This is a genomic window from Luteimonas viscosa (assembly GCF_008244685.1).
GTDB lineage: Bacteria > Pseudomonadota > Gammaproteobacteria > Xanthomonadales > Xanthomonadaceae > Luteimonas > Luteimonas viscosa.
The window spans coordinates 2,502,403-2,559,501 of record NZ_VTFT01000001.1; the positions used below are offsets into that span (position 1 = coordinate 2,502,403).

A 57,099-nucleotide genomic window follows, 5' to 3' on the forward strand; every position below is an offset into this window, starting at 1 on the left:
CGCGCGCCCCGGCGCGGCCACCGGCTCGGCGCTCACCCGCGCGTCCACCCGCGCGATCAGGTCGCGCTTCCACTGCAGCCGCTGCACCTGCCAGGCGCCGAGCGCGCAGAACATCGCGAACAGCGCCGCCAGCAGCGCCAGGAAGGCGAACTTGCGGGCGCGGCGCGGCGCGGGGGCGGGATGCGAGGTCATGGCGGCGGTGTGGCGTGTCGACGGCGCGTCACGTCGGCGCGCGGCGCGCGGCGACGCTAGAGCATGCGTTCCATGTCGTGCATCGACGGCATCATGTTCGAATTCATGTGGTGCATCACCCACAGCGTGCCGATCAGCACGATCACCAGCAGCACCGCGGTGAAGATCAGGGCGAGCAGGTTCCAGCCGCCCTCGGACTTCGGGTTCATGTGCAGGAAATACACCATGTGCACCACCACCTGCACCATCGCGAACGCCAGGATCACCAGCAGGGTGATCGTCGGCGTCGGCAGCACCTTCGCCATCACCAGCCAGAACGGAATCGCGGTCAGCACCACCGACAGGCCGAAGCCGGTGGCGTATTCCTTCACGCTGACGTGCGGGATGCCGTCCTCGAGAAAGTCGTCGTGGGGATCGTGGGAATGGTCGCTCATCACTGCGTTCCTGTTCAAAGCACGCCCATCAGGTAGACGAAGGTGAAGACGCCGATCCAGACGACGTCGAGGAAATGCCAGAACAGCGACAGGCAGGCGATGCGGCGCGTGGTCGTGCGGTTCAGGCCCCAGCGGCCGACCTGCACGCACAGCACCACCAGCCACACCACGCCGAAAAGCACGTGCAGGCCGTGGGTGCCGACCAGGGCGAAGAATGCCGACAGGTACGCGCTGCGCTGCGGCCCGGCGCCGAGGTGGATCAGGTGCTGGAATTCGTACAGCTCGATCCCCAGGAACGCCAGCCCGAGCACGCCGGTCACCGCCAGCCAGCCGATGGTGGCGCGCGCGTTGCGCCGGAGCATCGCGATCATCGCGAAGCCGTAGGTGATCGACGACACCAGCAGCACCGCGGTGTTGACCGCGATCAGCTTCAGGTCGAACAGGTCGCGGCCCGACGGCCCCGCGGCATAGCTCTGCGCGAACACCCCGAAGGTGGCGAACAGGCTGCCGAAGATCATCAGGTCGCTGAGCAGGTAGATCCAGAAGCCCAGCAGGGTGCCGTTCTCCGGATGGTGGCGGCCGGCGGTGTCCAGGAACACCGGGCTGCCGTCGGCATGGGACAGGGCGATGGACTCAGACATGGACGCTGCTCAGCTGCTGCGTGCGCGCGGCCTCGGTCGCGGCCACGGTCTGCGCGGGGATGTGGTAGTCGCGGTCGCGGTCGAAGCTGTGCCGGATCGCGTACACCACGGTCGCCAGCAGCGACACCGCCGCCAGCCACCAGATGTGCCAGATCAGGGCGAAGCCGCAGACCGTGCTCAACGCGGAGAGGATCACGCCGGCGCCGGTGTTGCGCGGCATGTGGATCGACACGAAGCCGCTCTCCGGGCGCTTGAAGCCGCGCCGCTTCATGTCCGCCCAAGCGTCGTTGTCGTGCACCACCGGGGTGAAGGCGAAGTTGTATTCCGGCGGCGGCGAGGAGGTCGACCACTCCAGCGTGCGCCCGTCCCAGGGGTCGCCGGTGACGTCGCGCAGCTGCTCGCGGCGGCGGAAGCTGACCGCGATGCACCACAGGAACGCGGCGATGCCGATCGCCACCAGCACCGCGCCCAGCAGCGCGATCTGGAACCAGATCTGCAGCGAGGGATCGTCGAAGTGGCTCATGCGCCGGGTCACGCCCATCAGGCCGAGCACGTACAGCGGCGTGAACGCGAGCCAGTAGCCGGCCAGCCAGAACCAGAACGAGACCTTGCCCCAGAAATCGTCCAGGCGGAAGCCGAACGCCTTCGGGAACCAGTGCGTCATCGCCGCGAACAGGCCGAACACCACGCCGCCGATGATCACGTTGTGGAAGTGCGCCACCAGGAACAGCGAGTTGTGCAGCACGAAGTCCGCCGGCGGCACTGCCAGCAGCACGCCGGTCATGCCGCCGACCACGAAGGTGACCATGAAGCCCATGGTCCACAGCATCGGCACCTCGAAGCGGATGCGCCCGCGGTACATGGTGAACAGCCAGTTGAAGATCTTCGCGCCCGTGGGGATCGAGATGATCATCGTGGTGATGCCGAAGAACGAGTTGACGCTCGCGCCCGAGCCCATGGTGAAGAAGTGGTGCAGCCACACCAGGTACGACAGCACCGTGATGCAGACCGTCGCGTAGACCATCGAGCTGTAGCCGAACAGGCGCTTGCCGGAGTAGGTCGAGACGATCTCGGAGAACACGCCGAACACCGGCAGGATCAGGATGTAGACCTCCGGGTGGCCCCAGATCCAGATCAGGTTCACGTACAGCATGGCGTTGCCGCCGAGGTCGCTGCCGAAGAAGTTCGTGCCCACGTAGCGGTCGAGCGTCATCAGCGCCAGCACCGCGGTCAGCACCGGGAACGAGACCACGATCAGCACGTTGGTGCACAGCGCGGTCCAGGTGAACACCGGCATCTTCATCAGGCCCATGCCGGGCGCGCGCATCTTGATGATGGTCACCAGCAGGTTCACGCCCGACAGCAATGTGCCCACGCCGGCGATCTGCAGCGCCCAGATGTAGTAGTCCAGCCCCACCCACGGGCTCTGGTTGCCGAGGTTGGACAGCGCCAGCCAGCCGGCGGTGGAGAACTCGCCGAAGAACAGCGACGCCATCACCAGCATCGCGCCGGCGGTGGTCATCCAGAAGCTGAAGTTGTTGAGGAACGGGAACGCCACGTCGCGCGCGCCGATCTGCAGCGGTACGATGTAGTTCATCAGCCCGGTGACCAGCGGCATCGCCACGAAGAAGATCATGATCACGCCGTGGGCGGTGAAGATCTGGTCGTAGTGGTGCGGCGGCAGGTAGCCCATGCTGTCGCCAAAGGCCATCGCCTGGTGCAGGCGCATCATGATCGCGTCGGCGAAGCCGCGCAGCAGCATCACCAGGCCCAGCACCATGTACATGATGCCGATCTTCTTGTGGTCGATGCTGGTGAACCACTCGTTCCACAGCCAGCCCCACAGCCGGTACTTCGTGATCACCGCCAGCAGCCCGAGGCCACCGAGGCAGGTGGCGACGAAGGTCGCGGCGATGATCGGGTCGTGCAGCATCGGGATCGCGTCCCAGGCCATGCGGCCGGTCAGCGGGGACGTCTCGACGGTGGAGGGATCGAAAGCCATCTGGAGAAGGGTCCGGAAGAACGGGGTGTCGGCGACGCGCGGGTCAGGGCGCCTGCAGGCCGCCGGCGATGACGGGGCGGGACGGCGGGACGAGCGCACGCGCCTCTTCGACCGTGCATACGCCGGCGCTGACGAACGGGCCGGCATCGAGACGGCCGCGGCGCGGCATGGCGAGGACGTCGATGCCCTCCAGGCCCAGCCCGCCCATCGCGTCGTAGGCCATCATCTGGTCCATGCACAGCCGGTCGGTGTCGACGCAGCGGTTGACCACCGCGTCGAACAGGTCCGGCGCCACGCTGGCGTACAGGCGCGCGGGTTCGCGCGCGCTGGGCGCTTCCAGCGCGAGGTAACCAGCGCGGTCGAGCGTCGCGCCGCCGGCGCGCGCGGTCTCGATCCACTGCGCGAAGCCGGCGTCGTCGAGCGCGATGAAGTCGAAGCGCATGTGCGAGAAGCCCTCGCCGCTGTAGTGCGAGGAGAAGCCCTTGTACGTCCCGGGCGCGTTCATCACCGCGTGCAGCGTGGTTTCCATCGCCGGCATGGTGTAGACCATGCCTGCCAGCGCCGGCACGTAGAACGCGTTCATCGTGGTCGACGAGGTGAGCCGGAAGCGGATCGGGCGGTCGACCGGGGCGGCCATCTGGTTGAGCGACGCCACGCCGTACTCGGGATAGACGAACAGCCACTTCCAGTCCAGCGACACCACCTGCACTTCCAGCGGCTGCACGCCCTCGGGCACCGGACGGCCGGGCGCGATGCGCTCCAGCGGACGGTGCGGGTCGAGCAGGTGGGTGCTGATCCAGGTCACCGCGCCGAGCGCGATGATGATCAGCAGCGGCACCGCCCAGATCACCAGTTCCAGCTGGGTGGAGTGGTCCCAGTCGGGGGCGTAGGTCGCCTTGCGGTTGGAGGCGCGGTAGCGCCACGCGAAAAGGAAGGTGAGCGCGATCACCGGCACGATCACCAGCAGCATCAGCGCAGTGGCGATCACGATCAGCTGGCCCTGCTGCGCGGCAACGTCGCCCTGGGGCGAGAGCACCACGGTATTGCAGCCGGACAGCAGCGCGACGGCGGCGGGCGGCAGCAGCCGGGGCAGGACGCGTGGGAGGGCGGACATGATGGCTCGAATCGGCGTTTCGCTTGATCCGGATCAATGTAGTGAGCACGCTGTTGGCGGACCATTGGACGTTTTGTCCCATCGATTCGCGCGCCCGTGGCTGCGACACTGTCGCGGCCCCCGGTCCGGCCGGTGGACCGATCCCCGGTGCTTCGCCGGGGCGCCTCGCAAGACGAATGCAGCCGCCGATGTCCGCACATCCCGACGCCATCCATTCCGCCCACGACCATGGCACGCGTGCGCACAAGGACATCGCGCCCGGCGAGATCGCCGTCGGCGTCGTGGTCGGACGCGGTTCGGAATACTTCGACTTCTTCGTCTACGGCATCGCCTCGGCGCTGGTGTTCCCGACGGTGTTCTTCCCGTTCGCCGACCGGCTCACCGGCACCCTGTACGCGTTCGCGATCTTCGCGCTGGCGTTCGTCGCCCGTCCGTTCGGCACGGTGCTGGGCATGTGGCTGCAGCAACGCTGGAACCGCAGCGTCAAGCTCACCGTGGCGCTGTTCCTGCTGGGGACGTCGACCGCGGGCATGGCGTTCCTGCCGGGCCATGGCGCCATCGGCGGCACCGCGATCGTGCTGCTGGCGCTGCTGCGGATCCTGCAGGGCATGGCGCTCGGCGGTTCCTGGGACGGCCTGCCGTCGCTGCTGGCGCTCAATGCGCCGAAGCATCGGCGCGGCTGGTACGCGATGCTGGGACAGCTCGGCGCGCCGGTGGGCTTCATCGTCGCGGCGGCGCTGTTCGCGTTCCTGATCGCGAGCCTGTCGCCCGGGGACTTCTACGCCTGGGGCTGGCGCTATCCGTTCTTCGCCGCGTTCGCGATCAACGTGGTGGCGCTGTTCGCCCGCCTGCGCCTGGTGGTGGCGGACGAATACCAGGACAAGATGGGCCAGCTCGAACTCGAGCCCACGCCGGTGCGCGAACTGTTCCACGGCAAGGGCCGGCACGTGGTCATCGGCGCGTTCGCGGCACTGGCCAGCTACGCCATGTTCCACATCGTGACCATCTTTCCGTTGTCGTGGATCGAGCTGTTCACCGAGGAATCGGTCAGCGCCTTCCTCGTGCTGCAGGTTTTCGGCGGCGTACTGGCGGCGGCGGGCATCGTCGCCTCGGGCGTGATCGCCGACCGCGTCGGCCGTGCCAGGACGCTGGGCGGAACCGCGGTGGCGATCGCGATGTACAGCGGTTTCGCGCCGACCCTGCTCGGTGCCGGCGGCCTCGGCCAGGACGTGTTCGTGCTGCTCGGCTTCCTGCTGCTCGGCCTCTCCTACGGGCAGGCGGCCGGCGCGGTGACCGCGAACTTCGGCACCCGATACCGCTACACGGGCGCCGCGCTGACCGCCGACCTGGCGTGGCTGGTCGGCGCCGCGTTCGCGCCGCTGGTCGCGCTGGGCCTGTGCGCCGAGTTCGGCCTGCCCTATATCGGCCTGTACCTGCTGTCCGGCGCGATCGGCACGCTGGCCGCGCTGGGCGTGAACCGGGCGCTGCGTCTGAAGAGTTGAGGCGGACGACGCGCGCGCAGGCGCGTGCTGGCGATGCGGGGCATCATCGACCTTGGTCGGAGCCCGGCGCAGGACGGCCGTCGCAGGGCTAGTATCCGGGGATGGACAGCCCGCTGGCCGATGTCGAACGCTTCCTGGCGCAGACCCCGCCGTTCGACAGCCTCGAGCCGGCCGCGCTGCGGCGGGCGGCCGCGTCGTTCGAGGCGGTGTACCGGCGCAGCGGCACCGGCATCCTGCGCATCGGCGAACGCAACGACACCCTGTTCCTGATCCGTCGTGGCGCGGTCGAGACCCACGACGGCCAGGGCAACCTGATCGGTCGCTACGGCGAGGGCGAGAGCTTCGGCCTGCAGTCGCTGCTGGGCGGGCGCCCGACCCGCTTCCGCGCGACCCTGATCGAGGACAGCCTGCTGTGGCAGATGCCGAAGGCCGACTTCGACGACCTGCGCGCCGGTTCGCGCGCGTTCGACGATTTCTACATCCGCAGCCTGGAGGAGCGGCTGGTCGGCGCGCTGCAGGAGAGCGCGGCCGGCAAGCAGTCGGCGACGCTGTTCCTCACGCCCCTGTCGGAACTGTCCAGGCGCGCGCCGATCAGCGTCCCGCGCGGCACGCCGGTCGTGGATGCCGCGAAAGTGATGTCGGAGCAAGGCGTGTCGTCGCTGCTGGTGGGCGAAGGCGGCGAGGTCGAGGGCATCCTCACCGACCGCGACCTGCGCAACCGCGTGCTGGCGCGGGGCCGCGATCCGTCCACGCCGGTGCAGGAGGTGATGACGCCCGCGCCCCTGACGCTCGACGCCGACAGCCCGGTGCTGTCGGGCATCGTCGCCATGGCCGGGCGCGGCATCCACCACCTGCCGCTGACACGCGACGGCGTCGTGGTCGGCATGGTGACCACGCGCGACCTGCTCAGCCTGCAGACCCACCATCCGCTGTACATGGCCGCGCAGATCCAGAAGCAGGACACGCGCGAGGGCGTGGTCGAGGTCTGCAGGCGGGTGCCGAAACTGTTCGAGCTGCTGCTGGCCTCGGGCCTGCGCGCCGAAGAGGTACCGAAGGTGATGAGTACGATCACCGATGCGGTGACGCGGCGCCTGGTGCACCTCGCGCAGGCCGGACTCGGGCCTGCGCCGGCGCCGTGGGCGTGGCTGGCGTTCGGCTCGCAGGCGCGCGAAGAGCAGAGCCTCAAGACCGACCAGGACAACGGCATCGTCTACGCCGACGACGCGCCCCCCGATGCCGACGACTACTTCGCAGCGCTGGCGCGCAGCGTCAGCGACGGCCTCGACGCCTGTGGCTACGTCTACTGCCCCGGCGGGATCATGGCCACCACGCCGCAATGGCGGCAGCCGCTGTCGGGCTGGCTGCGCCACTTCGCGCACTGGTCGACCCTGCCCGATCCGGAAGGCGTGCTGCGGGTGAGCATCTTCTTCGACCTGCGCGGCATCGAGGGCGACCAGGCGCTGGTGGCGCGGATCCGCGCGGCGATGGTCGACAGCGCCAGCGGCCGCGGCAAGGCCGTGTTCCTGACCGCACTGGCGCGACAGGCGGTGCAGTACGAGGTGCCGCTGGGATTCTTCCGGCGCTTCGTGCTCGAAAGTCGCGGCGAGCACCGCGAGACGCTCGAGATCAAGGGCGCCGGCCTGCTGCCGCTCACCGACCTGGTGCGGGTGCGCGCGCTGGAAGGGGGCGTGACCGTCGCCTCCACCCGGGAGCGGCTGGCGGCGCTGGTCGCGCGCGGTGTGATGAGCCGGTCCGACGGCGACCGTCTCGACGGTGCCTACCGGTTGCTGTGCGGCCTGCGCGTGCGGCTGCACGCCGAGCTCGCGCGCCGCGGCGAGGCTCCGCACAACCACCTCGACGTGCGCCGCATCAGCCACGCCGAGCGCGCCGCGCTGCGCGACGCCTTCCTCGTGATCCGCGAGGCGCAGGCTGCGCTGGCGCAGGATTTTCCGTGAGCACGTGGGGGGCGTGGCGCCAGGCGTGGGCGCGCCGGCGCTCGCGGCTGCCGGCGCAGGTGGCGGCGCTGGCGCGACCGCTGCCCGCGCGCGGCACCCGGTTCGAGGCGCTGGAGATCGTGGTCCTCGATTTCGAGACCACCGGCCTGGACCCGGCGCGCGACCAGATCCTGTCCGCCGGCTGGGTGCCGATCGAACGCGGGCGCCTGCGCATGGGCGGCGCGCGCGAGGTCCGCGTGCGGCCGCGCGGCACCGCGGGAGTCGGCCAGAGCGCGACCATCCACGGCCTGTTCGACAGCGACCTGGCGCAGGCCACCGACGAGGCCGGCCTGCTGGCGGAACTGCTGCCGGCACTGGCGGGGCGTGCGATCGCGGCGCACGCCGCATCGATCGAGCGCGGCTTCCTGCGGGCGCTGCTGCGGCGCCACGGCGGCGTGGCCCTGCCGAATCCCTTCATCGACACGCTGGCGCTCGAGCGCATGCTGCTGGAGGGTGCCGGCGAACGCATCGACGAATACGGCGGTGCGCTCATGCTGGGGTCCGCACGCCAGCGCCGTGGCCTCGGGACGCACGCGCAGCATTCCGCGGTCGCGGATGCGCTGGCCTGCGCCGAACTGCTGCTGGCCCAGGTGGAGCATCTGGGCGGTGCCGCGCGGGTGCGCCTGCGCGACCTCGACTAGCGTGCCGGAGTAGGTCAAAGTCCGCATATCGATGACGGTGACGGGTGCGCGCGCAGGATGATCCAGGACCAGGAACGCGGCGACGGATCGCATTCGCGCCTTGCGGGTTTCCTCGCGATGGTGCGCGACTATCTCGGAATCGGCGGCCGCGTCCGTCGCGAGCCGCTGCGCGACGCGGAGGCCTTGCGCGCGTTCCTGTCCTCGCGCGCGAGTTTCATCGCCCAGACCAGCCTGTACGGCTACCTGCGCACCCGCGCCGGGCAGCGCTATCCGGAGCTGTTCGAGAACGACGGTTTCGTGGAACTGCTCAATGCCGCCAAGTGGCACATGTGGCTGGCCTGCCTGTCCGACGTCACCGTCTATGCCGGTGGCCTGCTGGCGCGCGGCGGGATGCCGGAAGAGCGGGTCGGCATGCTGATGCGGCGCCTGCTCGACGCCACCCTCGACGGGACCGGCGTGCCGCAGGAGGCCGACGCGGGATTCCCCGAACACGCGGCGCGGGTACGCGCCCGCATCGCCCTGACCCCCTGGACCAGCATCGGCGACGATGAAGGCTGCTTCCACGAAAGCCCGTCGGCCCTGGTGCGGCACGCGCCGATCATCGAGAACCTGATGCGGCTGGACGAGCAGATCGTGCGCAATTCGGTGAGCTTCCACTGGCAGGAAGTGCGGCGCGACCTGCGCGAGTTGCTCGACGTGGGGTCGGTAGCGCGGTCCTTCGTGGAGTAAGTGCCTGCGGCCCGCGTGCCGTGCGGGCCTGATCGGCCGACCACGCGGCGGCAGTCGTTACCGCGGTCGATCGTTCGACCGCCTCAGCCGCCCAGCAGCTTCTGCGTGATCCAGTACAGCCCCTGCGCGATCTGGCCTTCCAGCGGGAACGACAGCATCCCGACCACCGAATAGCCCAGGATCCAGGGCATGACGTAGAAGCGGGCCAGGAAGAAGAACCAGGCCACGTACAGCGGCACCATCGCCTGCACCAGGAAGCCGGGGGTGATCGGCTCGAACAGCTTGAGCAGCGGGTCGGTGACCCGGACGAAGAAGCGGCTGAAGAAGAACTTGCTCTCCTCGGGCAGGAACAGGCGCATGCCGAAGCGTCCGATCAGGGTCCACATCACCACGCCCAGCAGGTAGTCGATCACGACTGCGTACAGCGGTACTCCGGTCACCATGCGTTGTCGCGGCTCCTCGCCCAGGCCTTGCCGGCCATGCTCTCACAATCAAAAGGATGCCGGGGGAGTCGCCTCGCCCCGGCATCCGGTTTCCGACCCTGCTGCGTCGTCAGGTCAGTGGTGGCTCACCAGCGACTCGCCGCGCGGCACGCGCACCGCGTCGACCATGCGCTGGGTTTCCTCGTCGGGCGCCGGCGTCAGCAGCGACACCGTGACCATCGCGATGAAGCTGGCGACCACGCCGACCACGCCGAAGCGCAGGTGGTCGAGCCCGAGCCACGGCGTCATGCCGTTGCGCACCGCGAGCAGGTAGCCCCAGCCGCAGACCAGGCCGACCACCATGCCGGCGACCGCGCCGGGGCGGTTGGCACGTTTCCACCACACGCCCAGCACCAGCGGCGCGAACAGGCCCGACATCGCGAAGCAGAAGGCCCAGGCCACCGCGCCGAGGATGCCTTCGAGCCGCATCGACGCCACCGCCGCACCGGCCGCACCGATCACCAGCAGCAGCACGCGGGCGGTCAGCAGGCGCTTCCGGGTCTCGGCCTTCGGGTCGATGATCTTGTAGTACAGGTCATGCGACAGGGTGTTGGCCATGGCCAGCAGCAGGCCGTCGGCGGTCGACAGTGCGGCTGCCAGGCCGCCGGCCGCCACCAGGCCCGAGATCACGTACGGCAGGCCGGCGAATTCCGGCGTGGCCAGCACGATGATGTCGGGGTTGAGGAAGAACTCGTTGACCTGCAGCAGGCCGTCGCCGTTGGAATCGCGGATCGCCACCAGGCCGATCTCGCCCCAGTTGCGCACCCAGCTCAGGGCCTCGACGTCGGCGATCGCCTTGCCGAAGATCGAGCTGGCCAGGTTCGGGTCGAACAGCGACAGCTTGCTCAGCGTGGCCAGTGCCGGCGCCGAGAAGTACAGCAGGAAGATGAAGAACAGCGACCAGGCCACCGAGCTGCGCGCGGCCTTGACCGACGGCGTGGTGAAGTAGCGCATCAGGATGTGAGGCAGCGACGCGGTGCCGACCATCATGCAGAACGCCAGGGTCACGAACTGCCACGCGGCCAGGGCCCCGTCCGCCGGCGAGGCGTGCAGGGTGGTCAGGGCGGAGAGGCCGGCCACGGTATCCACCGGGGCGGTGCCGACGCCGAGCAGCGGTTCCAGCTCCTGGATGCGTTCGATCGCCGGGCCGTACTGGAACTGCGGCAGCCAGCCGAAGCCCTGCGCGCCGGACATCCACACGATCGGCAGGATGTAGGCCACGATCAGCACGATGTACTGCGCCACCTGGGTCCAGGTCACCGCGCGCATGCCGCCGAGCATCGAGCACACCAGGATGCCGACCAGGCCCAGCCAGCAGGCCCACTCGTACGGGATCAGGAACGCACGTGCGGCGATGGTGCCGGTGGCCGTGATCTGCGCGGTGACGTAGGTGAACGAGGCCACCATCAGCACCACGATCGCGCAGAAGCGGGTCAGCTTGCCGCCGTAGCGGGTACCGATGAAGTCCGGCACGGTGTAGCAGCCGAACTTGCGCAGGTACGGCGCCATCAGCGTGGCCACCAGGATGTAGCCGCCGGTCCAGCCGACCACGAAGGCCAGGTAGGGATAGCCGGACATGAAGATGCCGCCGGCCATCGCCACGAACGAGGCGCCCGACATCCAGTCCGCCGCCGTCGCCATGCCGTTGAACACCGGCGGAACGCTACGGCCGGCGAGGTAGTACGCGTCGGCGGCTGCCGTTCGCGAGATGACGCCGATGAACGCGTAGATGCCGATGGTGAAGGCGACGAAGCTCAGGCCGATCGCGCGCGCGCTCATCCCGAACTGTTCCAGCACCGCCATCAACGCGAAGAACGCAAGGAACCCGCCGGTGTAGATCGCGTAGATCTTCGGCAGGCTTTGGGTGAAGGACTTGCCTTCGAATTGCAATGCCATGACGTATCCCCTCGGTTGTCAGACTTCGTCTTCTTCGTGGACGCCGTACTTGACGTCGATGGCGTGCTGCTGCCTGCTGAACAGGAACAGCTGGATCACGAACACGGCCAGCGATCCCTGCGCGGCCATGTAGTAGCCCAGCGGCCAGCCGAGGAAGCGGATGTTGTTGATGTCGTGGGCGAACCAGTGGATCAGGAATGCGAAGACGAACCAGACGACGAGGTGCGTGATCGTCAGGTTGCGGGTCTTGTGCCAGTGTTCGGTGTCTGCACTCATGGTTGAAATGCCTCCGTGGATCTTCAGGTGACGAACGCCGGGTATTCCCCTGTCGGAACCGACGGGACCGCCGCGTGTGGCGACGGCCCCGCGCGGACGGTGACTAGAAGGAATACTTGACTGTGGTCTGGATGCGCTTCAGGTCGCCCTCGCGGTCGTCCTTGAGCGAGCGCTGGCCCCAGCTGATCTCGGCGCCGACGTCCAGCTTCGGGAACGGCGAATAGATCACGTTGGCGTGGAACGACTGCGCGCGTTCGACCGCGGCCCAGCTGCCCGGCCCCCATCCTGCGAGTCCCCGGTCGTTGTCGAACTCGGCCATCGAGAACATCAGGTTGGTGCGCAGCTGCGGGGTAAAGGCATGGCGCCACGCCACGAAGCCGCCGGCGCCGTTCTGCGAGTGCAGTTCGCCGTTGGCGTCGAGCACGGCGTCGGCGCCCAGGCCGAAGGCCATGTAGCGGCCGATGCCCGCGCCGTAGTTCGCCATCCAGCGGATGTCGTCGCTGGCGCCGAGGTTGAACTTGCCCGACAGGCTGACCGCGGCCCCGCTGGTGCTCTCGTTGCCGGACTTGAGCTGGCGCACCAGGCCGGCGACGCTGAAGTGGCCCCAGTCGCCCTTGGTCACGTAGCGGGCGGTGATGTCGGGCATCAGGTTGCTGCCGCCGGCATTGTTGCGCGCGGCGGTGGCGACGCTGCTGACGGTGGTGAGCGGGTTCTCCAGCGCGACCGAGAACGGACCCTTGGTGTAGCGGATCTGCGCCTGGCGGACGAAGGTGGTGCCCTCGGTGACGCCGACGAAGTCCACCGCCTCGGGCAGCGCGGCCACGTCCTGGAAGTTCGACCAGGTCTGGCCGGCCAGCCAGTTGTTCCAGGTCACGAACGCGTGGCGCAGCGTGACGCCGTGGGTGTTGGTCGCGACCTCGTTGCCCAGGTTGGCGCTGCCGCCGCCGAACATGTCGGCCTCGATGAAGCCGCGGAACTTGTCGCCGCCCTCGCTGGTGAAGTCGGCGGCCAGCCAGAAGCGCGAGAACGCGGCATGCACGTCGGTGTACGGGTCGGTGTCCGGCTCGGCGCCGTTGGCGACCACCGGGATGGTGGCCGGCACGTAGAACAGCCGCCCGGCCGAACCATCGCCGATCGCACCGTCGCTGGTGTCGGTGGTCATCGCGTCGAGCTTGATGAAGCCGCCGTAGGAGAACACGCTGCCGGGCGTGGCCCCGGTCAGGATCGGCGAGCCCTGGATGCGGGGCTTGCCGTCGGCCGGCGCCCCCTGCGCCACCCGCACCTCGTCGAGCTGGGTCTTGGTGGCCGCGACCGTGGCCTGGGTCTCGGCGACCGAGGCCTGGGTCTGCTGCTGCGACTGCAGCAACGCCTGCACCTGCGCTTCGAGCTGGGCGATGCGCGCCTCCAGCTCCCGTTCCTTCGCGGTCTGCCCGAACGCCATCCCCGGCGCCATCAGGGCCACCATCATCGCAACCGCCAGCGGTCGCATCGGCCTGTGTCTTGTCATGAAGTTCCCCTCCCAGAGACGTGTGTGTACGCACTAGCACGGCGAGGCTGCGCGCCGGGGGCGACCATGCCTATTCGTCTTTGGTAGGGGGCGGCCCTGCGTGCGACCAAAGTCCAAGGACGATGCTGCGTTGCAGCATGCATGGATGCGTCACACTTGCACGCACATCCAGGATCGAACGCCGGAAGCAAGCCTCGGGAGGGCGACATGAGCGACATCTACCCCGTCAAGCCGGATTTCGCCGCGCACGCGCGCATCGACAGGGCGAGCTACGGACGCGACTACCAGGCCTCGGTACGCGATCCCGACGCGTTCTGGGGCAAGGCCGCGCAGCGCCTGGACTGGTACCGCGCGCCCACGCGGGTGCGCGACGTCAGCTTCGCCGTGGAGGACTTCCGCATCCGCTGGTTCGACGACGGCGAGCTCAACGCCAGCGTCAACTGCCTCGACCGCCAGCTGGGCAAGCGCGGCGACAAGACCGCGCTGTTGTGGGAGGCCGACGATCCGGGCACGGCATCGAAGCACGTGACCTACCGCGAGCTGCACGAACGCGTGTGCCGGCTCGGCAACGCCCTGCGCGCGCTGGGCGTGCAGAAGGGCGACCGGGTCACCATCTACCTGCCGATGATCGTCGAGGCGGCGGTGGCGATGCTGGCGTGCGCGCGCATCGGCGCGGTGCATTCGGTGGTGTTCGGCGGCTTCGCGCCCAATTCCATCGCCGACCGCGTCGGCGATTGCGGTTCCAAGCTGATCATCACCGCCGACGAAGGCCTGCGCGGCGGGCGCAAGGTACCGCTCAAGGCGAACGTGGATGCGGCGCTGAAGCTGCCCGGCACCAGCACCGTCGAGACCGTGCTGGTGGTGCGCCACACCGGCGCCGCGGTCGACATGCAGATGCCGCGCGACCGCTGGTACGACGCCGTGGTCGATGCGCAGCCGGCCGAATGCGAACCCGAGCGCATGAACGCCGAAGACCCGCTGTTCATCCTCTACACCTCCGGCTCCACCGGCAAGCCCAAGGGCGTGCTGCACACCACGGCCGGCTACCTGCTGTTCGCCAGCTACACCCACGAGGCGGTGTTCGACCTGCGCGAGGACGACGTCTACTGGTGCACCGCCGATGTCGGCTGGGTCACCGGCCACAGCTATATCGTCTACGGCCCGCTGGCCAATGGCGCCACCTCGCTGATGTTCGAGGGCGTGCCCAATTACCCGGATTACTCGCGTTTCTGGCAGGTGATCGACAAGCACAAGGTGACGATCTTCTATACCGCCCCGACCGCGATCCGCGCGCTGATGCGCGAGGGCGAGGCGCCGGTGAAGGCGACATCGCGCGCGTCCCTGCGCCTGCTCGGCAGCGTCGGCGAGCCGATCAACCCCGAGGCCTGGCGCTGGTACTACGACGTGGTCGGCGACGGTCGCTGCCCGATCGTGGACACCTGGTGGCAGACCGAGACCGGCGGCATCCTGATCTCGCCGCTGCCCGGCGCGGTCGACCTCAAGCCCGGCTCCGCGACGCTGCCGTTCTACGGCGTGCAGCCGGCCCTGGTCGACGCCAACGGCCAGGTGCTCGAGGGCGCGACCGAGGGCAACCTGGTGCTGCTCGATTCCTGGCCGGGGCAGATGCGCACCGTCTACGGCGACCACCAGCGCTTCATCGACACCTATTTCAAGGCCTATCCCGGCATGTACTTCACCGGCGACGGCTGCCGCCGCGACGAGGACGGCTACTACTGGATCACCGGCCGCGTCGACGACGTGATCAACGTCTCCGGGCATCGCATCGGTACCGCCGAGGTGGAGAGCGCGCTGGTCTCGCATCCGAAGGTGGCGGAAGCCGCCGTCGTCGGTTTCCCGCACGACATCAAGGGCCAGGGCATCTATGCCTACGTCACGCTGGTGGCGGACGAGGTGGAAAGCGACGAACTGCTCAAGGAGCTGGTGGCGCACGTGCGCAAGGAGATCGGTCCGATCGCGTCACCGGACTTCCTGCAGTGGGCGCCGGGCCTGCCGAAGACGCGCTCGGGCAAGATCATGCGCCGGATCCTGCGCAAGATCGCCGAGAACGCACCCGACCAGCTCGGCGACACCAGCACCCTTGCCGATCCTTCCGTGGTCGATTCTCTGGTGAAGAACCGGCACGGGGCGTGACCCGGTTGCTCGGGTCTGCAGGCAATGGCGAGCGGAGGTGGAAGCTGTCATCCCGAGCGAAGCGAGGGATCTCCTGTCGGCTGCAGGGACGAAGCAGATCCCTCGCTTTGCTCGGGATGGCAAGAATGAGTGTTTCGATCCGGTGAATTCTCCGGCTCCATTGAAGGCTTCGACGCCAGTGAACGCCCGGACCCATCGCGTCATAGAAGCGTCGCGCCAGCGCCCCTGCAGGCGCAGTTGCCAGTTCCGCAGGAGGCGGGGCCCCAACGCATGACTACCATTCTCGTAGCCGACGACCACCCCCTGTTCCGCGAGGCCCTGCGTGGCGCGGTGGTGCGGGTGATCCCGCACGCGCAACTGCACGAGGCCGAGAACGCGCAGGGCCTGTACGCGATGGCCGACGCCCATCCCGACGCCGACCTGCTGCTGCTCGACCTCAACATGCCCGGCACCCAGGGCTTCAGCGCACTGGTGCACCTGCGCGGGCTGCATCCGCAACTGCCGGTGGTGATGGTCTCCGCGCGCGAGGAGCCCGCGGTGATCCGGCGTGCCCTCGACCACGGCGCGATGGGTTTCATCCCCAAGTCCTCGAACGCCGAGGCGCTCGGCATCGCGCTGCGCCACGTGCTCGACGGCGACCGCTGGGTGCCGGAGATCGCCGGTGGCGCGCCGGATACCCCGCCCGACGAACACGAGGTCGCCGCGCGCGTGCGCGAACTCACGCCGCAGCAGTTCCGGGTGCTGCAGATGCTCGGATCGGGCAAGCTCAACAAGCAGATCGGCTACGAGCTGGGCGTGTCCGAGGCCACGATCAAGGCGCACATGAGCGCGATCCTGCGCAAGCTCGGGGCCAGCAACCGCACCCAGGCCGTGCTGCTGGCGGGAAAGCTGGCGATCGATCCCGACGCCGCGGTCCCGGTGGACGAAGAGCGCGGCTGACGCGACGATTCAGTGCGCGTGCCGCGACGCCCCGGCACGCGCCAGATACTCGCGCGCGAAGGGATCCAGCGCCATGTCACCCAGATCGGCGCGGTCGTAGCTGCGCAGGCCGGACGTGGCGGTGAAGTTCTCGCCGGCGTCCACGCGCCGCAGCGAACGCAGGGTCAGCTGATAGCGGTCGTGCCCCTCGCCGATCCGGCCGCTCGCCGGCAGGCCGATCCCATCGAGCCATTCCAGGACGATCTTGCGCCCCTGCGCGTCGTGCCCCGCCAGGCGTGTCCCCGGCTGCGCGAACCGCTCCAGCCTCCCCGCCGGCTTGAGGCCTTCGCGCAGCGATGCGGGGACGATCCCCGTCAGCGTGGCCCAGGCGGGCTCCTCGCCGAGGGTCCGCAGCTCGCCCGGCGACGCCACCACGGCCGCGCGGCTGGCCGGAAAAAACTCGATCCGTTCGATCCCGTCCTCGCGCAGGCGCCATTGCCGGTGCATCGCCGGGTCGCCCTCGCGGTACTCGACGCGCCGCTCGTCGCGGACCACGGTCAGGGCATGGCGTCCATCGCGGTCGCGTATCTCGTATTCGGCCTGCCACGCCTCGCCGGCCAGGGAAGGACCGGCGAGGAGGAGGGACTGCAGCAGCAGCGCCGAGACGGCCGCGTGGTGCAGGGCGCGCATCACCTGTTCGTCGAGAGCGGCTTGCGCTGCGCCATGCCGGCGCGCAGGTCGGCTGCCATCAGCGGCGGCTGGATCGGCTTGCGACCGCCCGCCCGCGCGCCGATGCCGGAAGTTCCGCAGCCGCCGAACAGGGCGCACAGGAAATCGTTGATGTTCTTCTGCGATTGCGCCATCACGTGGAAGATCACGTTCTGCTCGACCACGCCCGCGAACGCATGCGCGCCCGGGCCGCTGGCGTAGATGCCGACGTCCTCGGCGGAATGGGTCTCGCTGCCCAGCGGCACCGTCGCCTCCTGGAGGAAATCCGGATCGGTGGTGTCGACCGTGGTCAGGTCGGGACGTGCGCCATCGCCGCGGTAGCCGGGGCCGTTGGCGTAGCCGACCGTGGTGTAGGGCTTGCCGTCGCCGGCGAGCGCCAGCTGCCCTCCGCTGACGACGTTGCCCAGGATGTCGTTCCCGCGATCGGGATAGCCGGCGATGGTGAACGCGTGGCTGTGGTCGGCGGTGACGACGATCAGGGTGTCCTCCTCGGACGTCAGGGCGCGCGCCACGCGCACGGCGTCCGACAGCGCGATGGTGTCCGACAGCGCGCGGCTGGCGTTGCCGGCATGGTGGGCGTGGTCGATCCGGCCGGCCTCGACCATCAGGAAGAACCCCTTGTCGCCGGCATTGGCCTGCAGGATCTCCACCGCCTTGCGGGTCATCGCCGCGAGCACGGGTTCCTTGCCTGCATCGGTGGGGCGGTCGTACTCGTACTCCATGTGCGAGCGTTCGAACAGGCCGAGCAGCTTGCGGGTGGCGCCGGGTTCGATCGCGTTGAACTGCGCGCGGTTCCAGACGTAGGACGCGCCCGGGCGCGAGGCGAACTCCTGGGCGAGGTTGCGGCCGTCCTTGCGCCGGCCCCTGGCGCCGGCGTCCTCGGGATCGGCGACGGTCTCGGGCAGGAAGTAGCTGCGGCCACCGCCGAGCACCACGTCGATGCCGTCGCCGTACGGGAATTCCACCAGCTGCCGGGCGATGTCCTTGCAGCCGTTGCGCTTCGCCTCGTCGGTCAGCTCCGCGTCGCTTTCCCAGTCGCGGTTGGGCGTATGCGCGTAGGCGGCGGCGGGCGTCGCATGGGTGATGCGCGCGGTACTGACCACGCCGGTGGCCAGGCCCAGCGCCTCGGCGATGCCGAGGATGCTGGCGACCTCCTGGCCCCTGGACGAGGCGCAGTCGTTGTGGCGGGCATACTGGGTCACGCCGATCACGCCCTGGTTGGTCTTGATCCCGGCGACCATGGCGGTGGCGGTGGGCGCCGAATCCGGGGTCTGACCGTCGACCGAATAGGTCTTGGACAATGCGAGATACGGCATGCGCTCGAAACTCAGGCGGTTCTCCTCGCCGGGGCGGTCGTCGAGCTGGCCTTCGAGGATGCGCGCGGCGGAGACGGTCGAGACGCCCATGCCGTCGCCGACGAACAGGATCACGTTCCGGGCCTTGTTCCGGTCCGTTGCCCGGGCCCCTGCGTCGCGTGCCGTCCTGGCGCCCTGGTTGTACCAGCGCTGCGGGGTTTCTTCCCTGGGTGTATCGACCTTCATGCCCTTGCGGATCGGATGCACGGTATCCGCGGACAGGACCGGGGCTGCGAGCAAGGCCACGGCCAATGCCGTGGACAACGCGGTGGGGAGGGGACGCATGGGAACTCCGGGCTGGGTCGGGGGAGACCAGACGCTATCGCCCGTGGATGTCAGCGCGGTGTCCCGCCGGTGACGGACCGGTCTCAGTCCGGTGACAACGCGACCGGCACGCGCGCGTGCGCGCGCCTTCGCCTGGTCAGAGCGCCGCGATCCCGGCCGGCGATCGCTGCGCGGTGAGGAAGGCGCGCAGCGAAGCAGGCTTCACCGGCTTGGTCAGGACCCGGTAGCCGCGTTCGCGCGCGGCCTGCTTGAGCGGGTCGCTGCCGTCGGCGGTGAGCAGCGCACCGGGCACCGTGTGGCCCGCCGCCGCGCGCAAGGCATCGAGCGTGTCGAGCCCGTCGAGGCGGTCGTGCAGGTGGTAATCGACCAGCAGCACGTTGGGCCGCTCCGACAGCCGTGCGAGCGCCTCGTCGACCGTGGTGGCGAGCACCGTGCGCACGCCCCAGCGCGACAGCAGCGCCTGCATGCCGGCGAGGATGTCGCGATCGTTGTCCACGCACAGCACCGTCAGGCCGTGCAGGGACTGGTCGATGTCGACCCGCGGGCTTTCGGCGCGGCGCTCCTCGATCGCCTGGCCGAGCGGTACCACGATCGAGAACATGCTGCCGTGGCCGACCACCGAGCGCGCGTCGAGCGCGTGGTCGAGCAGGCGCGAGATCCGCTGGCAGATCGACAGGCCCAGGCCGAGTCCGCGCCCGTCCCAGTCGAAGGGCTGCTCGTAGCGGTGGAACTCGTCGTAGATCTGGCGCATGTGGTGTTCGGGGATGCCGGGCCCGCTGTCCCATACCTGCAGGGCGACGTGGTCGCCGCGGCGGCGCGCGGCCAGCACCACGCGCCCGCGCGGCGTGTAGCGCAACGCGTTGGCGATGAAGTTCTGCAGCACCCGGCGCAGCAGGCGGCGGTCGCTGCGCACCGGCAGCGCCGGCGCGTGCACGCGGATGTTGATCGTGCGCGCGGCGGCCATCGGCGCGTACTGCGCGGCCAGTTCGCGCAGCATCGCGCCGGCGTCGAAATCCGAGATCTCGGGCTTGAGCTTGCCCGCGTCCAGGCGCGAGACGTCGAGCAGGCCGTCGAGCAGTTCCTCGGCCGCACGCAGCGCGGCGTCGACGCGCTCGGCCAGGTGCGCCTGCTCCTGCGGTTCGCTGCTCTCGCGCAGGGCCGAGGTGAACAGGCGCGCGGCGTTGAGCGGTTGCAGCACGTCGTGGCTGATCGCGGTCAGGAAGCGCGAGCGCGTCTCCTGTGCGATCTCGGCCTCGCGCGTGCGCTCGGCGACGCGCTGCTCGAGGTGCTCGTTGATCTCGCGAAGCTCGCGCTCGGCGCGCTTGTAGTCGGTGACGTCGCTGTAGCTGGTGGCGTAGCCGCCGCCGGGCAGCGGTTGACCGCGCAGTTCCAGCACCTGGCCGTTGCCGCGCACGCGCTCGCTGACATGCGCCGAGCCGGCGCGCATGTAGGCGATGCGCTTCTCGACCTCGGTGTCGACTTCCTCGGGCCCGAGCGGGCCGAGTTCGCCGCGTTCGGCGTTGTACCGGATCAGGTCCGCGACCGGGCGGCCGACGTAGAGCATGCCGTCCGGATAGCCGAACAGCCGCTGGTAGCGCCGGTTCCACGCGACCAGGCACATGTCGCTGTCGACCACGCTCACGCCCTGGTCGATGTTCTCCAGGGTGTTGGAGAGGATCTCGCGGTTGAAGCGCAGCTCCTGGCCGGCTTCGTCGAGCACCGCCACCACCTCGCCCACTTCCATCCCCGAACCCTTGAGCACGCTGGTCAGCACCAGCCGCGCCGATGCCGCGCCGACCGCGGCCGCGAGCAGGCGTTCGGTGAACTGCACCCAGTTGCGGTCGGCACGCGCCTGCGTCTGCAGCTCCGCGCCCAGTTCGCGTGCGTGCTGCTCGAACGCGCGCTGGGCGGTGCGCTCGCCGACGATGCGGCTGGCCAGCGTGAGCAGGTCGCCGATCGCGACGTTGCCCTTCCACTCGCCCGCGGCGAGCGCACTGCGCTCGGCATAGGGGTCGAGGAACGGCGCCGCGCGCAGGCGTTCGTCCAGGTTCGGCCGCCAGCGCGCCGAGACCAGCAGCAGCGCGCCGATGTTGGCCAGCAGCGACCAGAACGTGCCGTGGGTCAGCGGGTCCCACCCCCAGAGACCGAACAGTTGCCGCGGGCGCAGCCAGTGGATGCCGAACGGGCCATCGCGGACCCAGGCGGGATCGAACCAGCCGGCGTCGGTCAGGGTCGGCAACAGCAGCGTGTAGATCCACACGCCGAAGCCCATCAGCAGGCCGACCTCGGCGCCGCGGCGGCTCGCCCCGTGCCAGTACAGCCCGCCGACCAGCGCCGGCGCGAACTGCGCGACCGCGGCGAAGGACATCAGTCCGAACGAGGCCAGCGACGCGTCGCTGCCGCTGGCGCGGTAGTAGCCCCAGGCCAGTCCGGCGATGCCGACGATCGCGACCCGCCGGATCCACAGCACGGTCGAGGCGACGTCGCCGCCGCCGCGGTTGGCCCAGCCGCGGCGCAGCAGCAGCGGCATCACCAGGTCGTTGCTGACCATGGTCGCGAGCGCGACGCTGGCCACGATCACCATGCCGGTGGCCGCGGAAAAGCCGCCGACGTAGGCCAGCAGCGCCAGCATGTCGCGCTGTTCGGCCAGCGGCAGTGCCAGCACGAAGCTGTCGGGCGCCACGCCCGAGCCCTGGCCGAACAGGGCCATGCCGGCGCTGGCGATCGGCACCACCATCAGGGTGACGATGACCAGGTAGGCGCCGAACAGCCAGCGCGCGCGACGGATGTCGTCGACGTTGCCGCATTCCACGATCGCCACGTGGAACTGGCGCGGCAGGCAGAAGATCGCCACGAACGCCAGCAGGGTCTGCGCGACGAAGCCCACCGGCGGTCCCACGTCCACCAGCGCGCGGGTCGCGGCGACGTAGTCGAGGTCGCGTGCGCCCAGCCAGCTCGACGCGAACAGTCCGACCGCGACCAGCGCCACCAGTTTCACAAGCGACTCCAGCGCGACCGCCAGCATCATGCCCGGGCGATGCTCGGTGGCGTCGACCTGGCGGGTGCCGAACAGGATCGCGAACAGCGCCATCAGCGCGGCCACGTACAGCGCCGGGTCGCCGAGCGCAGGCCCGCCCGGATCCTGCCCGCCGAGCACGCCGAGGCTGATCGCCACCGCCTTGTACTGCAGCGCCAGGTAGGGCACTGCCGCGATCAGCGCGATCGTCGCCACCAGCGCCGCCAGCGGCTGCGAGCGCCCGTAGCGCGAGGCGATGAAATCGGCGATCGAGACCGTGTTCTGGGTCTGCGCGACGCGCGCCATGCGTTCGAGGATGCGCCAGCCGAACAGCAGCAGCAGCAGCGGGCCGAGGTAGATCGGCAGGTAGCCGATGCCCGAGCGCACCGCGGTGCCGACCGCGCCGTAGAACGTCCACGACGAGCAGTACACCGCCAGCGCCAGGCTGTAGACCATCGGCCGCAGCCAGGGCCGCTGCGGGTACAGCGGATAGCGGTCGCCGACCCACGCCACCGCGAACAGCAGCGCGGCGTAGCCGACCGACACCAGCAGCAGGACCCATCCCGGCAGCAAGCCAAGTCCCCCCCGGACAAGACGTGCCGAGTGTACGCAATCGCCCCGGCACGTCCACACGCGGTGTCCGCAGGGCGCGGACGGCGGCGTGCGCCATCCGGCCCGCGTGGCGGCCTAGCCCAGGCGGCGCTCCCAGTGGGCGGTCAACGGCGTGCCCGGCTTGGCGAACAGCCGCTCGTTGAGCAGGTGGCGCGCCAGCGCCCGGTGCCCGGCGCCGATCGCGGCATCGAGCAGGGTCAGTTCGATCACGTCGCGCTGCGCGTGGCTGCCGCCCATCGCGTGGTGGCGCCCGCGCAGCGGCAGCAGTTGTTCGACCGCGCCGGCATGGTCGCCCTCGCCGTGCGCGATCACGCCGCGCAGCAGCGGTACGCCGATCTCGCCGGCGATCCGCGACAGGTGCCCGCCGTCGACGTCCGTGGCGCGTGCTTCCACCGCGGCCAGCAGCGAACGTGCCTGCGCGTCGCGGTCGGCACCGACGAAGGCCATCGCCGCGTGCAGGTCGTTGAACGCGTAGTGGCCCGCGACCGGCGCGCGATCCGTCCAGCGCTGCGCCGCGTGCTGCCAGCGGTCGCCGACGTCGACGCCTAGGATCCGCAGCCGCCACAGCAGCGCGCACACGTCGATGTGCTGCAACGCCATGGCGTCGCCTGCGACGATCTGCGCGTCGAACAGTTCCAGCGCGCCGGCGGTGTCCAGCTGCTCGAGCCGGAACAGCGCCAGGTGCCACCAGTTGTGGAAGGCGAACGCGTTGTCGCCGGACCAGTCGGCGATCCGCGATTCGAGCCAGCGCGCGCCGTGCTGGTGGTCGCCGCGCATCTCGTGGACGTGGGCGGCGGCGTGGATCGCCCAGGGTTCGCGCGGCTGCAGGGCCAGCGCGGCCTGCGCGGATTCGAGCGCGCTGTCGTAGTGGTTGCTTTCCTCCAGGCCGAACGCCTCCAGCGCGCGCACGTGCGCGTACATCGGCGTGTCCGCCGACCAGGCCGGCAGCACCCGCGCCACCCGGCGGTGCAGGTTGCCCGCGTCGCCACGGAAGAAGTCGAACAGGTGCGCCGACCACAGCGCGAGGAAGTCGCGCGGATGCTCGACCAGGATGCGTTCCCACTGGTCGCAGGCCTCGCGCCAGTGGCCGAGCGCGCAGGTGCGGCTGGCGGCGACATGGGCGCGCTCGCGGGCGTTGGCGCCGGTCGCGGCGCCGGCCAGGTCGAGCAGCGCGTGCGCCTGTTCGAGCATGGGCTGTTCGGTGGCCGACAGCAGGCAGTTGGCCTTCATCACCAGCGGCAGGACCCAGCCCGGGTCCTCCTGGATCGCGGCGTCGAGGTCGGCGAAGGGGTCGCCGAAGTAGGTCGCCATCCGCCACAGCGCCTGCTCGGCATGGGCGATGGCCGCGGCGGAACGGGTGGAGACGGGGCAGTCGCGGGGATCGTGGTGCATGGGGTTCCGTGGTACGTGGTCAGGGCGGCGTGGAGCGTTGCGCGCGGCAAGGGGGCGGAGTCAAATGGGGAGCTGGCGGGGGGAGCCGGTCCCGGAACCGAGGAAGTGTGCGCATGAGCCGTCCTTTCCGCGTCCCTCCGACGCTGTCGGTGTCGATGCACGGCTGGCCGCGGCTGGCGCTCGCCGGCGCTTCGCGGCCACTCGGCCTCAGGCATGGATGGGCGCTGCTGGCCTACCTGCTGTGCAGCGGCCGGCGCGCCGCGCGCGAGCGCGTGGCCACCCTGCTGTGGCCCGGGGCGGACGCGGCGAAGGCGCGCACCCGTCTGCGGCGTCTGGTCTACGCCCTCAACGCGGGCTGCGGCGTGGACCTCGTCGCCGGGGATGGCGAGTCGCTGTGGATCGATGTCGATGCCGCCCGCATCGAATGCGACGTGCTGCGCGCCCAGGCGCAGGCGCGCGCACAGATCGCACCGTCGGCCGACGACGAGGCGACCGATGCACTGCTTGCCCCGGGCGCGGAAGGCCTGCTCGAAGGTTTCGACGTCGCTTCCGACGCGTTCGACGAATGGCTCGCGCAGCAGCGCCAGGCGCACCAGCGCCTGGTCACGCACGGGCTGCAGCGGCTGGCCCAGCGCAGCGTCGCCCTGGGCCGGCTCGAGCTGGCAATCGACGCCGCGGAACGGGCGATCGCGCTCGAGCCGCACGCCGAACGCGGCTATGCCGAGCTGATGATCGCGCTCGGCCACCGCGGCGACGCCGGTGCGGTGGAAGCGGCCTATTTCCGCTGCGCGGGCGTGCTGCGCGAGGAGTATGGCGTGGCGCCGTCGGAGATCGTCGAGACCGCCTACGCCTCGGCGATGGCGATGGCGCGCGGGTCCGCACCGGGGCCGCGTTCATGCGGCGGGCGGGACCCGACCCCGGTCCGCCACGCCCGCGGTCGCGACGGCGTGCGCCTGGCCTACACCGTCTCCGGCGACGGCCCGTGCCTGATCAAGGCGGCGAACTGGCTCTCGCACCTGGGCTACGACGACGACAGCCCGGTCTGGGGCCACATGGTGCGGGCGCTGACCCGTGGCCACACTTTCGTGCGCTACGACGAACGCGGCTGCGGCCTTTCGGAGTGGGAGGTCGAAGATCTCTCGTTCGCGCGCTGGGTCGACGACCTGGAGGCGATCGTCGACGCGCTCGACGCGCCGCGCTTCGCCCTGCTGGGGATCTCCCAGGGCGCCTCGATCGCGATCGCGTACGCGGTCCGGCATCCGGGGCGCGTGAGCCACCTGGTGCTGCACGGCGGCTATGCGCGCGGCCGCCTGGTGCGCAGCGACACGCCGCAGGAACGCGAGGAGGCCGAGACCATGGCCAAGCTGGCCGAACTCGGCTGGGGCAAGGCGGAGCCCTCGTTCCGCCAGTTCTTCACCAGCCAGTTCATTCCCGACGGCAGCGCCCAGCAGCACGAGTGGTTCAACGAACTCGAGCGGGTCTCGACCTCGCCGGCCAACGCCGCCCGGTTCATGCGCGAGTTCGCGCTCATCGACGTGGTCGACCTGCTGCCGCGGGTGCGTTGCCCGACGCTGGTGCTGCACAGCCGCGACGACGTGCGCGTACCGGTGGCCGAAGGACGCCTGATCGCCGAACGTATCCCGGGCGCGCGCTTCGTGAACCTGCACAGCCGCAACCACCTGCTGCTCGAACACGAGGCGGCATGGCCGCACTGGCTGGAGGAGGTCAGCGCGTTCCTGGCCCGCTGAGCGCGCGGCCGCAACACGTCGCGAAGAACGCGCAGCCCGGTCCTACAGCAGCGGATCGGCGAGCCGGGCGACGCCCTCCAGGCTGCGGCGCCATGCCGGGCGCCGCGACCAGTCCTGCGCCGAGAGGTGTTCGCAGTCGGCGAGGTAGCCTGCTTCGATCTGCCGCAGCCGCGAGACCACGTCCGCGCTGTAGCAGAGCATGCCGATCTCGGCGTTGAGCGCGAACGAGCGGATGTCGAGGTTGATCGAGCCGACCAGGGCGATGTGGTCGTCCACGCTCAGGTGCTTGGCGTGCAGGAAATGCGGACGGTACAGCGCGATGCGGACGCCGGCGGCGAGCAGTTCGGCGTAGTACGACGCCTGCGCCCACGCGCTCAGGCGCTGGTTGCTGCTCATCGACAGGATCAGCTGGGTGTCCACGCCCGACAGCGCGGCGATCCGCAGCGCGCTCAGGGTGGCGTCGTCGGGCACGAAATAGGGCGTGACCAGCACCAGCCGCCGGCGCGCGAGATGGATCAGCGCATTGACCGCGTCGCGCGCGTTGGCGAACGGATACGCCGGGCCGCTGGGAAGCATCTGGGTGGCGATGTCGGCATCGTGCAGCGGCAGGGTCGGCGTGACCGCGAGCCGCTCGCCGGTCTCGATGAACCAGTCGCTGGCGAACACCGCTTCCAGGTGGGCGACCGCCGGGCCCTGCACCCGCGCAACCAGTTCCCGGTTCGGGAAGCCGCGGATGAACTCCGCGTCGGCCAGGTTCTGCGAACCCACCCAGGCGGCGCGGTTGTCGATCACCGCGACCTTGCGATGGTTGCGCAGGTCCATGCGTCCGCTGCGGCGCCAGCGCAGGCCACCCGGCAGCATGTCCTGCACCTGCACGCCGGCCGCCTGCAGCGGCGCGCGGTAGCGGCGCAGGCCGCGCCTGGCGCCGACCGCATCGAGCAGCAGGCGGCACTCGACGCCGCGCGCCGCCGCGCGCTGCAACGCGCCCGCGACCGCGTCCCCCACCGCGTCGTCGAACATCAGGTAATACAGCAGGTGCACGCGCTGGGTGGCGCCGTCGATGTCGGCGACCAGGCGGCGCAGCGAGTCGCCGTAGTCCCCGAGCAGTTCGACCTGGTTGCCATGGGTGGCCATGAAATCGCCCAGGCGCTCGACCAGCGGCACCAGTTCGGCATCGGCGCCGCCGGGCGCGGGCGTCCAGCGCTGGTCGGCGAGCGGTGCCTGTTCCTCGCGGATCACCTGCGAGGCCAGCCGCTGGCGCGCCACGCGCTCGCGCGACAGCCACGGGTGGCCCAGCAGCAGGTACAGCGGCAAGCCGAGCAGCGGCACGAAGAACACCAGCAGCATCCAGCTGCGCGCCGCGCCGGGCGTGGTCCGCGACGGGATCCACGCCAGCGCCACGAGCCGCACCAGCCAGTCCGCGATCAGCAGCCACAGGCCGGTATTGAGGTCGGGCAGGGACATCGGGGGATTGTGCCGGGTCGTCTGCCCGGCTGTCAGGCGCTCTCTCCGCCGCGCCGCAATGGTGGCGGATGGTGTGTGCTGGATGTGGCGCGGTGCATGGCAAGCGCGGCTTTCCAAGGGCAATCGCACGCATTCCGCGAGCGCACGCCATCGTGGCGGCTCGCCGCGCGACCTCGTCCTTACGCAATTGGAGCGCAGCTCCGGTGGGGCCGCAGCACCCCGGGCAGGGGACGCGCACCGCTCGGGCAGACATCCATGTCCGCACTCGCGGCCGCGGCACATCCCTGTGCCGCTTGCGCGTCCCCTGCCCGAGTCGCTGCGGCATCGGGTCGTTGGGCCTCGTGCCTTCGGCATGCATTGAACGTCTCTCGTCGAAGCACCCGTTGTTCTTGGCTCGACCAACGGGTGCTACCCCGAACTGCGGAAGTGCAGTCCCTCAAGCAAAGGCGAATCCGCTGCTGACGAAGCCCTCGCAAGAACGGGTCGATGAGCCGTGGCCTGGCGGCCGGGGTCGCATCGAGCGCGCCATGGATGGCGCGTGCCCGAGTCAGGGCAGGGTGAGCGCGGATGGCTTGCGCGGCATGCCGCGCATCAGCGCGAACGCCCGGCGCGCTGCGTCGGGCCGGAACGACCTGACCGAGGGAAGAGCGGCCCCCGGCCGGCAGGACACGGCGTCAGCAAGAAGGTGCGCGGCCTGGCACACGCGAATGCCCCGGGCTACGCGGCGGTAGATGAAAGCTGCGGGGCATACGCCTTCGCAGCGTTGCCATCGGTGGCGACGGGCGTTTGAGCACCGACAGGGTGAGGTGCAGCCTCACCCCACGCCCGTTGGCCGGCCAAGTTGGCGGTCCTGCTTGCGGCAGGCGTCGACGGGGACATGCATCCTGCGAAACGCCGCGCTCCGCACGGGAGCCTGACGCGGGCGTGTGGTCGCAGGCGAAGCGCTGGCCAACGAAAAAGCCCGCCTTGCGGCGGGCTTCCGGGTGACCTTCCGGCAGCCATGCGCTGCGCGCATCGGCCGTCAGGTCACTTGATCTTGCCTTCCTTGTAGATCACGTGCTTGCGGACGACGGGATCGTACTTCTTGATCTCCATCTTGCCGGGGGTGTTCTTCTTGTTCTTGTCCGTGGTGTAGAAGTGGCCGGTGTTGGCCGACGAAATCAGACGGATCTTGTCGCGCTTGGTTGCCATGACGTACTACTCCTCAGACCTTCTCGCCACGCTTGCGCAGGTCGGCGAGCACGGCGTCGATACCGTTCTTGTCGATGGTGCGCAGGGCGGCGGCGGAAACACGCAGCTTGACCCAGCGGTTCTCGCTGGCGACCCAGAAGCGGCGTTCATGCAGGTTGGGCATGAAGCGGCGGCGGGTCTTGTTCATGGCATGCGAGACGTTGTTGCCGGTCGTCGTTCGCTTGCCGGTGACTTGGCATACTCGGGACATTACGCACCTCGATAACGGTTGGTGCCTCCCTTGGCCAGGGAGACGTCGGCCCCGGCGGGCGGGCCCTGGAGGCGCGCCCGCCACGCAATGCGGGCGGTGGTCGCTGCACGGTTGGGGGGCGGAATGGCGTTTCCGGTCCCCGCGCCGGACCCGGTGTACGGGTGGGTCGGACGCAGCGAGCCGCGCATTATGCCCGCCCCGGCGCCTGTGGACAAGTCGGCGCCAGGCTCAGGAGGCCGTCTCGTCGTCCTGCGAGACCGGGAGCCTGACCAGCATCAGCCCGGGCTCGTCCGGGTCGGGCGTGATGCGGAAGCCGAGCTGCGCGCACATCGCCAGCATGCCGCGGTTCTGGCGCAGCACCTGGCCCTCGACCTCGTGCAGGCCGAGCCAGCCGGCGACCTCGATCATGATCTTCATCAGCTGCCAGCCCAGGCCCTGGCCCTTGAGGTCGGAGCGCACCAGGATCCCGTACTCGCCGGACTCGTAGTTGGCGTCGGCGTGCAGGCGGACCGCGCCGAGCATCGCGCCGGACCCGTCCAGCGCCAGCAGCGCGATCGAGCGCGCGTAGTCCATCTGCGTCAGCCGGGCGATGAACTCGTGGCTGAAGTGCTTGACCGACTGGAAGAAGCGCAGGCGCAGGTCCTCGTCGGTGACGTGGGTGAAGAACTCGCGGAACAGATCCTCGTCTTCCGGGCGCACCGGGCGCACCGACACCGGCGTGCCGTCGGCCAGGGCGATGCTGCGTTCCAGCTCGCTGGGATAGGGGAAGATCGCGAAGCGCGGATGACCGCGGCCCTTGTGCAGCGGCTCGACCGGGCCGACCAGGATGCGCGCGTCGACCGCGATCACGCCGTCGGCGTCGGCCAGCAGCGGGTTCAGGCTCATCTGCCGGATCTCCGGCACGTCGGCCGCCAGCTGCGCCAGCTTCACCAGGGCCAGCGCGATCTCGCGTTCGTTGGCGGCGGGCTGGTTGCGGTGGGCCTTGAGCCGGCGGGCCACCCGCGTGCGTCCGATCAGCTCGTGCGCCAGGCGCAGGTCGAGCGGCGGCAGGCCCAGCGCGAGGTCGTCGACCACGCGCACCGCGGTGCCGCCGCGTCCGAACACCACCACCGGGCCGAACACCGGGTCGTCGGCGATCGCGGCGATCAGCTCGCGCGCGTTTGCGCGGGTCACCATCGCCTGCACGGTCACGCCGCGGATGCGCGCGTCGGGCCGGCGCTCGCGCGCCAGCCGCAGCACGTCGGCGGCGGCATCGTGCACCGCCTGCCCGCCGGCGAGGTTGAGGCGCACGCCGTCGACCACGCTCTTGTGCGCGATGTCGGGCGAATCGATCTTCACCGCCACCATGCGGCCCGCCGCAAGCAGCGGCTGCGCCAGCGCCATCGCGGCCTTCGGGTCGGCGGCGGCCAGTGGCGCCTCATGGGGCAGGCCATAGGCGGCGAGGATGCGCGCGGTCGCCTGCGGATCGAGCTGCACTTCGCCACGCGCGACCGCGGCCCGCACCAGCATCCGTGCAGCCGCCGCGTCCACCGCGAAATCCGCCGGCAGGCTCGGCGGCGTTTCCATCAGGGCCTGCTGCGCCTCGCGGTAGCGCACCAGGTGCATGAAGCCGTGCACCGCCTCGGTTTCGGTGGCGTAGCTCGGCACCTGCGCTGCGTGCAGTGCCGCGTGCGCCGCGGCGTCCTCGGCCAGCCATACCGCGAACACCGGCTTGCGCGCGGCGGCCCCCTTGCGCCGCGCCAGCACGTCGGCCAGCGCGGTGGCCGTTTCCAGCGGGGCGGAGAATGCGGTGGGCACGTTGACCACCAGCAGCGCGTCGTTATGCGGATCGGACAGCAACGCGTCGGCGGCGGTGGCGTAGCGCGCGCCGTCGGCGTCGACCACCAGGTCGACCGGGTTGTCGTGCGACCAGCCGCCGGGCAGCAGTGCGTCGAGCGCGGCGATCGTCTCCGTGGAGAGCGTCGCCACGGTGCCGCCCAGTCGCAGCAGCTGCTGTGCCGCGAGCACGCCCACGCCGCCGCCATTGCCGAGGATCGCCAGGCGCCTGCCGGGGAAGGTGCGCAGCGTGCCCAGTGTTTCCGCGGCCGCGAACAGTTCGTCGAGCGCGTCGACCTGGAGCAGGCCGGCGCGGCGGAACCCGGCCGCGTGCACGGCTTCGGCCGGTGCCAGCGCGCGCAGGCCGATTTCGGCGATGCTCTGCGGCGCCTGCGGACGCGCCGACTTCACCACCACCACGGGCTTGGCGCGCGCCGCCGCGCGTGCGGCGGACATGAACTTGCGCGCATTGCCGACATGCTCGACGTAGAGCAGGATCGCGCGGGTGTGGCGGTCGGTGGCGAGGTGGTCGAGCAGGTCGGCGAAGTCGATGTCGAGCGCGTCGCCCAGCGACACCACCTTGGAGAACCCGATCGAGCGCGCCACGCCCCATTCCACCAGCGCCGCGGCGATCGCACTCGACTCGGACACCAGCGCGATGTCGCCGGCCTGCGGGGTCCGCGCCGCGATGCTGGCGTTGAGCCCGGCGTGCGAGGACACGATGCCCAGGCAGTGCGGCCCGAGGATGCGCATGCCGTGCGGATGCGCCGCGCGCTCGATCGCGGCGTTGAACGCCGCGCGGCCGGCGCCCAGCTGCGCGGTCAGCAGCACCGCCGCGCCCACGCCGAGCGCCGCGGCCTCCTCCACCAGTCCCGGCACCACCGCGGGCGGCGCGGTGATGACCGCAAGGTCGGGCACCCAGTCCAGGTCGCGCAGGCGCCTGACCGTGGCGAGGCCGTCGATCTCGCGGTGGCGCGGGCTGACCCAGCCGATCCGGCCGGCGTAACCGGCTGCGCGGATGTTGCGCATCACCGCGCGTCCGGCCGAGCGCTCGCGCGGGCTGCCGCCGACGACCGCGACCGCGGCCGGTTCGAACAGCGACTGGAGGCGGTAGGTGCTCATGCGGGCACAGTATCGCGCGCGGCGGTCGGGGCGGCCGTGACGCCTGCGCGGCGGTGGCGGTGGCGCGCGAGCCGTCGCCGGCTCGCGCCGGGCGCGGCGCGCGTCCGGTGCCGCCGGATCAATCCCGGATCCGGCGCAGCACCAGGGTGTACTGCTGCGGGCGGCCCTGGTCGTCGCTCCAGCGCTGGACGACCTCGAGGGTGTCGTCGGGCCCGCGCGACCAGGAGAACGCGCTCGGCGCCTCGACCGGCTCGAACGCTGCCGCATCCGCGCCGATCGCGCTGGCGCGCCAGCTGAAGCCGTTCCAGGTCGAGGTCACGATCCCGTCCGCGAACGCGACCGTGCTCGAATCCGTCGCCTCGGCGAAGCGCGCGTCGGCGTAGCGCGTGGAGCGCAACGTGGACGCGTCGACGAAGGCGTACTCCTCGAAGAACGGCGTGCCATCGGGACCGTCGCCGGTCCAGCGGCCTTGCAGGAACGCGAGCTGCCGGAACTGGTCGAGGGTGAACATGCGTCCGGTCCGGATCGAGCTCGACGCCGCGCCGCTAACGGCGCCGCAGCCGCTCGAGCACGCCGTCGAGCGCCTCGAGGCCGGCGTAGTGGATCACCAGCTTGCCGCGGTTGCCGCGGCCGTTGCTGATGCTGACCCTGGCGCCGAGCGTTTCCGACAGCTCGTTCTCGAGCGTGGTGATGTCGGGCGAGTTCGCGGCCTTGCCGCCCGTGGCCTTCTTCGGCGACGCCGGCACCTTGCCCGCGGCGAACTGCGCGGCGCGGTGTTCGACCTCGCGCACCGACCAGCCGCGTTCGGCGGCCTCGGAAGCCAGCTTGCTGGCCAGGTCGGGCGAGAGCGTCAGCAGCGCGCGGGCGTGGCCCATCTCCAGGCGGCGCGCCTCGAGCAGCGCGCGGATCGCCGGCGGCAGTTCCAGCAGCCGCAGCAGGTTCGACACCGCCGCGCGCGAACGGCCGACGGTTTCGGCGGCGGCGGCGTGGGTGAGGTCGAACTCCTCGATCAGGCGCTGCAGCGCCTGCGCCTCCTCCAGCGGATTGAGGTCCTCGCGCTGGATGTTCTCGATCAGCGCCATCGCCACCACGGTGCGGTCGTCGACCTCGCGCACCACTGCCGGGATCTCGGCCAGTCCGGCTTCCTTCGCCGCGCGCCAGCGGCGTTCGCCGGCGATGATTTCGTAGGTACGGTCGGCCAGCGCGCGGACCACGATCGGCTGGATCACGCCCTGCGAGCGGATCGATTCGGCCAGTTCGGTGAGCTTGTCGCTGTCCCAGTGCTTGCGCGGCTGGTACTTGCCGGCGCGCATGGCGTCGACCGGCAGCGTGCGCAGCGCGTCTCCGGGCGTGGCCTCGAGCTTCGGCGCTTCGGCGGCGGCCTTGGGGCCGAGCAGCGCTTCCAGGCCGCGGCCGAGGCCGCGCTTCCTGGCGGGCGCGGACTTCGCGGTGCTCATGCCGGGGTCTCCGTCAAGGTGTCGTCCTTCTTCTGCGGGTCGGTGGCGGCCCCCGCGCCCGCCTGTTCGTTGCGTTCGCGCTGGCGGCGCAGCACCTCGCCGGCGAGGCCGAGGTAGGCGATGCCGCCGCGCGATCCGCGGTCGTAGCCGATGATGCTCTGGCCGTGGCTCGGCGCCTCGGCCAGGCGCACGTTGCGCGGCACGATGGTGCGGAACACCTTGTCGCCGAAATGCTGCACCAGCTCGGCCGAGACCGCGTTGGCGAGGTTGTTGCGCACGTCGAACATGGTGCGCAGCACGCCTTCGATCTCCAGCTGCGGGTTGAGCCGCTCCTTCAGGGCGTCGATCGTCTGCAGCAGCGCGGTCAGGCCTTCGAGCGCGTAGTACTCGCACTGCATCGGCACCAGCACCGAATCGGACGCGGTCAGCGCATTGAGCGTGAGCAGCGACAACGCCGGCGGGCAGTCGACGATGATGAAGTCGTAGCGCGGACGCAACGGATCGAGCGCGCGCTTGAGCCGCTGCTCGCGGCCTTCCTCGTCCATCAGCTCGATCTCGGCCGCGGTCAGGTCGGTGTTGCCCGGCAGCAGGTCGTAGCCTTCCGCCGTTTCCATGATCGCGTCCTCGGCGTGCACTTCCTCCAGCAGCACGTCGCAGGTGGAGGCATGCAGGTCGCGCTTGTCGATGCCGCTGCCCATGGTGGCGTTGCCCTGGGCATCGAGGTCGATCAGCAGCACGCGCTTGGGCGTGGCCGCCAGCGCCGCGGCCAGGTTCACGGCGGTGGTCGTCTTGCCGACGCCGCCTTTCTGGTTGGCAATGGCGATGATGCGGGCCATGGGGTCCGGGGTGCCTCGGGTAGCGGCGGGAGTTGGCCGCAAGACGGCGGCCCGGACAGGGGATTATGCCGCGCCGCGAAGGAAATCGGCGTTCGTGGGTGCCACACCCGCCGCCGCGGGGTACGTTTCGGGAAGCGCCGCGCGCTTTTTCCCCGGCCCTGACCGCGGCCGGTTCAGCCTCCAAGCGGTCTTCAGTTCCCCCTCGCCACCACCACCAGATGCCGCTCTGCCGCCAGTCCCGGCACGCGCAGCGGGTGGATCGCCTCGACCTGCCAGCCGGGGGGCAGGGCCGCGATCTCGGCGTCCGGACGTGCGCCCTTCATCGCCAGCAGGCGGCCGCCGGGCGCCAGCAGGTGGCCGCCGACGACGAGGATGTCGGCCAGCGTGGCCAGCGCGCGCGCGGTGATCGCCTGGTAGGCGCCGGGTTCGTCCAGCGCCTCGGCGCGCGATTCGGCCACGCGTGCGTTGCCCAGGTGCAGGTGCCGCAGCGCCTCGCGCAGGAAGCGCGCCTTCTTGCCATTGGACTCGACCAGGGTCACCCGCAAGCCGGGACATGCGATCGCCAGCGGGATGCCGGGCAGGCCCGGACCGCTGCCCAGGTCGGCCAGGCTGCCGAGACCGGCCACGTGCGGCTGCATCGCCAGCGAATCGAGCAGGTGCAGGGTCACCATCTGCCGCGGGTCGCGGATCGCGGTCAGGTTGTAGGTGGCGTTCCAGCGCTGCAGCAGCGACAGGTAGGCGAGCAACGGGTCGGCCAGCGCGGGGTCGAGGCCCAGGGCGCCGAGGCCGGATTCGACCGGATCGCGCAGCGGGTCCATTGGCGGGTGCGTCATCACGCCATTGTAGGAGTACCGCAGGCCGGGGCTCGCGAATCGCCGTTCGTGGCTAATGCGGCCGCCAGGCCAGGGTGGCGAGGTAGCCCGGCGCCGGCATGAACGCGTGCAGGCGCCAGTCCGCGGGCGCGCCCAGCGCCGGGTCGCAGCGGTGCAGCCGCCAGCCCTCGCCGTCCCGGGTGAACTCCAGCCGCTCCAGCCCGAATGCGATGCCGCGGCCATGCGCCTTGAGCACCGCTTCCTTGGCGCACCACAGGCGCACGAACCAGGCTTCCGCGCCGTCGTGCGGCAGGTCGGCGAGCTGCGCCGCCTCGTCGGCGGTGAAGAACCGGCGGGCCAGGGTCATCGCGTTCGGCCGGGGCCGCAGCCATTCGATGTCCGCCCCCACGCGCGCGCCGCGCGCCAGCGCCACCAGCAGCCGCTCGCCGCTGTGGCTCCAGTTCGCATCGAGGCCGGCATGCGCCTGGCCCAGGTGCGGGCGACCGTGCACGTCGCGCCACAGGGCCAGCGCGTCTTCCGGCACCGCCAGCTGTCCGGCCAGCCACGCCCGCGCCGCGGGTTCGGCGGGTTCGCCACGGCGATACGGCCCCCATGCGCAGCGCACGGGGCCGACGTCCAGGTACGGCTCTGCGGGGTCCATCGGCAAGGGCGTTTTTCTCGGCAATGCGGCGTGCAGCGTAAGCTAGGGGGCGGGCGGGGAGCATTCCGGAGCCGCCGGTCGGGGAACATGTCCGCAGTCGTCCAGTACAACACGCCGCCAGTCTCCAGCACGTTGCCGCTGCCCGCGGGCGATGACGCGGGCGTGTTCGCGTTCGATGGCGACGGCACGACGTCCCGCGCCGCCTTCGCCGCGCACGTGCGCGCGCTCGCGGCACGGCTGCCCGACGCGGCCTATGCGGTGAACCTGTGCGAGGACCGCTACCGCTTCCTGGTCGCGTTCTGCGCGGCCGCCGTGCGCGGGCAGACGAACCTGCTGCCGCCCACGCGCACCCGCGCGGCGATCGACGAGGTGCGCGCGCGCTATCCCGGCAGCTACTGCATCGGCGACGGCGAGGCCTGCGGCTGCGACGCCCTGCTGGCCGGTCCGGGCGCGCATTTCGTGCACCTGGAGGCCACATTGCCCGCGCTGGAGGGGGCGCCGCTGCGGGTCGACGAGTCCGCGGTGGTCGCCATCGGCTTCACCTCCGGCAGCACCGGCATGCCGACCGCGAACGCCAAGACGCTGGTCTCGCTGCGCACCAGCACCGCGCAGAACCATGCCGCGCTCGCCAGCCTGTGGGCACCGGGCGAATCGCCGCACGTGGTGGCGACGGTACCACCGCAGCACATGTACGGCGTGGAGTTGTCGGTGATGCTGCCGCTGCTCACGGACGCGGCGGTGCACCGCGGACGGCCGTTCTTCCCGGAGGACATCGCGCGCGCGCTGCACGACGCCGCCGGCGCGCGCCTGCTCGTGACCACGCCCGTGCACCTGCGCGCGCTGCTCGCCTCGGGCGTGGCGCTGCCGCCACTGGCGGGGATCGTGACCGCCACCGCACCGCTGCCGCAGGCACTGGCCGCGCAGGCCGAGGCGCGTTACGGCTGCGAGGTGCGCGAAACCTTCGGATCCACCGAGACCTGCATCTTCGCCAGCCGCCGCAGCGCGCACGGGGAGGCGTGGACGCCCTATCCCGGCGTCCGGCTGCAGCCGCAGCCCGACGGCACCCTGGTGTCCGCCGCCCATCTCGCCGGGCCGGTCCTGCTGGCCGACCTGGTCGAAACGCAGGGCGATGGACGCTTCGTGCTGCGCGGGCGCCAGGCCGACCTGCTGGAGATCGCCGGCAAGCGCGCGTCGCTGGCGGACCTGACCCGGCGCCTGCTGGACGTGCCCGGGGTGAGCGACGGGGTGGTGTTCCAGCTCGACGAGGAAACCGCCGGCGTGCGCCGCATCGCGGCGGCCTACGTCAGCGCCACGCTCGACGAGGACACCCTGCGCGCGGCCCTGCGCCGCAGCATCGATCCGGTGTTCCTGCCGCGGCCATTGCGACGGGTGCCGGCGCTGCCGCGCAACGAGACCGGGAAGCTGCCACGGGCGGCGCTGCTGCACCTGTTGCGGAGCGGTCCGTAGCTTTCGGGACACCCGCCGCTGCCTGCCGGAATCCCGCAGACATCGCCGTCACGGCCCGTCTGTCAGCCTCTTTTCCGCTCCCCTGTTCGCCGGGATGCGTGCGCCATCCCATTCAAGAAAGGAGATCCTGCATGAACTTCATCATCTACCTGATCGTCGGCGGCATCGCGGGCTGGCTCGCGAGCATGCTGATGCGTACCGATGGCCAGCAGGGCATCATCCTCAACGTGGTCGTGGGCATCATCGGTGGCTTCATCGGTGGCTGGCTGCTGCCGATGATCGGCTTCGGCCTGGGCGGCGGCTGGATCGGGTTCCTGATCACCGCGCTGATCGGTGCGATCGTCCTGCTCGCGATCGTGAACCTGTTCCGGCGTGGCAGCGTGCGCTGAACGAAGCGCTCCGTTCGGCCAAGGAAAAAGCCCGGCGCAAGCCGGGCTTTTTCGTTGCCTTCGCACCGATGAACCATGCGCCACCCGTAGGGCCCATTTCACGGCCGGTTGCGGCTGGTGATCCCAGCATGCGTCTTCCCCACGAAAGGAGTGCGCCATGCGAACCTTCCGCGACATCCCGCTCAGCCGCGACATCCCGCTCAGGACCACGCAGGCCTGCCTTGTCCTTGCCCTGTTCGCGGCCGCCGGCGCCGCATACGCGCAGGACGCGCTGACCGCCGCCGAAGTCCGCGCCAGGCTCGAGGCGCAGGGCTATACCGACGTCGACGACGTCGAGTTCGACAACGGCACCTGGAGCGCCGACGCACGCAGCGCCGATGGCAACCGGATCGGGGTGTCGATCGATGCCCGCACCGGCACCGTGTACCCGGACGAGCAGGTCGCGAACCTGGGCGAGGCTGACATCGAGGCCAAACTCGTCGCCGCGGGGTACAGCAACGTGCACGACGTCGAGTTCGAGGACGGCCTGTGGAAGGCGGAAGCCGACGATCCCGCCGGCAAGGATGTGGAACTGCGCCTGGATCCGGCCGATGGCCGCATCATCGGCAAGGACAAGGACTGATCGCCTGGCGAGGATTGCGTACCGGCGCGCGCGAGCGCGTGCGCGATGCGGACAAGCCAGGAGATGGCTGCAGGCGATGCCCGGCGATGCCGGGCATCGTCGTCTCCGGAAACGCGCCGGCTCAGGCGAAACGGTAGGTGAGCACCTGCGCACCGGAGTCGAAGGTGCGACAGCCCTCCAGCGCCAGCGCCCGCTGGCCCAGGTCGGCGGGCGCGAACGGACGCCCGGTGCCGACCAGCACCGGCAGCGTGCGCAGGCGCAGCAGGTCGACCGCACCGGCGCGCAGCAACGCGTCCGTCAAGGTCAGGCTGCCCCAGACGACGATGTCGCCATCGACCTGCCGACGCAGCGCCTGCAGCGACGCGACGCCATCGCCGCGCAGGATCCGCGCACTGTCGCCGCGCGTGCCCCAGGGCGCCGCCGCCAGGGTCGAGGAGACCACGTACTTCGGCAGTGTGTTGATCGGCGCCGCCACGCGTTCGACCTTCGGCGAAGTGTCCGGCCAGTACGCCTCGAACATGCCGTAGGTGATCCGGCCCAGCACGATCGCCCGGACCGGGTCGAGCATGCGCATCTGCTCGTCCTCCATCTGCGGGTCCTGCAGTTCCCCGGTCGAGCCGAAGAAGTCGATGCCGCCGTCGGGCCCGGTGGCGTAGCCGTCGGCGCTGACGATCTGCTCGACGATGATCCTGCCCATGGAAGACCTCCCGCGCTGGTTGTCCTTCACGACGAACGCAGGCGCTCCGGTTCGACGTCGCCGCGGCTGTGGAGGCGCGCTAGCATGGGGGCATCCCACGGAGGTCTCGCACGATGGCGAACCTGCTCGGCATCTCCGGCAGCCTGCGCGCCGGCTCGTTCAATACCGCGCTGCTGCGTGCGGCCGCCCGCGACCTGCCGGAGGGGGTGTCGCTCGATGTCGCCACGCTGCACGGCATCCCGCTGTACGACGGCGACGGGGAAGCGGCATCCGGGCTTCCACCGGCGGTCGAGGCACTGAAGCGGAAGGTGCGTGCCGCCGACGGCGTGCTGCTGGCCACTCCGGAGTACAACAACGGCATCCCCGGCGTGTTCAAGAACGCGATCGACTGGCTGTCGCGTCCGGCCGCGGACATCCCCGCGGTGTTCGGCGGGCGCGCTTTCGCCGTCGTCGGCGCATCGCCCGGCGGCTTCGGCACGATCCTCGCCCAGGATGCCTGGTGGCCGGTGCTGCACACCCTGCGCGCGCGGGCGTGGTTCGGCGGACGGCTGATGGTGTCGCGTGCGGGCGGCGTGTTCGATGCCGGGGGCGAGCTGGTCGACGACAAGGTCGCCGCGCAGTTGCGGCAGTTCGTGGCCGGCTTCGCGGCATTCGCCCGCGGCTAGGGCAGCCCCTCGCCCGGCGCCGCGGTTCCGTGCTGCGGTGGGCAGGCGGCCCGCTCCACCGGCTTTCCGCCAACGTTGCCGAGGGACCTAGGGTCGCTCCGGATACCGGTGGCGCGCACGCAAGGCTAAGGTCCGCGGCATCCATCCTTCGCGGAGCGCGCCGTCGTGTCCGAGATCTACGGCATCGATTCGAGTACCTACCACCGGCTGCCGCCGGAAGACCAGCAGGCGATCCGCGACAGCCACCAGGCGACGCAGGCCGACCCGCCCACGGCGGAGGCCACGACCGTTGCGGACGCGCCTACGGTCGAGCCGCCCACCTTCGCCACCGCGCAGACGCCCGCCGAGGCGGTCGAGGCGATCCACGACCTGCCCCTGCCCACCTGGTCCGACATCCCCACCGGCTTCCCCGACGAGGACCGGCGCTCGATCTACGAAGCGCGCGTGGAGACGTTCAACGAGCGCCGCGCCGCGCAGGCGCAGGCCGCGATCGACCGGCTCGAACCGCAACTGTCGGATTACGACGCGCTCAACGGCGCGACGCGATCGCTCGAGTACGGCGATGCGCGCAGCGCGTTCGCCAACGATCCCCACGTGCAGCAGTTGCACCGCATCGTCGACGAGGCCACCACCCGGCCGACCGAGGTGCCCGCCTACCTGCGCACCGGCGGCGGACCGTCCACCGACGTGACCCGGCTCGACATCACACAGGTGCGCACCGCGCTCGGCGCGCTCGGGATCGACCTGCCCGCCGACGCCACCCCGGCGCAGGTGCAGGCCGGCTACGAAGTGCTGGCGCTGGCGCCGGACGGCGTGCTGGCCTGGGCGATCAACCCCGGCCAGCAGGTGCATTTCGAGACCCCGGTCGCAGGCGCGGCGACCCTGCCGCTGCCGGTGCGTGGAGGCGTCGACCTCACCCTGGTCGGACAGGTGGACATGTCCGGCGTGCAGACCGGCATCGATTTCAGCCAGACCCAGACCTTCGAGCTGGAAGTGCAGATGCAGGGCACCGCCACCGCAGCCGTCGGCCGCACGCCGCTCAACAAGTACTACGAGTGGGGCAGCCGCATCGCCGAGCGTTTCGACGCGTTCCCCGAACTGCGCAACATGGTCGACAACTCGCCGCTGCTGCGCAACGTGGTCAAGGGCCTGCCGATCCCGGTCTCGGGCAGCTACGAGCAGTTCGCCGGCACCCGCGTGACCTACGAAGCGGTGGTGACGCCCGAGCAGGGCGCACGGATCGCCGATGGCGACCTCGCCGCCGCGCCCAATCCGCTCGACCCGATGTCGATGCCGATCGGCACCGGCACCCTGATCCGCGGCCAGACCCTGACCGGCAGCCACTTCGAGGCGAACTACAAGCTGCTGCACCTCAACGGCACCACCACCGACCTCTCGGGCCAGGGCTTCGGCGTGCGCCGGATCGACGCCAACACCTTCGAGATCGTCGCCGGCGACGTCGAGACGGTGGAGAACGACATGTTCTTCGGCCTGGGCTACCGCGGCATCGGCGCGATCGGCCTCGGCGCCGACCGCAGCCTGGAGGAGCGTTCGATGTCGGTGGCGCAGCTCGACCTGCGCACCGAGGAAGGCCAGGCGGCCTACCAGGCATTCATGAGTTCGGGACAGATGCCGGACTGGTCGCCGCCGGGCGTGCTGCGGGCGGGCACCACCGAGGTACTGGCCGCCGACCACGAGGCGCGCTTCGGCCTGGAGATCGGCGGCTTCGGCTGGAGTACGCAGATCAACAGCAGCGAACTGGAGATCGTGTCCACGCGCTGGGCCGATGGCACCACCGAAAACACCGGCTCCTACCGGGTCGGCGACAACCACTACAGCCAGGTCACCTGGAACAGCGATGCCGCCGGGCAACCGGTGCCGGGGACCACCCGCTACGGCATGGTGCTGGCGAACTACGATCCCGCGCTCGCTTCCTACCTGTACGACGCCTACAACGCCGACACTTCGAACCTCGGCGCACACCAGTCGAGGGATTACGACGGCAACCAGCACGTGCGGCTGGAGTTCACCGAGTCCGAGCTGATCGCACTGCGCGACGATGCACGCGGTTTCATGCAGTCCGACGAGTATCGCGCCGAGCGCTTCGAGGCGCTGCAGTCGCAGGACATGGGCGGCACCAGCTTCACCGAGAGCCTCGCGCTGGCCGAGACCCCGGACGAAGTGTTCCGTGTGCTGTCCAACGACTTCTACCAGTACTCGATGAGCGAGGGCCTGCTCGGCCTGACCCTCGATACCGGCCAGAACACGCCGGGCACGCTGACCGTCCGCGACGCGGGCTAGCTGCACCGCGCGCACGCGGCCACGACCGGGCTACGCGACGCAGGCGGTCGGGGGTGAGCGCCGGTGACGCGACGGCGTGGCCGCACGGTCGCGTGAGCGTCGACTTCGCGCATGCGGCTTGACGGCCGTCGAGGGCGCGGCCACGGTGGTGGCCGGATGCCAACGGGAGCAACGGCCATGGCCCAGGCCACGCAGGAACTGGAACGCTTCGTGCGCGACGCGCTCGCCGCGGGCGCGTCGCGGCAGCAGGTGGAATCGGCGCTGGCAGAGGCCGGCTGGACGCCCGAGCAGGCGCGCGTGGCGCTTGCGGCCTACGCCGACCTAGACTTCCCGGTGCCGGTGCCGCGACCACGGCCGCAGTTGTCGGCCCGCGAGGCGTTCCTGTACCTGCTGCTGTTCGCAACCCTCTACCTCTCTGCCTGGCACCTGGGCAGCCTGTTGTTCGACCTGGTCAACCATGCCTTCCCGGATGCGGCCGATCCGGAGTACCGCGTGCGCAGCCTCGGGCAGTCGATGCGCTGGTCGATCGCGACCCTGGCGATCGCGTTCCCGGTGTTCGCCTTCCTCGCGCGCCACATCGGCATGGACCTGGCGCGGCACCCGGTCAAGCGGCTCTCGCCGGTACGCCGCTGGCTGACCTACCTGACGCTGTTCATCGCCGCCGCCGCGCTGATCGGCGACCTGATCGTGCTGGTCTACAACGTGCTCGGCGGCGAGACGAGCGTGCGCTTCCTGTTGAAGGTCGGCGTGGTCGGGGCGATCGCGGGCACGATCTTCGGTTATTACCTGGTCGACCTGCGGCGCGAGGAGCACGAGTCGTGAGCGGCGCGAGCGTGGGACGCCGGCTGGTGATCCTGGCGGCGGTCGTGATCGCGGCGACCGTGATCACCGCGATCATGGTGATCGGTTCGCCGGCGGCGCAGCGCGCCTCGAAGCTGGATGCGCGACGGGTCGCGGACCTGCGGCGGATCGAAGCGGCGATCGGAGAGCACGCGAAGCTGCACGATGCCCTGCCGCGCGACCTCGGCGCACTGCTGCCGGGTACGGAACGTGGGCTCGCGACCGTCGACCCCGACAGCGGCGCGTCCTACGTCTTCGAGGCGATCGACCGGCGCCGCTACCGCCTGTGCGCCGACTTCGCCACCGACAGCCGCATCCGGGTCCGCCAGGCCGAGCCCATGTACGACGATGCCTGGCTGCATCCGCCCGGGCGGCACTGTTTCGAACGGCGGCTGGAGCGCGACGTGGATGCGCGAGCGACCGGCCCCGCGCCGCGTCCCGGTCCGGGCACCGAATAACGGGTTGCAGCCGAACGCGTCGTCTACCCTTGCAGCGTAGCCCGGATAAGCGCAGCGCATCCGGGACCTCCGCGGACGACAAAGCGCCAGGTACAGACAATCCAGGCGAATGCGACCACATGGCCGCGGCGCGCAGGCCGGGTGGCCTGCGCCGTCCTTTCGGGGTGCGGAGAGTTTCCCGGATGCGCTGCGCTTATCCGGGCTACGCGGTGCGTCGATACACCGGCGCTGCTCGCCCTGCCTCAACCGGCGAGCGTCACCCACGCCGGCGCGTGGTCGCTCGGCCGCTCCCAGGTGCGCGGTTCGCGGTCGATGCCGGAGGCGGCTGCGTGCCCGCGCAACGCGTCCGACACCAGGGTCAGGTCGATGCGCAGGCCGAGGTTGCGGCGGAACGCGGCCTGGCGGTAGTCCCACCAGCTGAAGATGCCGGCCTCGTCGTTGTGCAGGCGGAACGCGTCGTGCAGGCCCAGCGCCTGCAATCTCCTCAAGGCATCGCGCTCGGCGGCCGAGGTGAGGATGTGGCCATCGTTCCAGACCAGCGGATCGTGCACGTCGCGGTCGTCGGGCGCGATGTTGAAATCGCCCAGCACCACCAGTCTGGGGTGGCGCTGCAGCTCTTCGCCGAGCCAGCCGTGCACCGCATCCAGCCAGCGCAGCTTGTAGGCGTACTTCTCGGTGCCCACGTCCTGGCCGTTGACCACGTACAGGTTGACGATGCGCACGCCGTCGACGGTCGCGGCGATCACCCGTTTCTGGTCGTCCTCGAAACCCGGGATGCCGGCCTGCACGTCCTCGATGGCGCGCTCGCGCGCGAGGATCGCCACGCCGTTGTAGGTCTTCTGGCCATGGAAGACGCTGCGGTAGCCCAGACCGGCCAGCGCCGTGTCCGGGAAGCGCGCGTCCTCGAGCTTGGTTTCCTGCAGGCCGACCACGTCCGGCTGCGTGTCGCGCAGCCACTGTTCCAGGTGCGGAAGACGCACGTTGAGCGAGTTGACGTTCCAGCTGGCGATGCGCATTCGAACTTGCGGGCGACGGGCGACAGGCCCCTGGCCGACGATGTTACACGCCCGGGAATGCCCTGCCGCCGCGCAGCAGGTGTTCGACGGCGGACTCTTCCAGTGGACGGCCGAGCAGGAAACCCTGGCCGTCGTCGCAGGCCAGCGCGCTGAATTCGGCGAGTTGCTCGGCGTCCTCGATCCCGCCGGCGACCACGCTCATGCCCAGCCCGTGCGCGGTGGCGATCACCGCCGCGACCACGTCGCGTTGCCGCAGGTCGGCGAAGCGCCCGAGCTTGACCACGCTGACCAGGACCCGCGGCAACCGGGCCAGCGAGGTCACCGAGGCGCCGAAGTCGTCCACGGCCAGCTGCACGCCGAGTTCGCCGAGCTCGGCCAGCGCCGACTCCACCCGCGGGTCGCCATGGATCAGGTCGCGTTCGCTGATCTCCAGCCGCAGCGACGACGGCGCGATGCCGTGGGCGGCGAGCGCGCCGCGGACCTGGTCGGCGAAGCCCACCGCCCGCAGCTGGCTGCCGGAGACGTTGACCGCCATGCTCAGCGGCTCCGCGTCGGCAGCCGGAACGCGAGTGGCGGACCAGGTGGCCAGGCGACTGCATGCGGTGTCGAGCACCCAGGCGCCGATCAGGCCCATCAGGCCCATGCGCTCGGCGATCGGCAGGAAGTCGCCGGGCAGCAGCGTGCCCCGGGTGGGATGCTGCCAGCGCAGCAGGGCCTCGAACCCGAGCAGACGCCGGTCCGCGAGCGAGAGCAGCGGCTGGTAGACCAGGGCGAGCTCGCCGCGGCCGAGCGCATGCTGCAGGTCGGCCTCGAGCCGCAACTGGTCGTCGGTCGCCACGTCCACCGCGGGATCGAAGATGTGGAAGCCGTTGCGTCCCTGCTGCTTGACGCGGTACATCGCGGTATCGGCGTTGCGCAGCAGGTCCGGCGCGCGCGCCGTCGGATCCCCGGTCACGGCGACGCCGACGCTTGCGGACAGGCGCACCTGCAGCCCGGCACCCACGTTGAACGGCTCGGCCAGCGCGCGCACGATCCTTCCCGCGATCTCGCGCACGTTGCCCTCGGTGCGGACGTTCTCGCACAGCACCACGAACTCGTCCCCGCCCAGCCTGGCCACGGTGTCCTCGCGCCGGCCGACGGCGGACAGCCGGCGCGCCAGTTCGACCAGCACCTCGTCGCCGACCTCGTGCCCGTAGGAATCGTTGACCGCCTTGAAGTGGTCGAGGTCGACGAAGATCAGCACCACCCGCCCCGGCGTGCGTTCGATGCGCAGGAGCGCCTGGCCCAGCCGGTCCATCAGCAGGTAGCGGTTCGCCAGGCCGGTCACCGGGTCGTGCATCGCCTGGTGGGCGAGCGCCCGTTCGGCCATCTTGCTCACGGTGACGTCGCGGGTGGAGGTGAGCACGCCGACGACGGCGCCGCCCAGGTCGGTTTCGGGGGACAGGGTGGTGTGGAACCAGCCTTCCTTGCCGCCCGGAACGATCATCGAGAACTCGTGCTCGCGCGGCTGGCCCGTCGCCAGCACCTGGCGCAGCGCAGCTTCCCAGGACTCCGCCGCTTCCGGGTCGGGCCCGATCTCGCGGTCGGTACGCCCGACCAGTTCCGCCAGCGTCATGCCGCGCAGGCGCTCGCCGGCGGGATTGATGTAGCGGTAGCGCAGGTCGGGCGCGTACTGCGCGATCGCGTCGGCGGAGCCGTTGAGGACCGACCGCAGTTGCGCCTCGACCCGCGCGAGCCCGGCGCTGGCCAGCGCCGACGCTTCCGCGAGGCGGACCATTTCCTGCTCCGCCAGCACCCGCCGGGTGATGTCGTGCGACACGCCGAAGGTGCCGATGATCGCGCCGTCGAGGTCGCGTAGCGGGAACTTGCTGGTCGCCACCCAGCGCGTCGGCCGGTCGGCGAAGCTCTCGCACTCCTCCTTGTTCAGGATCGGGACGCCGGTGCGGATGATCTCCTGCTCGTCGGCCAGCGCGTCCGCGGCGTGCGCCTCGGCGAACAGGTCGAAGTCGGTCAGCCCGCACATGCGCTCCTGGGTCAGCCCGTGCAGGTTGGCCATGCCGAGGCTGACCCGGATGAAACGGCTCTGCAGGTCCTTGAAGTAGATCGCTTCGTCCGACGCGTCGAGCAGGTTGCGGATCCAGACCTGGTCCATGGTCTGGCCGCCGTGCGTGGACGGCGCGGAAGGTGTCGGCATTCCCGGGGTGGCGTCGGAATTCATCGTCGTGCCAGTCGTGGTGCGTCCCACGAGGGGGGCGACCGCCCCTCTTCACCGGCAGGGTACTGCAGCCATTCTGAAGCGAATGTCGCGGCGGGCACGGCGCGGCCGATGAAATAGCCCTGCAACTGCTCGCAACGCGCCTCCCGGAAAAAGTCCCGCTGCGCGGCGGTCTCGACCCCCTCCGCCACCACGCTCAGGCCGAAGGCGCGCGCCATGGCCAGGATCGCGGTCGCGATGGCTTCACCTTCGCCGGGCACGGCCTGGACGAAGGCCATGTCGATCTTCAGCTTGTCGATCGGCAGCCGTCCGAGGTAGGCCATCGACGAATAGCCGGTGCCGAAATCGTCGATCGCCAGCTTCAACCCGCGCGCGCGCAGGCGCGCCAGCTGCGACACCGCCAGGTCGGTGTCCTCCATCAGCACGCTCTCGGTCACCTCCAGTTCCACGCAATGCGCCGGCACACCGGTCGCCTTGAGCACCTCGTCGATGAAGGCCGGCAAGGCCTCGTCGCGGGTCTGGCGCATCGACAGGTTGACCGCCACCCGCAGGTGCCCGAATCCCAGGCGGTTCCAGTCGGCGATCTGGCGGCAGGCCTCGCCGATCACCCAGCGGCCGAGGTCGATGATCAGCGATCCTTCCTCTGCGATCGGGATGAAGGTCGACGGCGGCACGCTGCCCAGGGTGGGATGGGTCCAGCGCAACAGCGCCTCGGCGCCCTGCAGTTGTCCGCTGCGCGCGCATACCTGGGGCTGGTAGTGGAGCTCGAGCTGGCCCGAGGCGATCGCCTCGACCAGCGCATCGCGGATACCGATCCGCGCCAGCTGCACCTCGCGCAGCCGCGGCTCGAACACGGCGACGCGGTTGCGGCCTTCGCGCTTGGCGCAGTACATCGCGATGTCGGCGTTGGCCGCCAGTTCCTCCAGCCGCTCGGCATCGTCCGGCCAGAGGCTGATGCCGGCGCTGGCGGTGACCCCGAGGCTCAGGCCGCCGACCACGAAGGGCGCCGCGAACCGGCCGAGGATCGCTTCGGCCGTGTCCTGGACCCGGGCGATGGCATCGGCGCCCACCAGCACCAGCGCGAATTCGTCCCCACCCAGGCGGAACAGGTGCTGACCGCTGCCCAGCGCCTCCGAGATGCGCCTGCCCACCTGCTGCAGCAGTTCGTCGCCGGCCTGGTGGCCGAGCTTGTCGTTGACCTCCTTGAACCGGTCCAGGTCGAGCTGGATCAGCGCCATGCGCTCGCCGCGGGCGCGGCCGCTTTCCAGCTGCGCATTGAAGGCGTTGCGGTTGTGCAGCCGCGTCACCGGGTCGTAGTGGGCGAGGTAGCGCAGCTGCGCCTCGGCGCCGTGCACGCGCTCGCGCATGCGTTTCATCAGCGGATACGCCAGCGCGTAGGCCGCCAGCGAGGCGATGCAGAAGGCGATCCCCAGGCCCCACAGGCGCGCGTGCGCCCGGGCCATGTCGATCTGCAACTGCACCACGCCCACCTGGATGTCGCGCAGCACCACCGGCGCGCTGACCCAGGTGCAGTCGAACCCGCAAGGGGCCGCCGTGGCGGACGGATCGTCGCCGGCGGACCCGGGGTAGCTCGCGATCAGGTTCGAATGCTTGTCGCGCAGGGCGGCCCGGCGCACGGCGGGGAGCGACGCCAGCGGCGCCAGCGTCTCGCGCGCACCCTCGGCATCGCCGAACATCACCGCCGCGGCGCTGCTGGAGGCGATGACCCGCGCCTGCGCTTCGGCATCGGCGATGTACTCGCGCCGGATGTCGACCCACTGGATCAGCATCAGTACGGTGCCGGCGAGCAGCAGGACCAGCGCCGCGCCGATGGTATTCATCCGCAGGCTGGACGAAGCCGGCTTGAGGGCGGACGTCCTCACAGCACGCGCCTGGCCAGGCGCAGCACCTGGCTGCTGAGGGTGATGCCGCCGGCGCGGGCGCGCGCGGCGTCGACGTCGAAGCGGATCCTGTTGCCCTCGCGCACCAGGGCCACCGCGGTCACGCCGTCGGGCACCTGGCAGGCGTCGCAGATCACCAGGGTGTCGGGTGCCGCGGCCACCGGGGTGGACGCATCGTGGACCAGCACGTCGCAGCCGGCGACCGGATTCGCCCAGCGCACCTTCACCGGGCGTCCGGCGAGCGGGCGTCGGGCCAGCGCGGCGATCGCCGCCTCCAGCCGGGCATCTACCTGCAGGCAGATGGTCAGCGCGTCCGCCGCCGGTTCGTCCCACTGCGCGAACGCGGCGATGTTGTAGACGAATGCGGCCTTGAGCGTGTGCTCGTCGACCTGGGCATGGCACACGCTTGCGGCCGACAGCGCGAGCAGCAGGCCGGCGAAGCCGATCCTGGCCCGGTGCCGCGGGCGTCGCTGGCGGCCTAGAAGCGCCATGTCGCCTCGAGGCGGAGTTCGCGGCCCCGGCGCTCGACCGCATCCTGCGCGAACTCCGGCCCGACAGGATCCGCATAGCGCTCGTCCAGCAGGTTCCGCACCCCCAGCGACAGCGCCAGCGGGAGATGGCGCGGTTCCCACGACAGGTGGGCGTTGACCACCGAGTAGGCGGGGACCGTTCCGGCGCGGCTTGCCCGGCGCGCGACGTGCTGGGCGCTGAGCGTCATGCCCAGGTCCGCCGCCAGCGGCCACGAGGCCGAGATGCGCGCATTGCCGCGGGGCGCGTTCAGCGGCCGCGGCTCCTGCGAATCGGTGACCTCGCTGTAGGCGTAGCTGGCGCGCAGCAGCAGTCCTCCGGGCTTGCGGTGGATATAGGCAAGCTCGGCGCCGCGCGAGGACGCGCGGCCGGCGTTGGTCAGGGTGAGGGCGGCTTCCCCGACCTCGACCAGGGTGATCAGGTCGCGCAGCCGGTAGTGGTAGACGCTCAGTTCGGCCCGGCTGCGCGCCGAGAACGCGACGCCGTAGAACAGTTCGGCGGTCTGCACGTGCTCGGCGCCGAGTCCGGGATTGGCGAACTGCGAGCTGTCTTCGGAATCGACCTCGTAGTAGCGCTCGTAGGCGTTGGGCGAGCGATACGACTGGCCCACGATCAGCTTGAAGACCGTGTCGTCCGGCCGCGCGGAGATCAGCGCCATGCGCGGGCTCAGGCGCAGGGTGCCCAGGTCGCTGCGGTCGGCGCGAAGTCCGCCGCTGAAGCGCCATGCGTCCGAGAGCCGGATCTCGCTGTCCATGAACACGCCCCAGCTGGCCATGTGCTCGCGCGAGTCCAGGTAGCTGGCGTAGGGCAGCACGTCGAAGTTGCGCTGCACGACCGAGCGGTCGAGCTTGATCTCGGCGCCCGCGACCACGGTATGCCGTTCGCTCGCCCGGGTCACCAGCTGCCCGCCGAGCACGACGGACCGCCCGGAGGACACGTCGCGGTTGAGGTAGGGCGCGTCCTCGCCGTAGACGTAGTCGCCGAGGTAGCGGTAGTCGATCACGTCCAGACGCGCGCTCGCATCCGTGGCCTCGCCGAGGCGGCGCTGGTAGTGCGCGCCGAAATCGATCCAGCGGTCCTGCACCTGGGCGCCGGGCGCGGCGAACGTCTGCTCGTAGGGCGCCACCGGGTCCTCCTTGCGGCGGTCCCCCGCGACCAGTTGCAGCGCCAGGCCTCCCCGGCGGTGGCTGAGGAACACCTGCCGCACGCGTTCGTCGTCCTGGCCGCGCACGTGGCCCCCCGACGGCGTGTCGGCGAACTCGGGGAAGTACAGGTCGCGCCCACGGCTGTGGAACTGCCGCGCCGACAGCAACGTGGTCGCGTCGCCCGTGGCGACGGGCACGCTGACCTGCACGTCCGTGGTCCCGAAGCTGGCGACGCCTGCGCGCAGCTCGCCCTTGCCGAAGGTCGACGCATCCCGGGTGAGCACGTTGATCACGCCGAAGAACGCGTTCGAGCCGTAGACCGCCGAACCGGGGCCAGGCACGTACTCGATCCGCTCGACCAGCGACATGTCCAGCGGGAACTCGCCGCCCACCGGACTCTGGCTGTAGACCGGGTCGTTGACCCTGTGGCCGTTGATCAGCAGCAGGAAGCGGCTGTTGTAGTCGCCGGCGCGCAGCTGGCCGCGCGCGCCGAGGTAGGTGTAGAGGCCGGTGTCGCCGAGGTACAGGCCCGGCAGGCTGGCCAGCGCTTCGGCCAGCGTGCGCCAGCCGCGCGAGCGGATGTCGTCGCCGCTGATCACCTGCACCGTGGACGGCGCGTGGGAGATGTTCTGTTCGAAGCGCGACGCGGTCACGATCTCCACGTCGAGCAGGTCTTCGAGCGACATCGCCGACAGGTCGGGCGTGTCCTGCGCATGCAGGCCCGGCGCCAGCGCGCACGCCAGCAACGCGCCGGGCAGGACATGGCGGGCGCGGGGTGGCGACGGACGCGTGCGGGCGTGCCGGCGGAGCTTGGGAACGGACATGGCGGTCGTGGTGGCGGACGTGGTTTCTCGCGATCCATATCGGCTGCCAGCCCCTTCTTCTAGAGGACTTTTTCCTGAACGGAGCCCCGCGCGGGCAGGACAGGGATGGCGGCGTGGCCGTGATGGCGGCGCCGCAACGCCCGCAACCCCCGGGCGATCCCCGCCTCACCCGGGTGCGCGTGGGGATGGCATGCGAGAGGGCGGCCGGCGCGCGGCCGCGCCCCGGTCCGTGTCGGCAGCGGCGCGCGGAAACCGGAAGGACGCCCGTTGCGCCGGCCGTCGTTCGGAATGGCCCGCGGATGTTCCCGCTTCAGCGCACCAGAAGATCGATGATCTTGGAGATCTTCCGGTACGGCGGCTTGAGCAGGTCGCTGCCGGCATGCCGTGGCTGCCACAGGATCGGCAACTGCTTGCCCATCGCGTCGAAACCGGCGCGACCGTGGTAGGCGCCCATGCCGCTGGCGCCGACGCCGCCGAACGGCAGGGCGTTGATCCCGAAGTGGACCAGGGTGTCGTTGACGGTGACGCCACCGGCGAGGGTCGATCGCAGGATCCGCTCGATGCTGGCGCGATCGTCGCTGAAGGGGTACAGCGCCAGCGGCCGCTCGCGCGCATCGACCTCGGCGATCGCGGCATCGAGCGTAGCCACGCTGCGGATCGGCAGGATCGGGCCGAAGATCTCCTCCTGCATCAGCGTGGCGTCGTCGCCGGGTTCCAGCACCAGGGTCGGCGCGAACAGGCGCTCCGCGGGATCGTGCGTGGGTGCCAGCGCGAGCACCCGCAGGCCGCGCGCGCGCGCGTCGTCGACGTGGGCCTGCAACCGCGCGAACTGGTCGTCGTTGATGATGCGGGTGTAGTCGGCGGCATCGCGCAGGTCGCCGTAGCGCGCGGTCACCTCGGCCTGCAGCGCCGCGACCAGCGCGTCGCGGCGCGCGGCATCGCCCACCAGCAGCACGTAGTCGGGCGCGATGCAGGTCTGGCCGGCGTTGAACCACTTGCCGGTCGCCAGCCGTGCCGCGACGCGTTCGACCGGCACGTCGGCGCAGACGATCGCCGGCGACTTGCCGCCGAGTTCGAGCGTGAGCGGAGTGAGGTTGGGAGCGGCCGCGGCCATCACCTTGCGCCCGACCGCGGTCGAGCCGGTGAACACCAGGTGGTCGAAAGGCAGCGCGGCGAACGCGGCGGCGACGTCGGCATCGCCGGTCGCCACCGCGACCCGGTCGCCGGGGAACACCTCGCCCAGCAGCGAGCGCAGGAACGCGGCGCTGCGCGGCGTGTGTTCGGAGGGCTTGAGGTAGACGTGGTTGCCGGCGGCGATCGCGGTCGCCAGCGGGATCAGCGCGAGGTTGACCGGGTAGTTCCAGGGCGCGATCACGCCGACCACGCCGAGCGGTTCGTGGCGCAGTTCCGCGCGCGCCGGCCAGAAGCGCCAGCCGGCGCCCACCCGGCGCGGCTTCATCCAGCCGCGCAGGTGGCGGCGCAGGTGGTCGAGTTCGGCCAGCACGGTCATGCCGTCGGCCACCAGCGATTCGTGGTGCGAACGGTGGCCGAAGTCGGCGGCGATCGCCGCGGCCATCTCCGGCAGGCGGCGCTTCAGCGCCTCGCGCAGGCGCAGCAGGTCGTCGCGGCGCCGGGCGTAGCCGGGCTTGGCTGCCTGCCACGCGGCGCGCAGCCGCGCCAGCGTGGGCGCGAGGTCGGCGGGCGGGGTGTCCGCATCGGTGGGCATGCGGACCAGTCTAGTCGGGGCAGGTCGAGCGCAGGCACTACAATGCGCGCCATGACGCCCGTGCCCAACCGACTGCGCCGCTACCGCGGCACGCTGCCCGAACTCGGCCAGCGCGTGTACATCGACCCGTCCGCCGAGGTGATCGGCGACGTGGTGCTGGGCGACGACGTCTCGATCTGGCCGATGACCGTGGTCCGCGGCGACGTCAACTTCATCCGCATCGGCGCGCGCAGCAATGTCCAGGACGGGGTGGTGATCCATGTCAGCCACGACGGCCCGCACCTGAAGGCGGGCGGCTTCGCCACCGTGATCGGCGAGGACGTCACCATCGGCCACAAGGCGATCATCCACGCCTGCCGGATCGAGGATGCCTGCCTGGTCGGCATGGGCGCGGTGGTGATGGACGGCGCGGTGGTGAAGAAGCACGGCTTCGTCGGCGCCGGCGCGCTGGTGTCTCCCGGCAAGGTGGTCGGCGAGGGCGAACTGTGGCTCGGCAATCCGGCGCGGTTCGTGCGCCGGCTCGACGACGCGCAGATCGAGGCGCTGTACTACAGCGCGCAGCATTACGTGCGGCTCAAGGACGACTACCTGCTCGATGCGGGCGCGGCCTGAGGCACGCGCCCGCTGACGCCGGTGCCCGCGTACGGTAGCCTCGTGCCTGGGGATCGACGCGGCCGGCGGGGAGGCTGAAACTTGGAAGTGGGGACGACCGCAGCGGACGCGGTGGCCGTGCATGGCGCGGTGGCGGCCTGATGCTCGATACGGTCCGCGAAATCCATACACCGGAAGGCGTCGCGCTGCGGCTGCATGCGGCCGGTCCGGTGCCGCGCGCGTTCGCGTGGCTGATCGATCTGGCGATCCGCGCCGGCCTGGTGCTGCTGGCCTCGATGTTCCTCGCCCTGCTCGGCCGCTTCGGCACCGGGGTGTACCTGGTGTTCCTGTTCGTGGTGATCTGGGCGTACCCGGTGGCGTTCGAGGCGCTGTGGGACGGGCAGACCCCGGGCAAGCGCGCGCTGGGCCTGCGCGTGGTTTCCGCCGACGGCGCGCCGGTGGGCTGGATGGCCTCGTTCGTGCGCAACCTGATGCGGACCGTCGACATGCTGCCGTTCGGCTACGCCTTCGGCCTGGCCTCGAGCCTGGTCGATCCGTGGGGGCGGCGGCTCGGCGACGTGGTGGCGCGGACGATGGTGGTGCACGTGCCGCGCGCACGTGGTCCGGTGGAACTGCCGGCCGGCCCGGCGACGGTGCCGGCCGCGCCGTTGCTGCCCGGGGAACAGGCGGCGGTGATCGCCTTCGCCGAACGCGCGTGGGCACTCACGCCGCAACGCCGGCAGGAACTGGCCGACATCGCCGCGCCGCTGACCGGGAGCCGTGGCGAAGCCGGCATGCGTCGCCTGTTCGGCATCGCCCACTGGCTGCTGGGGCGTGCGTCGTGAGGCAGGAGGCGTTCGTCGCGCGGCACTCGGGCGAATGGCGCGACTTCGAAGCGTGGCTGGAACGGCGGGGGGGACGAACCGATCGCGTGCGCGTGGCGCCGGGCACCGATGGCCTGCGCGACGAGGACATGCCCGCTCGCTACCGCCGTCTTTGCCAGCAGCTCGCGCTGGCGCGGCGGCGCGGCTACAGCCCGCAGGTGGTCGAGCACCTGCAGGCGCTGATGCAGCGTGGACACGACGTGCTCTACCGCCCGCCACCGCTGCCCTGGCGGCGCGCGCTGCGCTTCCTGGTCGCCGACTTCCCGCGCCTGGTGCGCGCGCAGCGCGGTTGCCTGTGGCTGTCGGCGGCTCTGTTCGCGCTGCCGACACTGGTGCTGTTCCTGGCCGTGCAGCAATGGCCGGAGCTGGTACACAGCGTGTTCGAACCGCAGGAGCTGGCGCGCTTCGAGTCGATGTACGACCCGGCCGACCCGACCCACAAGCTCGGCCGCGAGAGCGGGACCGACATGGCGATGTTCGGCCACTACATCCTCAACAACATCAGCATCGGCTTCCGCACCTTCGCCGCCGGGCTGCTGGCGGGCGTGGGCACGGCGTTCGTGCTGGTGTTCAACGGGGTGGTGTTCGGGGTGGTCGCCGGGCACCTGCAGGCGATCGGCCATGGCGATCCGTTCTGGCGCTTCGTGGCCGGGCATTCGGCGCCGGAACTGGTGGCGATCGTGATCGCCGGGGCCGCCGGGCTGCGGCTGGGGCTGGCGCTGCTGGCGCCGGGGCGGCTGCGGCGTGTGGACGCGCTGGTCGAGGCCGGCCGGGTCGGCGCCAGGCTGTGCCTGGGGATCCTGGCGATGCTGCTGTTCGCGGCGTTCGTGGAGGCGTTCTGGTCCTCGACCGGCTCGATCCCGGCCGCGGTGAAGTTCGGCGTCGGCGGGGTGCTGTGGGCGCTGGTGCTGGGCTGGCTGGCGCTGGGCGGGCGAGGCGACGACGCGCCTGCGTGGCAGCGCCGTCCCGGGCGGCCGGGCGGGCGGACGGCGAGGGCGGGTCCGCCCGTCCTGGCGTCGCGCCGTGGTGGACACCAGCGCAACGGGGCATCGCCGCATGCGCCTTGACCAGGTCCGGGTCGAACTGCGGCCGCGCCTGCCCTGGGAGGCGGTGGAACTGGGCATGGCCCTGGTGCGCCGGCATGCCGGCGCGATCTGGCGACCGTGGGCGGCGGCCACGCTGCCGCTGTTCGTGCTGCTCAATGCCGCCGCGTGGGCGATCGACGCACTGTGGCTGGCGGCGCTGGCGATGTGGTGGCTGCTGCCGCTGTTCGACCGGATCGTGCTGTTCGTGCTCTCGCGCGCGGTGTTCGACGAGCCACCCACGCCAAGCCAGACGCTCGCGGCACAGCGCGGCTGGGGCTGGCGCGGCATCGGCGCGCGACTGTCGTGGGCGCGCCTGAGCCCGTGGCGCTGCATCGCGATGCCGGTGGAACTGCTGGAAGGGATCGAGGGCGAGGCGCTACGGGCGCGTCGCCGGATCGTGATCGACGGCATCCAGGGACATGCCTTCCTGCTCGCGCTGGTGTGCCAGCTGTTCGTGCTGTCGCTGCTGGCCTCGCTGCTGTCGCTGGTGCTGATGTTCGTGCCGGCCGAGCTGCTGTCGGAGTCGGCGCGCGCGATGTGGGCGCTGGTGGTGGACGAGCCACCGCGCGGTGCGCAGCTCGCGTTCAACGCCGCGCTTTGGCTGGCGCTGTCGATCATCGAACCGTTCCTGGTCGGTGCCGGTTTCGGGCTCTATCTCAGCCGCCGGGTGCGGATCGAGGCCTGGGACATCGAGCTCGCGTTGCGGCGGATGCGCGCGCGCCTGGCACAGGTGGCGGGCCTGGCGCTGGCGACCTGCCTGCTGGGGCTGGTGCTGCTGGCGCCGCCGCCCGCCGCCGCGCAGGCGACGCAACGCATCCAGGACGAGCGCGAGCGCGCCGCACACCTGCCGCCGAAGTCCCCCGAAGCGGGGCCGGTGGATGGCGAGGCGTCGACGCTGGAGCGGGTCTTCGGCGAAGACGCGGTGGTCGACGACCGTCCCTTCCGCCAGGCGGTCAAGCGCGCCTACGAGGACCCGCTGCTCGACCGCAGCCGCGTCGAGCGCAGCTGGGAGCGCCGCGACCGCAGCGAACCCGAGCCGCCGTCGAAGGCGCCGCCCTGGCTGCTGGCGGCAGGACGGGTGATCGCGGTGATCGGCGAGTACGGCCTGTGGCTGCTGCTCGGACTGCTGCTGCTGGCGCTGGCCCTCACCGCGAAGCGCTGGTGGCCGTGGATGCGCGGATTGCGCGCGGCGCCCACGCCGGAAAGCGCGATCGTGCAGGTCGCCGCGCCCGATGCCGAGGCCTTGCCTGCCGATCTCGCCGCGGCAGCGCGCCGGCTGTGGCGCGAGGGCCGGCCGCGGCGTGCGCTGGCGTTGCTGTACCGCGGCAGCGTCGAGGCGATGGTCGCGCGTGCCGGCGTCACCCTCGTGCCGGGTGCGACCGAGGCGCAGTGCCTGCGCGCCTCGCGCGGCCTGCCCGACGCCGACGACCGCAATGCGTTCGCGCGCATGGTCCGCGTCTGGCAATACGCCGCCTACGCGCGCCACCTGCCGGCGGAAGAGGAATTCGAGTCGCTGCTCGGCGAGCTGTCGCAACGCTTCGGGTGGGCGCGATGAACGGGCGCGTGCCGCGGGCTGCCCTGGGGCTGCTCGGACTGCTGTGCCTGGGGGTGCTGGTGGCGTGGTGGCTGCACCACTTCGAGCGGGTCGAACGCACGGTGCCGTTGCCGCCGGCCGGCGAGGCGGCCTACAACCCGTTGTACGCGCTGCGGCGCGCGCTGCAGGCCGACGGCATCGCAGTGGAGTCCCGACAGCGGCTCGACCTCGCCGCGCACGCGCCTGGCGCGCATGACACCGTGCTGCTGTTCGGCGATCCGCGCACGCTCGCCGCGCGCGAGGTCGAGATGTTGCTGGCGTGGGTGGATTCGGGCGGACACCTGATCGTGTCGACGCCGCGGGGGCGCCGGCTTTCCGCGCCGCGCCCGTCCGACCTGCTGCCGAGGCTCGGCCTGGCGCTGCTGCCCGGCGCCGGCGGGTGCGAGGCGTTCCAGGTGCCGGGGCAGGAGCGGCACGTGGAGTTCTGCGGCGGCACCCGCTTCACCCTGCGCGGAATCGATCCGATGCTCTCGTGGGGCGATTTCGCCGACGGCTTCGTGTTCGCGCGGCAGGCGTACGGGGCCGGCCGGGTCGACGTGCTGGCCTCGCTAGACTTCCTCGAGAACGACAAGCTCGCCGAAGCGCCGCACGCGGCGCTGGCGCGGCAGCTGCTCGATCCGAACTACGGCCGCGGCAGCATCCACCTGGTCTACGCCGCCGACGTGCCGCCGCTGTGGCGCCTGCTGCTCGAGCACGCGTGGATGGCCTGGGCGCCGCTGCTGCTGGCGCTGCTGGCATGGCTGTGGATGCGCGTGCAGCGGATCGGTCCGGCGATGCCGCCGCCGGCGCAGGCGCGGCGGTCGCTGCTGGAGCACGTGCAGGCCAGCGGCGAGCACCTGCGCCGCTACGGCCGCGCATCGCTGCTGCACGCGGCGATGCGCGACGCCTTCCTCGACCGCCTGCGCCGGCGCGACCCCTACGCCGCGG

48 protein-coding genes (2 of these 48 cut by a window edge) are annotated in these 57,099 nt (G+C 70.9%); 19 read left to right on the plus strand and 29 right to left on the minus strand.

The genetic code is table 11. The features are described from left to right. The 5 genes from FZO89_RS11090 to cyoA all read right to left on the minus strand — a co-directional run. On the minus strand, positions 1-192 hold the 5' portion of the coding sequence (locus FZO89_RS11090) for an SURF1 family protein (protein ID WP_149103312.1). 603 nt of this gene lie to the left of the window's left edge; 192 of the gene's 795 nt are visible here — the first part of the coding sequence; it begins with the start codon at positions 190-192; its stop codon lies beyond the left edge, outside the window. Positions 193-248: 56 nt separating this feature from the next. Next, the gene (gene cyoD, locus FZO89_RS11095; protein ID WP_149103313.1) at positions 249-626 is read right to left on the minus strand and encodes a cytochrome o ubiquinol oxidase subunit IV; all 378 of its coding nucleotides are present in this window, start codon (positions 624-626) and stop codon (positions 249-251) included. Between the two features lie 14 nt (positions 627-640). Continuing rightward, the gene (gene cyoC / locus FZO89_RS11100; protein ID WP_149103314.1) at positions 641-1,267 is read right to left on the minus strand and encodes a cytochrome o ubiquinol oxidase subunit III; all 627 of its coding nucleotides are present in this window, start codon (positions 1,265-1,267) and stop codon (positions 641-643) included. Next, the gene (gene cyoB / locus FZO89_RS11105; RefSeq protein ID WP_222928150.1) at positions 1,260-3,233 is read right to left on the minus strand and encodes a cytochrome o ubiquinol oxidase subunit I; all 1,974 of its coding nucleotides are present in this window, start codon (positions 3,231-3,233) and stop codon (positions 1,260-1,262) included. Before cyoB ends, cyoC begins: the two co-directional genes overlap by 8 nt. 79 nt (positions 3,234-3,312) lie before the next feature. Next, on the minus strand, positions 3,313-4,383 hold the full coding sequence (gene cyoA / locus FZO89_RS11110) for a ubiquinol oxidase subunit II (protein WP_149103316.1): 1,071 nt from the start codon (positions 4,381-4,383) through the stop codon (positions 3,313-3,315). 188 nt (positions 4,384-4,571) lie between these two features. On the opposite strand from cyoA, the gene FZO89_RS11115 reads away from it, so the two are divergent. The 4 genes from FZO89_RS11115 (at position 4,572) to FZO89_RS11130 (ending at position 9,249) form a co-directional block, all read left to right on the plus strand. Then, on the plus strand, positions 4,572-5,885 hold the full coding sequence (locus tag FZO89_RS11115; protein ID WP_187471131.1) for an MFS transporter: 1,314 nt from the start codon (positions 4,572-4,574) through the stop codon (positions 5,883-5,885). 101 nt (positions 5,886-5,986) lie between these two features. After that, complete coding sequence (locus FZO89_RS11120) at positions 5,987-7,840, plus strand: DUF294 nucleotidyltransferase-like domain-containing protein (protein ID WP_149103318.1); 1,854 nt, start codon at positions 5,987-5,989, stop codon at positions 7,838-7,840. After that, positions 7,837-8,520: an exonuclease domain-containing protein gene (locus FZO89_RS11125; RefSeq protein ID WP_149103319.1), complete on the plus strand. Its 684-nt coding sequence runs from the start codon at positions 7,837-7,839 to the stop codon at positions 8,518-8,520. Before FZO89_RS11120 ends, FZO89_RS11125 begins: the two co-directional genes overlap by 4 nt. A gap of 57 nt (positions 8,521-8,577) precedes the next feature. Next, entirely contained in the window at positions 8,578-9,249 is a 672-nt protein-coding gene (locus FZO89_RS11130) for an esterase (RefSeq protein ID WP_149103320.1), read from the plus strand. A gap of 83 nt (positions 9,250-9,332) precedes the next feature. Here the strand turns inward: FZO89_RS11130 and FZO89_RS11135 are convergent, their stop codons facing one another. The 4 genes from FZO89_RS11135 to FZO89_RS11150 form a co-directional block, all read right to left on the minus strand. Further along, positions 9,333-9,692, minus strand: a complete 360-nt coding sequence (locus FZO89_RS11135) for a YggT family protein (RefSeq protein ID WP_149103321.1) — start codon at positions 9,690-9,692, stop codon at positions 9,333-9,335. A 114-nt stretch (positions 9,693-9,806) separates the two neighbouring features. After that, complete coding sequence (locus tag FZO89_RS11140) at positions 9,807-11,627, minus strand: sodium:solute symporter family protein (RefSeq protein WP_149103322.1); 1,821 nt, start codon at positions 11,625-11,627, stop codon at positions 9,807-9,809. An 18-nt stretch (positions 11,628-11,645) separates the two neighbouring features. Further along, positions 11,646-11,903, minus strand: coding sequence for a DUF4212 domain-containing protein (locus tag FZO89_RS11145; RefSeq protein WP_149103323.1), 258 nt, complete (start codon positions 11,901-11,903; stop codon positions 11,646-11,648). A gap of 103 nt (positions 11,904-12,006) precedes the next feature. After that, positions 12,007-13,410, minus strand: a complete 1,404-nt coding sequence (locus tag FZO89_RS11150; protein ID WP_149103324.1) for a DcaP family trimeric outer membrane transporter — start codon at positions 13,408-13,410, stop codon at positions 12,007-12,009. A 207-nt stretch (positions 13,411-13,617) separates the two neighbouring features. Between FZO89_RS11150 and acs the strand changes: the two genes are divergently transcribed. Both acs and FZO89_RS11160 read left to right on the plus strand, forming a co-directional pair. After that, positions 13,618-15,561, plus strand: coding sequence for an acetate--CoA ligase (gene acs, locus FZO89_RS11155; RefSeq protein ID WP_149103325.1), 1,944 nt, complete (start codon positions 13,618-13,620; stop codon positions 15,559-15,561). A 270-nt stretch (positions 15,562-15,831) separates the two neighbouring features. Then, positions 15,832-16,500: a response regulator transcription factor gene (locus FZO89_RS11160; RefSeq protein WP_149103326.1), complete on the plus strand. Its 669-nt coding sequence runs from the start codon at positions 15,832-15,834 to the stop codon at positions 16,498-16,500. Positions 16,501-16,509: 9 nt separating this feature from the next. On the opposite strand, the gene FZO89_RS11165 is transcribed toward FZO89_RS11160, so the two are convergent. The 4 genes from FZO89_RS11165 to FZO89_RS11180 all read right to left on the minus strand — a co-directional run bounded on the left by FZO89_RS11165 (position 16,510) and on the right by FZO89_RS11180 (position 23,868). Next, the gene (locus FZO89_RS11165) at positions 16,510-17,169 is read right to left on the minus strand and encodes a hypothetical protein (protein WP_149103327.1); all 660 of its coding nucleotides are present in this window, start codon (positions 17,167-17,169) and stop codon (positions 16,510-16,512) included. Beyond that, positions 17,169-18,848, minus strand: a complete 1,680-nt coding sequence (locus FZO89_RS11170; protein WP_149103328.1) for an alkaline phosphatase family protein — start codon at positions 18,846-18,848, stop codon at positions 17,169-17,171. Before FZO89_RS11170 ends, FZO89_RS11165 begins: the two co-directional genes overlap by 1 nt. A 136-nt stretch (positions 18,849-18,984) precedes the next feature. Then, positions 18,985-22,437 (minus strand): hybrid sensor histidine kinase/response regulator, encoded by a 3,453-nt coding sequence (locus FZO89_RS11175; RefSeq protein WP_149103329.1) that lies wholly within the window; start codon positions 22,435-22,437, stop codon positions 18,985-18,987. A 114-nt stretch (positions 22,438-22,551) separates the two neighbouring features. After that, entirely contained in the window at positions 22,552-23,868 is a 1,317-nt protein-coding gene (locus FZO89_RS11180) for a tetratricopeptide repeat protein (protein WP_149103330.1), read from the minus strand. A gap of 113 nt (positions 23,869-23,981) precedes the next feature. Here FZO89_RS11180 and FZO89_RS11185 point away from each other — a divergent pair, with 113 nt between their 5' ends. Beyond that, positions 23,982-25,616 (plus strand): bifunctional AfsR/SARP family transcriptional regulator/alpha/beta hydrolase, encoded by a 1,635-nt coding sequence (locus FZO89_RS11185; protein ID WP_149103331.1) that lies wholly within the window; start codon positions 23,982-23,984, stop codon positions 25,614-25,616. Between the two features lie 42 nt (positions 25,617-25,658). Here the strand turns inward: FZO89_RS11185 and cls are convergent, their stop codons facing one another. From cls to FZO89_RS11230, 9 genes are all read right to left on the minus strand, one after another. Continuing rightward, positions 25,659-27,080 carry a cardiolipin synthase gene (gene cls / locus FZO89_RS11190; RefSeq protein ID WP_149103332.1) on the minus strand — a complete coding sequence of 474 codons (1,422 nt, stop codon included), beginning with the start codon at positions 27,078-27,080 and terminating at the stop codon, positions 25,659-25,661. A gap of 1,026 nt (positions 27,081-28,106) precedes the next feature. Then, positions 28,107-28,271 carry a 50S ribosomal protein L33 gene (rpmG, locus tag FZO89_RS11195; protein WP_057659899.1) on the minus strand — a complete coding sequence of 55 codons (165 nt, stop codon included), beginning with the start codon at positions 28,269-28,271 and terminating at the stop codon, positions 28,107-28,109. 13 nt (positions 28,272-28,284) lie between these two features. Beyond that, positions 28,285-28,521: a 50S ribosomal protein L28 gene (rpmB, locus tag FZO89_RS11200; protein WP_149103333.1), complete on the minus strand. Its 237-nt coding sequence runs from the start codon at positions 28,519-28,521 to the stop codon at positions 28,285-28,287. Positions 28,522-28,749: 228 nt separating this feature from the next. Then, positions 28,750-31,458, minus strand: a complete 2,709-nt coding sequence (locus FZO89_RS11205) for a bifunctional acetate--CoA ligase family protein/GNAT family N-acetyltransferase (protein ID WP_149103334.1) — start codon at positions 31,456-31,458, stop codon at positions 28,750-28,752. Positions 31,459-31,576: 118 nt separating this feature from the next. Then, positions 31,577-31,969, minus strand: coding sequence for a hypothetical protein (locus FZO89_RS11210; protein WP_149103335.1), 393 nt, complete (start codon positions 31,967-31,969; stop codon positions 31,577-31,579). A 34-nt stretch (positions 31,970-32,003) separates the two neighbouring features. Further along, complete coding sequence (locus FZO89_RS11215; protein ID WP_149103336.1) at positions 32,004-32,915, minus strand: ParB/RepB/Spo0J family partition protein; 912 nt, start codon at positions 32,913-32,915, stop codon at positions 32,004-32,006. Then, entirely contained in the window at positions 32,912-33,751 is an 840-nt protein-coding gene (locus FZO89_RS11220; protein ID WP_149103337.1) for a ParA family protein, read from the minus strand. Before FZO89_RS11220 ends, FZO89_RS11215 begins: the two co-directional genes overlap by 4 nt. Positions 33,752-33,942: 191 nt before the next feature. Then, positions 33,943-34,584, minus strand: coding sequence for a 16S rRNA (guanine(527)-N(7))-methyltransferase RsmG (gene rsmG, locus FZO89_RS11225; RefSeq protein ID WP_149103338.1), 642 nt, complete (start codon positions 34,582-34,584; stop codon positions 33,943-33,945). A 52-nt stretch (positions 34,585-34,636) separates the two neighbouring features. Beyond that, positions 34,637-35,224, minus strand: a complete 588-nt coding sequence (locus FZO89_RS11230) for a 4'-phosphopantetheinyl transferase family protein (protein WP_149104141.1) — start codon at positions 35,222-35,224, stop codon at positions 34,637-34,639. Between the two features lie 87 nt (positions 35,225-35,311). Here FZO89_RS11230 and FZO89_RS11235 point away from each other — a divergent pair, with 87 nt between their 5' ends. The 3 genes from FZO89_RS11235 (at position 35,312) to FZO89_RS11245 (ending at position 37,702) form a co-directional block, all read left to right on the plus strand. Beyond that, positions 35,312-36,691, plus strand: coding sequence for an AMP-binding protein (locus FZO89_RS11235; RefSeq protein ID WP_149103339.1), 1,380 nt, complete (start codon positions 35,312-35,314; stop codon positions 36,689-36,691). Positions 36,692-36,822: 131 nt separating this feature from the next. Further along, complete coding sequence (locus FZO89_RS11240; protein WP_149103340.1) at positions 36,823-37,080, plus strand: GlsB/YeaQ/YmgE family stress response membrane protein; 258 nt, start codon at positions 36,823-36,825, stop codon at positions 37,078-37,080. Positions 37,081-37,237: 157 nt separating this feature from the next. Beyond that, positions 37,238-37,702, plus strand: coding sequence for a PepSY domain-containing protein (locus FZO89_RS11245; RefSeq protein WP_149103341.1), 465 nt, complete (start codon positions 37,238-37,240; stop codon positions 37,700-37,702). Between the two features lie 121 nt (positions 37,703-37,823). Here FZO89_RS11245 and FZO89_RS11250 read toward each other — a convergent pair whose 3' ends face one another. Continuing rightward, positions 37,824-38,399: a dihydrofolate reductase family protein gene (locus tag FZO89_RS11250; protein ID WP_149103342.1), complete on the minus strand. Its 576-nt coding sequence runs from the start codon at positions 38,397-38,399 to the stop codon at positions 37,824-37,826. Between the two features lie 113 nt (positions 38,400-38,512). Here FZO89_RS11250 and FZO89_RS11255 point away from each other — a divergent pair, with 113 nt between their 5' ends. The 4 genes from FZO89_RS11255 to FZO89_RS11270 all read left to right on the plus strand — a co-directional run bounded on the left by FZO89_RS11255 (position 38,513) and on the right by FZO89_RS11270 (position 42,663). Further along, positions 38,513-39,064 carry an NADPH-dependent FMN reductase gene (locus FZO89_RS11255; protein ID WP_149103343.1) on the plus strand — a complete coding sequence of 184 codons (552 nt, stop codon included), beginning with the start codon at positions 38,513-38,515 and terminating at the stop codon, positions 39,062-39,064. A gap of 165 nt (positions 39,065-39,229) precedes the next feature. Continuing rightward, a complete protein-coding gene (locus FZO89_RS11260; protein WP_149103344.1) occupies positions 39,230-41,365 on the plus strand; it encodes a hypothetical protein in 2,136 nt (711 codons plus the stop codon). A gap of 177 nt (positions 41,366-41,542) precedes the next feature. Further along, entirely contained in the window at positions 41,543-42,187 is a 645-nt protein-coding gene (locus FZO89_RS11265) for a DUF5671 domain-containing protein (protein WP_149103345.1), read from the plus strand. After that, positions 42,184-42,663, plus strand: coding sequence for a hypothetical protein (locus FZO89_RS11270; RefSeq protein WP_149103346.1), 480 nt, complete (start codon positions 42,184-42,186; stop codon positions 42,661-42,663). Before FZO89_RS11265 ends, FZO89_RS11270 begins: the two co-directional genes overlap by 4 nt. Positions 42,664-42,905: 242 nt before the next feature. On the opposite strand, the gene xth is transcribed toward FZO89_RS11270, so the two are convergent. The 6 genes from xth to FZO89_RS11300 all read right to left on the minus strand — a co-directional run bounded on the left by xth (position 42,906) and on the right by FZO89_RS11300 (position 52,018). Continuing rightward, positions 42,906-43,679 carry an exodeoxyribonuclease III gene (gene xth, locus FZO89_RS11275; protein WP_149103347.1) on the minus strand — a complete coding sequence of 258 codons (774 nt, stop codon included), beginning with the start codon at positions 43,677-43,679 and terminating at the stop codon, positions 42,906-42,908. A 43-nt stretch (positions 43,680-43,722) separates the two neighbouring features. After that, entirely contained in the window at positions 43,723-45,897 is a 2,175-nt protein-coding gene (locus tag FZO89_RS11280; RefSeq protein ID WP_149103348.1) for a sensor domain-containing protein, read from the minus strand. Continuing rightward, positions 45,894-47,777 carry a putative bifunctional diguanylate cyclase/phosphodiesterase gene (locus tag FZO89_RS11285; RefSeq protein WP_149103349.1) on the minus strand — a complete coding sequence of 628 codons (1,884 nt, stop codon included), beginning with the start codon at positions 47,775-47,777 and terminating at the stop codon, positions 45,894-45,896. Before FZO89_RS11285 ends, FZO89_RS11280 begins: the two co-directional genes overlap by 4 nt. Continuing rightward, the gene (locus FZO89_RS11290) at positions 47,774-48,286 is read right to left on the minus strand and encodes a YfiR family protein (protein WP_149103350.1); all 513 of its coding nucleotides are present in this window, start codon (positions 48,284-48,286) and stop codon (positions 47,774-47,776) included. Before FZO89_RS11290 ends, FZO89_RS11285 begins: the two co-directional genes overlap by 4 nt. Beyond that, positions 48,274-50,292: a TonB-dependent receptor plug domain-containing protein gene (locus FZO89_RS11295; RefSeq protein WP_149103351.1), complete on the minus strand. Its 2,019-nt coding sequence runs from the start codon at positions 50,290-50,292 to the stop codon at positions 48,274-48,276. The genes FZO89_RS11290 and FZO89_RS11295 overlap by 13 nt, the downstream gene beginning before the upstream one ends. A 310-nt stretch (positions 50,293-50,602) precedes the next feature. Beyond that, positions 50,603-52,018 carry an aldehyde dehydrogenase family protein gene (locus FZO89_RS11300; RefSeq protein ID WP_149103352.1) on the minus strand — a complete coding sequence of 472 codons (1,416 nt, stop codon included), beginning with the start codon at positions 52,016-52,018 and terminating at the stop codon, positions 50,603-50,605. Between the two features lie 51 nt (positions 52,019-52,069). Between FZO89_RS11300 and FZO89_RS11305 the strand changes: the two genes are divergently transcribed. From FZO89_RS11305 to FZO89_RS11325, 5 genes are all read left to right on the plus strand, one after another. Beyond that, positions 52,070-52,630, plus strand: coding sequence for a gamma carbonic anhydrase family protein (locus FZO89_RS11305; protein ID WP_149103353.1), 561 nt, complete (start codon positions 52,070-52,072; stop codon positions 52,628-52,630). Between the two features lie 140 nt (positions 52,631-52,770). Continuing rightward, positions 52,771-53,454, plus strand: a complete 684-nt coding sequence (locus FZO89_RS11310) for an RDD family protein (RefSeq protein WP_149103354.1) — start codon at positions 52,771-52,773, stop codon at positions 53,452-53,454. Beyond that, entirely contained in the window at positions 53,451-54,560 is a 1,110-nt protein-coding gene (locus FZO89_RS11315) for a stage II sporulation protein M (protein ID WP_149103355.1), read from the plus strand. The genes FZO89_RS11310 and FZO89_RS11315 overlap by 4 nt, the downstream gene beginning before the upstream one ends. Continuing rightward, positions 54,550-56,133, plus strand: coding sequence for a DUF4129 domain-containing protein (locus FZO89_RS11320; protein WP_149103356.1), 1,584 nt, complete (start codon positions 54,550-54,552; stop codon positions 56,131-56,133). The genes FZO89_RS11315 and FZO89_RS11320 overlap by 11 nt, the downstream gene beginning before the upstream one ends. 8 nt (positions 56,134-56,141) lie before the next feature. Next, positions 56,142-57,099: the 5' portion of a DUF4350 domain-containing protein gene (locus tag FZO89_RS11325; RefSeq protein ID WP_262378619.1), read on the plus strand. The gene runs 155 nt beyond the window's last position; only the first 958 of its 1,113 coding nucleotides appear in the window; it begins with the start codon at positions 56,142-56,144; its stop codon lies off the right edge, out of view.

What these genes read in the sequence shown, in the direction of transcription:
- cyoD (WP_149103313.1), bottom strand. Translation starts at nt 626, where the DNA reads ATGAGCGACCATTCCCACGATCCCCACGACGACTTTCTCGAGGACGGC.
- cyoC (WP_149103314.1), bottom strand. Translation starts at nt 1,267, where the DNA reads ATGTCTGAGTCCATCGCCCTGTCCCATGCCGACGGCAGCCCGGTGTTC.
- cyoA (WP_149103316.1), bottom strand. Translation starts at nt 4,383, where the DNA reads ATGTCCGCCCTCCCACGCGTCCTGCCCCGGCTGCTGCCGCCCGCCGCC.
- FZO89_RS11115 (WP_187471131.1), top strand. Translation starts at nt 4,572, where the DNA reads ATGTCCGCACATCCCGACGCCATCCATTCCGCCCACGACCATGGCACG.
- FZO89_RS11120 (WP_149103318.1), top strand. Translation starts at nt 5,987, where the DNA reads ATGGACAGCCCGCTGGCCGATGTCGAACGCTTCCTGGCGCAGACCCCG.
- FZO89_RS11130 (WP_149103320.1), top strand. Translation starts at nt 8,578, where the DNA reads ATGATCCAGGACCAGGAACGCGGCGACGGATCGCATTCGCGCCTTGCG.
- FZO89_RS11135 (WP_149103321.1), bottom strand. Translation starts at nt 9,692, where the DNA reads ATGGTGACCGGAGTACCGCTGTACGCAGTCGTGATCGACTACCTGCTG.
- FZO89_RS11140 (WP_149103322.1), bottom strand. Translation starts at nt 11,627, where the DNA reads ATGGCATTGCAATTCGAAGGCAAGTCCTTCACCCAAAGCCTGCCGAAG.
- FZO89_RS11145 (WP_149103323.1), bottom strand. Translation starts at nt 11,903, where the DNA reads ATGAGTGCAGACACCGAACACTGGCACAAGACCCGCAACCTGACGATC.
- FZO89_RS11150 (WP_149103324.1), bottom strand. Translation starts at nt 13,410, where the DNA reads ATGACAAGACACAGGCCGATGCGACCGCTGGCGGTTGCGATGATGGTG.
- acs (WP_149103325.1), top strand. Translation starts at nt 13,618, where the DNA reads ATGAGCGACATCTACCCCGTCAAGCCGGATTTCGCCGCGCACGCGCGC.
- FZO89_RS11160 (WP_149103326.1), top strand. Translation starts at nt 15,832, where the DNA reads ATGACTACCATTCTCGTAGCCGACGACCACCCCCTGTTCCGCGAGGCC.
- FZO89_RS11165 (WP_149103327.1), bottom strand. Translation starts at nt 17,169, where the DNA reads ATGCGCGCCCTGCACCACGCGGCCGTCTCGGCGCTGCTGCTGCAGTCC.
- FZO89_RS11170 (WP_149103328.1), bottom strand. Translation starts at nt 18,848, where the DNA reads ATGCGTCCCCTCCCCACCGCGTTGTCCACGGCATTGGCCGTGGCCTTG.
- FZO89_RS11180 (WP_149103330.1), bottom strand. Translation starts at nt 23,868, where the DNA reads ATGCACCACGATCCCCGCGACTGCCCCGTCTCCACCCGTTCCGCCGCG.
- FZO89_RS11185 (WP_149103331.1), top strand. Translation starts at nt 23,982, where the DNA reads ATGAGCCGTCCTTTCCGCGTCCCTCCGACGCTGTCGGTGTCGATGCAC.
- cls (WP_149103332.1), bottom strand. Translation starts at nt 27,080, where the DNA reads ATGTCCCTGCCCGACCTCAATACCGGCCTGTGGCTGCTGATCGCGGAC.
- rpmG (WP_057659899.1), bottom strand. Translation starts at nt 28,271, where the DNA reads ATGGCAACCAAGCGCGACAAGATCCGTCTGATTTCGTCGGCCAACACC.
- rpmB (WP_149103333.1), bottom strand. Translation starts at nt 28,521, where the DNA reads ATGTCCCGAGTATGCCAAGTCACCGGCAAGCGAACGACGACCGGCAAC.
- FZO89_RS11205 (WP_149103334.1), bottom strand. Translation starts at nt 31,458, where the DNA reads ATGAGCACCTACCGCCTCCAGTCGCTGTTCGAACCGGCCGCGGTCGCG.
- FZO89_RS11210 (WP_149103335.1), bottom strand. Translation starts at nt 31,969, where the DNA reads ATGTTCACCCTCGACCAGTTCCGGCAGCTCGCGTTCCTGCAAGGCCGC.
- FZO89_RS11215 (WP_149103336.1), bottom strand. Translation starts at nt 32,915, where the DNA reads ATGAGCACCGCGAAGTCCGCGCCCGCCAGGAAGCGCGGCCTCGGCCGC.
- FZO89_RS11220 (WP_149103337.1), bottom strand. Translation starts at nt 33,751, where the DNA reads ATGGCCCGCATCATCGCCATTGCCAACCAGAAAGGCGGCGTCGGCAAG.
- rsmG (WP_149103338.1), bottom strand. Translation starts at nt 34,584, where the DNA reads ATGACGCACCCGCCAATGGACCCGCTGCGCGATCCGGTCGAATCCGGC.
- FZO89_RS11230 (WP_149104141.1), bottom strand. Translation starts at nt 35,224, where the DNA reads ATGGACCCCGCAGAGCCGTACCTGGACGTCGGCCCCGTGCGCTGCGCA.
- FZO89_RS11235 (WP_149103339.1), top strand. Translation starts at nt 35,312, where the DNA reads ATGTCCGCAGTCGTCCAGTACAACACGCCGCCAGTCTCCAGCACGTTG.
- FZO89_RS11240 (WP_149103340.1), top strand. Translation starts at nt 36,823, where the DNA reads ATGAACTTCATCATCTACCTGATCGTCGGCGGCATCGCGGGCTGGCTC.
- FZO89_RS11245 (WP_149103341.1), top strand. Translation starts at nt 37,238, where the DNA reads ATGCGAACCTTCCGCGACATCCCGCTCAGCCGCGACATCCCGCTCAGG.
- FZO89_RS11250 (WP_149103342.1), bottom strand. Translation starts at nt 38,399, where the DNA reads ATGGGCAGGATCATCGTCGAGCAGATCGTCAGCGCCGACGGCTACGCC.
- FZO89_RS11255 (WP_149103343.1), top strand. Translation starts at nt 38,513, where the DNA reads ATGGCGAACCTGCTCGGCATCTCCGGCAGCCTGCGCGCCGGCTCGTTC.
- FZO89_RS11265 (WP_149103345.1), top strand. Translation starts at nt 41,543, where the DNA reads ATGGCCCAGGCCACGCAGGAACTGGAACGCTTCGTGCGCGACGCGCTC.
- xth (WP_149103347.1), bottom strand. Translation starts at nt 43,679, where the DNA reads ATGCGCATCGCCAGCTGGAACGTCAACTCGCTCAACGTGCGTCTTCCG.
- FZO89_RS11280 (WP_149103348.1), bottom strand. Translation starts at nt 45,897, where the DNA reads ATGAATTCCGACGCCACCCCGGGAATGCCGACACCTTCCGCGCCGTCC.
- FZO89_RS11290 (WP_149103350.1), bottom strand. Translation starts at nt 48,286, where the DNA reads ATGGCGCTTCTAGGCCGCCAGCGACGCCCGCGGCACCGGGCCAGGATC.
- FZO89_RS11295 (WP_149103351.1), bottom strand. Translation starts at nt 50,292, where the DNA reads ATGTCCGTTCCCAAGCTCCGCCGGCACGCCCGCACGCGTCCGTCGCCA.
- FZO89_RS11300 (WP_149103352.1), bottom strand. Translation starts at nt 52,018, where the DNA reads ATGCCCACCGATGCGGACACCCCGCCCGCCGACCTCGCGCCCACGCTG.
- FZO89_RS11305 (WP_149103353.1), top strand. Translation starts at nt 52,070, where the DNA reads ATGACGCCCGTGCCCAACCGACTGCGCCGCTACCGCGGCACGCTGCCC.
- FZO89_RS11310 (WP_149103354.1), top strand. Translation starts at nt 52,771, where the DNA reads ATGCTCGATACGGTCCGCGAAATCCATACACCGGAAGGCGTCGCGCTG.
- FZO89_RS11320 (WP_149103356.1), top strand. Translation starts at nt 54,550, where the DNA reads ATGCGCCTTGACCAGGTCCGGGTCGAACTGCGGCCGCGCCTGCCCTGG.